Origin of the sequence: Jeotgalibacillus proteolyticus (assembly GCF_050107735.1) — a bacterium.
GTDB lineage: Bacteria > Bacillota > Bacilli > Bacillales > Jeotgalibacillaceae > Jeotgalibacillus > Jeotgalibacillus proteolyticus_A.
The window spans coordinates 516,643-565,356 of the sequence record NZ_JBNILO010000001.1 but is presented as its reverse complement, the minus strand read 5'-3'; the positions used below and the strand labels follow the sequence as shown (position 1 = coordinate 565,356).

Sequence of the window (48,714 nt, the reverse complement as noted above, 5' to 3'; positions counted from 1 at the left end):
CTTGAACTTCTGGGTAAACCCGGAATCGGTTTATGGTTCGATAGCTGGGTTGGTGCCCTTGAGCCAGCCACATCATCCGAACACTGTCTAAAAGGAGTCCTTCAATTTTTCTTCCGGAGAAAACGGATTGGGAGTAGGCGCATAAAATAATTTTCATCATCATACGTGGATGATAGGCAGGGCAGCCGGTCTTTCGCAAGAAAGACTCGAATGCTTCTTGGGGAATCTGTTCTACGAGATCATGTACCGCGTAAGCAATATCATTTTTTTGAAGTTTGATTTCCAAGTCTAGGGGCAAAACAACTTGATTCATGTTATAATCTTTAAACATAAGGACACCTCCGGTGGTTTTTGTTGTGGTGACTTTAATTTTACCAGAGGTTGTCCTTATCTTTTATTAAAAATTTTAATTATCTAAATAAAAAATGCCCTCATGAGCTACTAAAGTTCATGAGGGCATTCTCGTTTATTCAGCTGAGTTTTGTCCCAGGCTCATTTTTTTGGACAGAAATAGAAGCCAACACCTTCATTCTTGACACAACTGTCGAAAACGTGAAGAATAGTGATGAAAGGACTTATACTAACCATCTTTTAAAGGAATAATTATTTTAGAAATGCCAAGAGGAGGCTGCAGGATGTTTGAATGGGTATTAAAGCGCACGAAGATTTTCATGGTGCTTTTTGTTTTAAGTATTATTGTCGGGGTTATGGTGTTTTTGCAGCTGCCTCAAAGGGAAATTCCCGAGACTTCTGTAAATGTCGGTACCATTTCCACTGTGTATCCAGGTGCGACGCCTGAGGTGGTTGAACGGACCGTCACCAATCCGATTGAACAAAATTTGGAATCAATCGAGGGAATTGAGGAAATTTCTTCTGCATCTGCTGCAGGCTTCTCATCCGTTGTTGTAACGCTAGAAGATGGAGCAAACTCGCAGGAAGTGTTTTCATCTATCCAGCAGCAGGTATCCGATGCTGAAGCCTCCTTCCCGGAAGAGGTGGTCTCCACTTCTGTAGAGGAAGCGCAGGCAAATTTCCCTATCGTCTCGTATATGTTAACGAGCGAGGATCGGGATGCATTTACAGATCTGCAGCCTTTAATGGATGATTGGGATGAAGAAATTTCAGCTGTGGCCGGTGTTTCCGGTACGACAGTGAAAGGCGTTCAGCCTACTGAAATTATTTTGACGGTTGATTCTGAAGAGCTGGGTCAAAATGGTCTTGCCATCCCGGATGTTATGACCGCAATTGAAAGTGAATTCAATCCAGTTCCTCTTGGGAAACAGGAAACCGGTCAAACGATTTATCAGCTTTCTATTGAATCGTATGAAACAGTTGAAGAAATGGAACAAGTGACAGTAGGCCAATCTCCTGAAGGTGATGCTGTTTCCATAGCAGATATTGGATCTGTTGAGCTTGCACCAAAAGAGACAGAGGATCTGATTACTTATGATGGGGTGCCTGCTGTATCGTTTACAGCTTATTTAGACGAAGGACAGGACATCCCAAGTGTGGATGAAGCTGTCGTTTCAAAGATGGATGAGTTAGAAGAAACACTGCCTGAAAATATTGAACTGGTGCCTTATTATTCCCAGGCTGATCTGGTGAATACCATTTTTGACGGCTTGTATTTTTCACTTGCGATTGCAGTATTGGCTGTCATTGTGACAAGTGCACTCGGTTTAACTCCAGGCGGTGCAATTGTTGTCGCCATTGCGGTTCCGCTATCAGTCCTGATTGGGATTATTCCTCTCCCTTTTGCGGGTGTGGATTTAAACCAGATTTCCGTCATTGGCGTAATCATTGCGCTCGGTATCCTGGTGGATGACTCCATTGTGGTAAATGACAATATTCAGCGCAGATTTAAACTGGGGGATAAAGCACTTGGTGGCGTTATTACAGGGGTAAAAGAAGTTTGGGTATCCATCGTTACGTCCTCCCTAGCAATCGTCTTTACCTTTTTGCCGCTGGTCTTTTTATCTGGAGGAAACGGAGCCTTTATCCGCGCGCTTCCAACGGTATTAATTACAACCATTCTGGCATCAACAATTGTTGCTCTTGTATTTGTACCAATGATGCGTTTCAGTTTTTACCGTAAATCGAATAAAAAAATGTCGGATTCTCCAGGTTTATTAGGAAAACCGTTGAATTGGATTTCTGATTTTTACGCTGATAAAATTTTGGTGAAAACATCCAAAAAGCCGCTTTTGACAGGATTAATTGGATTGGCTGTGACGACCGCCCTGTTTGGTCTTGTCGTACTGACGCCTTTTGAGTTTTTCCCGGATGCAGATCGCGAAGAAGTGACGGTTGATGTCACGCTGCCGATTGGAACACCACTTGAAGAAACACTTTCAACGCTTGAGGAAATGGAAAGTACGTTAAAAGAAGATGAGGGCGTAAAGGAAACATCCATTTTCGCAGGTACCGGTCTGCCGAACCTTTTTAATAGTTCGCTTGATACGACAGGTGATTATACCGGACAGCTGGTCGCAAGAGTGGACCGGGAAAACCAAACCGCTCAAGGCCTGATCGAAGATTGGACTGACGAGCTTCGTGATCAGTATCCGGATGCCATTATTTTCATGGAAACGATTCAGCAAGGGCCTCCTGCTGGAGCTCCTGTAACGGTTACAGTGAAAGGACCTGAGCTGGAAGAAATAATTTCAATCCGCGATACAGTGATGAGTGAAATTGATGACCTGGGTGTCGATTTGGTTCTCGATAATATTGGACAAGAAGAGCCTACTATTCAATATATACCGGATCGTGATGCACTAAATGAAAATGGCATTACGCTGCAGCAGATCAGCCAGCAGATCAGAGTGGTGACAGAAGGAATACCGATGGACAGCTTTGATGATGGCGTGACTGAACGGGATATGACCCTTTTAGTGGATCCTGTGGAAGAAGGGGAAGAAATTGATTTAACCCAAATTGAACTGCCTGCCGCCGCTCAGAGTGGTGAACAGGGCCCTCCTGCTCTAGTGACGCTGGATGAACTTGTAACTGCTGAAGAAACCGAACAGCTGCAGCGGATTCCTCACGATGGAGGAGAACGTGCGATAACGATTCGGGCGTTCCCTGGTGAAGTCGAAGATCTGGAAGCCAAAGTAACGGAAATTACTGAAGAAGTACGTGAAGGTCTTTCAGAAGATTACAGTCTGGTTCTAGGTGGAGAAAACGAAGCCCAGGATGACTTCTTCTCTGAAATTATCATTCTGTTTACAATCGTTATTTTCCTTGTGTATGTACTAATTGCGTTCCAATTTAATTCATTGTCTTTACCATTGCTAGTATTGGTGGCCGTTTATTTGGCCATTGCTGGTGCGATACTTGGATTATTTGTCACACAAACACCAATCAGCTTCCTGGCAGTAATGGGTATGGTTTCCTTAACAGGAATCGTGGTCCGGAACTCCGTTGTGCTTATTGACTTTATAGAACAGGGTCTTCAAAACGGAATGAAGGTGAAAGATGCCGTCATTGAATCAGGACGTGTTCGTATACGCCCGATTCTTCTTACAGCCTTTACGTCCATTGTCGCATTGATTCCTGTAGCTGTAAGCGGAGATGCACTATTTACACCGCTTGCTGTGACGATTATATCCGGAATCATGTTTTCAACCCTGCTTACACTGGTAATTGTTCCAATGCTTTATATCGTCTTTTTGAAATTCAGGAGACGTGGAAAAGAACTTCGTAAAACAGGTCAATTTTAACGTAAGTGAATAAGCACCTCTTCCTGCCTCCCCTTTTGGGATCGCAGGAAGGGGTTTTTAATTTTATTCAATATGCTTCACCCCCGAAAAATGACGACAAAAAAGCCTGGGACAAAATGTCTCAGACTCATCGAGCAGTATAGGTGGAAGATTTCCTCAGGGACGGCGCTGAGCTTTTTTAGGAGCTTAGCCAGAAACTCGGATTGCCATCATCTACTGCTGGAATCAACTCTCCACTCATTTTTCATTAATAGTAAAAACAGACTCAATTCTCTACACTTTTTCAATTATCTCCCAGCCAGCGTTTAAACATAATGTTTTTTCACGCTGTCCTGCAGTTCTATTCTTCAGTCAGATAAGCATGCTCTGATTCTTTTCCATCAATCGATACAGCCGTTACAGAGTAGACAGCTTCAGGGTCTTCTACAATTAAGCTTTTTCTTTCAAAATAGCTTACACTGTCCAATTTTTCTTTCGTTCCGTCCTCCAGCTCTTTGTAGATGCGGTACCCCACTACTTCTTGATCACGCACCGCATACCATGAAAACTGATTGCCTGTTAGAGCTACATTGGTAGGCACGGTCGGTTCATATTCCAATTCTTCCGGTTCTTCTTCTACAAGCTCAGTATAGACGACTAAACGGTCTGGATATTGTCCGCTTTCCCGATCAAATGGACCTGTGCACGTAATTAAGTTAAGATTTCTGGAGTCAGAGGGACCAAATATCTCCTGAAGGGGAGCGCCATCAGCCGGGTATGATTCCATGGAAGTTACAGCAAACGTCAAAGATTCTCCATCTTCTCCAGTGACGATAATTTCGTCTCCTTCTGAAAGATTGCGAAGCTCAAAGAAGATCGCCGGTCCTTCATAGCTGTCTACATGTCCTGCTAATACAGAGTTTCCAACTGCCCCTGGCTTCGTACCCGGTTCAAACCATCCGACTTCATTTACATTTTCAGGAACCTCCATCGCGCCATCTTCTTCAATTCCCACCTGAATAATGTCAGCCTCTATATCAAGAGCAGGGATGGAGACATTTACCGGGGTTAAAGGGGTCACTTCCTGTTCTTGAACTGCCAGCAGCTCTTCAAATTTTTCTTCATCTTTTTCAAGAATCGGAAACTCTTCTTCTTTTTCAGGGCTCGTCTCAATTTGTTCCCCAAGAGATCCGAGGTCATCTTCTTCACTGCTTTGCACCGCAGGAGAATTTCCTTCATCTGCATCGCTTGATTCTGCAGAAGATCCTGTATATTTTTGTGCAGCCATCATGACGCCGTATGACACCATAAATACTGCAATCCCGACTAATATGGATAACAGCAGTTTTTTCGCCAAGACATGCACCTCCCCATAGTCTAATAGTCTTTAAATAGATAACGAGAAAAATAGAACTTCAGATCACTTTTCTTTTGATTTTAGTACGTTACCAAACAAAAGGGGTCTGACCCCATTTTCTTTTAGTTTACATCACTTTTTTTCATTATTGCGAATTTGAATCGGCTGTTTATCTTTCTTTAGGGGAAGGCATGGATTATAATTATGGGTACCTGCTATGGAAAGGATCGATTTCATGAGTGAACAGAAGAAGGTAAGTTTACAGGATTTAGTGAAGCAGCAGCTTGCGAATAAGAAAAATCAATCTAAAGCAAATGCAGCTTCTCAGGGACCTGGCAACGAGAAGAAAATGAAAAGCCAGCAAGCAAAGAAAGTGGCTAATACGAGAAGAAAAGCCGGAGGATCTTAAGCCGTTACTTTGGCTATGGAAGCTCAGCAAAGGATAAAACGACCCCGCAGTCCAAAAATGGCTGCAGGGTCGTTTTTTTTTAAGATCTTCCTCTTCTTTTACTCAGTGATGCTTTAGGTGCAGTATGACTGCCGCTGTAGCGCTGCTGTCGTTTTTTGTTTTTTTCAATCTTTTCTTCTTTTCTTTCTTTAGCACTCATGGAATCCTTTTTTGAAGGACCTTCATGACGGTCATAGTCTGCTGCATTGACTTCCACTATTTTTCTCGGAATTTCGTATTGGATCCCCTGCTCGATATCACGCATAAGATCTTTGTCTTTTGGAGCTGACAGCGTAAAGGCCGCCCCATCTTCTCCCGCACGCCCTGTTCTTCCAATGCGGTGAATGTAGCCTTCAACATCCTCCGGAACATCGTAATTAAAAACATGGGTAACGCCTTCTATGTCAATTCCTCTTGATGCAACGTCGGTTGCGACAAGGAGCTGAAGCTTGGCGGTTCGAAATTGTTTCATTACATTTTCTCTCTTTGATTGAGACAGGTCGCCGTGCAATTCACCTACAAGATAGCCTCTTGATCGCAGCTCTCCATACAGCTTGCTTACTCGGCGGATCGTCCGGCAGAAAATAATCCCTAAAAATGGTCTGGTCTCATCAATCGTCTGACATAAGGCCCCGAGCTTTTCCCTGTCGCTAACCTCAATGACATAGTGCTGAATTTCTTCCACCATGCTGGACTGGTCCCTGATCTGTACAGTTTCAGGCTTTTTCATATAGCGCTTTGCAAGCTTGCGAATATCCTTGGAAAGCGTTGCAGAAAATAACCCCATCTGCCTATCTTCGCTCGTCAGTTCGATAATCTGCTCTACTTCTTCAAGGAAGCCGAAATGAAGCATTTGATCTGCTTCATCTATGATCAGTGTCGTAACCGTCGACAGATCGATGGTTTCCCGTCTGACATGGTCAAGCAGCCTTCCCGGTGTTGCAACGGCAATTTGAACGCCGCGCGCCAGTTTTTTTACTTGTTTATCTAAATCCTGACCGCCATAGATGGATAAAATGGATGGTTCGTTATCGTTCTTCTGCAGCTTTTTTAGCTCTTCAGTGACCTGAATTGCCAGTTCCCTGGTAGGAGCTAATACAAGCGCCTGAAGCGAAGAATTGGACTGATCTATTTTTTCAAGTGCAGGAAGCAAAAAAGCGAGTGTTTTCCCTGTTCCTGTTTTTGCCTGTACCAATACATCTTTATTGTCTAACAGAATGGGAATGGCTTTTTTCTGCACATCCGTTGGGCTCAAAATCATTTGCTTTTCTAGTTGAGTGCCGGCCGACTGGGAGAGACCAAGCGATAAAAATTCTTTCATACATACACCTCTTTCGATCTATTATACCTTTTTTACTTCTCTGCGCAGTATTTGTCGTTTCTTCAGTTAAGATTCAGCTTGACGTCTGCTATACTAAAAGAATCTTGCATTTAAAAAGGAGACACCTATGAACATCATGATAACAGGTGCTACTGGATTTGTTGGCACTAAATTAGTTAAATCCCTTTTAAAGGACGGACATACCCTCTTTCCTCTCGTCCGCAGCGAGAAAAAAAAGAGTGCGATTCTAGCTTCTCTTACTCCTGAAGAAGCGAAGCGGGTTCATCCGGTTTACGGGGACGTGACAAAAGAAATGCTTGGAGTAAATGCTGCTGATCAGAAAAACCTGCTGGGCCAGCTTCATATACTCTACCATACTGCAGCTTTTTTATCTTTTGATCCGGATGATCGCGAAAAAACGTTTTTTGTCAACGTTCAAGGAACAAAGCACGCGATTGACTTTGCACATAAAATTAGGATTCCTTCATTCTTTCATATCAGTACTGCTTATACGCTGGGGCTTGATCATTACGGAAAGGAAACTATTCACTCCTTATCCCGTATGTTCGTAAATGACTACGAAGAGAGTAAGTGTCAGGCTGAACATCTTGTCTGGCAGGAGCGGGATGCCCTTCAGGTATCGATCTTCCGTCCGGCAATTATTGTTGGTGATTCCAATACTGGCGAAGCAGATACAACATTTGCCTTATACGGCCTTTTAAAAGCTGTAGCTCTTGTTAAGAAACTGATTCAGCGCGGAAGAATTTCTTCAGACCATGTGATCCGCCTATTATGCAACGAGGAAGCATCAAATAATGTTGTCCCGGTCAATTATGTAGTCGATGTATTAAGTGCAGCTGCCGTTCATGCCGAACCATCTGCCATTTACCACATTGCAAATAACCATGCTCCTAAAAACAAAGACGTAATGAATTGGATTAAAGAAATCAGCGGAGTTACGCAGTTGGAATTGGTCAGTACCCCTGATCGACTGACTGAGAGCGACAAGGTCATTAATGAACCGATGAGTGTCTTCCGGTCTTATTTATCGCGTTCAGTTGAATTTGATGACACCAATACACAGAATCTGCTGAAAAAAAGCGGCAGAAAAGAGCTTGATTTGACAGATGAAAAATACCGTATGCTGATTAAAACATATTTTAATTCCTGATTTTTCTGCGAAACTTTACCGGTTTCGCAGATTTTTTAAAATAAAAAGTTAACAGAATATTTCGATTTTCTAATGGAAATTTTTACGTAAATAAATGATTAAAAGTCTTGAAGGCATTATATTTAAGGTTTTTTTCTCTGGAAACCACTTTGCAAAAAATTGCAGGTTTTTCATCATTTTTTCCTCAACCCCTAAAAGAAAGGGTTTTCAAAGATTTACATTCCTAAAATTACTATTTACTTAATTAAAATTTCTGTGTATATTATTCCATATTCAGATAATTCAAAAAAAGGGGGATGAAAGAATGCAAGGAATCATTGATAGTGCTAATAATTTTTTATGGAGTTATGTTCTTATTGCTGCCTTACTTGGTGCAGGTCTTTATTTTACAATTACTACCCGCTTTGTTCAGTTTCGCTACTTGAAAGAAATGATACGGGTGCTCGGCGATAAGTCGGTCGTCGTGGATGGGATGAAAAGCATCAGCTCCTTTAAATCCTTTTCAATTGGGGCCGCTACCCGAATTGGAACAGGTAACTTAGCTGGTGTTGCTGTTGCAATTGTAGTCGGAGGTCCTGGTGCTGTGTTTTGGATGTGGGTTGTGGCACTCTTGGGGGGTGCGACAAGCTTTATTGAAAGCACACTCGCCCAGATTTATAAAGTTCGTGATGGCTCAGCTTACCGCGGCGGGCCAGCTTATTACATCGAAAAAGGCTTAAACAAGCGCTGGCTAGGCATTATCTTTGCCGTATTAATCGCCGTTACATTCGGATTAATTTTTAACTCTGTACAAAGTAATACAATTGCCCTTGCATTTGAGAGTGCATTTGGTATTGACCGTTTGATTGTCGGCGGGGCTGTTACGCTTTTGACAGGGCTGATTATCTTTGGCGGTGTTCATCGAATTGCAAATTTCTCAAGTGTGATCGTGCCGATTATGGCAGTTTTATATGTCGGAATTGCTTTAGTCGTAATTGCGATGAACTTTTCTGAAATTCCTGCTGTATTTTCAACCATCATCAGCAGCGCATTTGGTTTTGAACAGGCGCTTGGCGGCGGGATCGGTGCTGCTATCATGCAGGGTGTTCGCCGTGGATTATTCTCCAACGAAGCCGGTATGGGTAGTGCACCAAACGCTGCTGCTACTGCCAATGTCAGTCATCCTGCTAAGCAGGGCTTTATTCAGACGCTGGGTGTGTACGTCGATACATTAATTGTTTGTTCGGCCACAGCTTTTATTATTCTGGTAAACACAGATTATCAGGCAAGCGGACTGGAAGGAATTCAGCTTCTGCAAAACTCACTCAGTCTTCAAATCGGTGACTGGGCCGGAATCTTCGTGGCTGCCGCAATCTTTATGTTCGCGTTCAGTTCGATTGTAGGAAGCTACTATTACGGGGAAACGAATATTGAATTTATTAAGAAAAGCAAAATCGCACTTAATGTCTATCGATTCCTGACAATGGGACTTGTTATGTTTGGATCTTATGCAGGCCTTGGTCTTGTCTGGGCACTTGCTGATGTATTCATGGCACTGATGACATTGATTAATATTATAGGCATCGTGCTGTTAGGAAAAATTGCTATCATTGCACTGAAAGATTATGAAACGCAGAAAAATCAGGGTATTGATCCAACCTTCTCCCCTGGGAAGCTCGGCATAAAAGGAACTGAATGCTGGGATGCCATCAGGAAAGAGCATGATAAGGTATCTTAAGCAGCCTGTCGCTGCATGACTATGGTAATGTAAAAAATCGCCCGGGAAGCTGTCTAAGCTCCCGGGCGATTTTTAGATACTGCAAGAATCATCTTTGCATGCCTGATCCTCTGATCCTTCTTTACTGGTCATGTGAATGAAACCAGATCCCTGCTGTTCCTCCCAAACCTTATTTAACACTTCCTCAAACGCTTCTACTGGCTGTGCACCAGAAACAGCCCACTTTTCTTCAAAAACAAAGAATGGTACGCCTGTGACGCCAATCCGGGAAGCTTTGTTTATATCTTGTTCCACTTCTGATGTGTAAGCATCAGATGTCAGTATTTCAAGGGCTTCTTCTTTATTCAAACCAGCTTCTTCTGCAAGAAGTGCAAGTGTTTCATGCTCTCCAATATGCTTTGATTCAATAAAGTACGCCTGGAGTAAACGCTCTGTTAGTTCTTCCATTTTCCCCTGCGAGGCAGCCCAGTGAGTCAGCCTGTGAGCGTCCCGTGTGTTCGTGCGCTTCATTTTATCGAAATCATATGCAAGTCCGACTTCCTTCGCTTGCTGTGTGACTCCTCTGGTCATTTCTCTCGCCTGTTCAAGACTTGTGCCGTATTTGCCTGCAAGCGTTTCAATCATATCCTGCTCAGCATGCAATGGGGCATTGGGATCTAGCTCAAAGCTTTTATATACAATTTGCACCTGATCTTTATGCGCAAAATTCTCCAGCGCCTTTTCAAACTTTCTTTTTCCTATATAACAAAACGGACAAACATAATCCGACCAAATCTGTACATTCATGATCATCACTCCTGGCTGATAAATTTCTTTTCTTTCCTTTTATCAAACCATAAGGACAGAAAAGAATCGAGAAACTTGCTCAGCGCCGTCCCTGCGTCTGCCTGAAGCGAAGTGAACCGGTCAAGGAGCCAGAGACACATGTTGTCTCTGGCTCCTTTATCAACCCATATTATTAGTACCGTTCTTGTTTCATAAACGTGTTATTCTTCATCCAAATCTGTTACCGCTCCCTTTGAAGAAGAAGAAACGAGCTTCGTGTATTTTGAAAGCATGCCTTTGCGGAATTTTGGAGCAGGCTTGACCCAGGCTTTCGCACGCTCTTCCAACTCACTTTCGGATAAGTTGAAATTGATTTCCTGTGTATCACTGTCGATTGTAATCGTGTCGCCTTCCTTCAGGAGTCCAATTGGCCCTCCCACATGTGCCTCAGGAGAAACATGTCCAATGACAAAACCATGTGAACCGCCAGAGAAACGGCCATCTGTCATTAGCGCGACTTTACCGCCAAGCCCCCTGCCGACGATCATCGCTGTAATCGACAGCATCTCCGGCATCCCAGGTCCGCCTTTAGGACCCACATGACGGATTACGAGGACGTCCCCTTCTTTGATCTGGTTGTCTTCAATCGCTTTAGCAGCTTCATCCTCACTGTCATAAACACGGGTCGGTCCTTCAAAACGGCTGATTTTCTGTCCGGACATTTTTGCCACTGCTCCGTCCGGCGCCAGATTTCCTTTAAGCACAACAAGCGGTCCGGTCTTTTTAAACGGCTCGTTGAAAGGTTTGATAACCTGCTGTCCTTCTTTTAATGGTGCTACGCTTTCCAGGTTTTGGGCAATAGTTTTCCCCGTTACGGTCAGACAATCTCCATGTATGAGTCCCTGTTCGTGTAGAAGCTTCATGACTGCAGGCACCCCGCCTACTTCAAACAAATCCTGCATGACATATTTGCCGCTCGGCTTTAAATCGGCTAAATGCGGGACATTTTGGCGGACTCTTTCAAAATCATCAAGCGTCAAATCCACGTCTGCAGAATGAGCCATGGCCAGCAAATGCAATATAGCATTGGTTGAGCCGCCAAGAGCCATGACTACTGTGATAGCATTTTCAAACGCTTTTTTCGTCATAATATCGCGAGGGTAAATATCATTTTCAAGTAAAGATACGACTAGCTCGCCTGCTTGACGACATTCAGATTCCTTGTATTTATTAATAGCAGGTGTGGAAGAAGATCCTGGAATACTCATGCCAAGTGCTTCAACTGCCGCAGCCATTGTATTGGCGGTATACATTCCGCCGCAGGCACCTGCTCCCGGACATGCATGGCATTCAACTTTGTAGAGTTGTTCGTCGTCGATGATGCCTTCCTGATATTGACCCACTGCTTCAAAGGATGAGACGATGTCAATATCTTTGCCGTCCAGTTTTCCCGGCTGTATCGTTCCTCCATATACATACACAGAAGGGATATTCATACGTGCAATCGCCATTACGCAGGCGGGTGTAGTTTTGTCGCAGCCCCCAATTGCCACTATGCCGTCAAGGCGTTCCGCATTGGTGACTGTTTCAATGGAGTCTGCAATAACTTCACGGCTTGGCAGGGAGTAAAACATTCCTTCATGGCCCATTGAAATACCATCTGACACGGTAATTGTATTAAAGATCATCGGGGCTCCGCCGCCATCTTTCGCTCCTGCTTTTGCCTGTTTTGCTAGTTCATCGATATGTATATTACAAGGGGTTACCTCACTCCATGTGCTGGCAATTCCGATCATGGGCTTCTTAAAATCTTCATCTGTAAAGCCGACTGCCCTCAGCATGGAGCGGTTTGGCACCCGATTCACACCTTCACTGATTACTTTGCTCCGGATTCGCATATCTTTCTTTTTGTCCATTGTCTCCACCCTTTCCCTGCATCTATAGTTTCCAGACGATTTAACCAAATCGAAACTGTGTATGTCATATCATACTAACTTGCGACACCAATCGCAATAAGATTTCAGAATATAGTAATATTTCTATTTATTAAAGCGTTTTCATTTTTTTATTTAATGATTTCTTATAAAAACGGGTTCGTTTGTGTTATAGGTGTGTGATTTCCGTGGGTGAATGAATTAACTATGAAATCAGGAAAAAAACCTGGAACGAATATGTCGCAGTTTCTAAGATCGGCTCACTGCTCTTCTGTTTTTATGCTTGAATGGGCAAGTAGATTTGTACTTCTTCTTCTACTTCATTAGGGTGATAGGTCTCGACAATATAAGAATCGAGATCTCTTTCATACCCTCGTTCTTCTGACCAATTCAATACCTTCAAATGGAGTTCTCTCAAATTAGACATGTTCCCTCTTATCGTGATGTAATTATTATTTGTTTCAATATATTCCATCCCAGTTGGTACTTTATTTACTTTTTTATTTACAATTAATCCTACATAATAGTGACCTCTGCTATGGTTTTCACCCTTTTTAGGTTCAAATAGTGCAATTTCAGTTTCTGTAGCATTTAGGATTTCGTTTGAGCGACTTAATAGCTGTTTTGCAAGCAAAGGCACCTCATTACCAAAGGTAACAAACTCTCCACTACCTTTTAAGCCCACAAGTTTAAATTCTTTGCTAACCTTCTTAATCGACATATTACCTTCTCCTATCTGCATGAATAATTTCGAAATATTACTATTTAACTAGTTCAACAAAAAACCCTTACTTCCTGTAAAAATGGAAAGTTTAATTGACGCGAATAGGCGTAGTACGAGATGTTTTCATACTAGAACGTCTCCTTCCTACGTGAAAGAGAGGCCGTTTGATCTTTTACAAATTTATTTCTCAATGCGTTTTTTCTTAGTCTATGTCTTACGATATTAATTGGAAGTGTTTTCAGATGCTCGCCTTAAAGCTTGTCCCCAGCCTTTCCATGTGAAAAACAGCAGCCTCTTGAAAAATGGAGTAAACCCTTATCCCACATGCCCTTTTTGCTCTTTGCCCATCACCATTTTCCGGTTTTTATCATATAAAGAGAGTAGCTTACTAGATTTTTCTCTGGGCAGTTGAACCAGAGAAAAAAGTCGGGCAGGCTGCGAATTAAAAATAAAAATGGAGGAGTTAAGTTGAAAAGAAATAAACGGATTTTATTTTCCAGTTTGACAGATATCTTCATTATTTTTGCTTCTGTTGCTGGAAGCTGTTACCTGCTGCTTGGCCCTTATTTTAGTGATTTCCTGCTTGAAGCTGTTTATCTGACATTGCTCTACTCCCTCACCTTCATCGGAGCATTTTTATACTTTAATGTGTACAAAAATTTCTGGCGGTATGTGAGTCATTATGAGTTTTATCTCATTTCGAAAACGGCGATTTTGTCGATTTTAGTTTGCTGGAGTGCACAGATTTTACTTGAAAAGATCAACGGATATGCGATTCCCTTTGCTTTATTTTTGCTTAGCTGGGTTTTTATTGTTTGCGGAGTATCGTTTATCAGGATTCTCACAAAAATACGCTACAGTCTTAAAGAGACCGGAAATGAAAATGGACGTCGAACGCTGATTATTGGCGCCGGTAATGCAGGGCGGCTTGTGCTGAATGAATTACGAAAATCCCATAACTCCCCTCTTTACCCTGTAGCCTTCATTGATGATGCACTCGATAAGCTCGATGCAGAAATAAGCGGCATTCCAATCGTTGGGTCCCGTCATGACATTCATAAAGTGATTAAGGAGTACGCCATTGAAACGGTTATTATTGCGATTCCTTCCGCCTCTGGCTCCGAGATTTCGTCAATCGTTACGATTTGCAAGGACCACAGGATTGATGTGAAAATTCTCCCGAGAATTAACGATATTATTAATGGACGGATTGCGACAACCATCCGGGAAGTAAAAGTGGAGGATTTGCTGGGGAGAGCGCCCATTAAGCTCGATCTTGATTTAATCGCAAGCTACTTAACCGATAAAGTGGTTCTCGTCAGCGGGGCAGGCGGGTCAATCGGCAGCGAATTGTGCAGGCAGATTGCTCAATTCAGTCCATCCAACCTCCTTCTTCTTGGACATGGTGAAAACAGTATTTACTTGATTGAAAGAGAACTCAGAAGCCGTTTTCCTCAGCTGCAAATTGAGCCGATTATTGGTGATGTACAGGACCGGAAACGGATTCAGCGTGTTTTCCGCGACTTCCATCCACAGGTTATTTTCCATGCTGCTGCCCACAAACATGTTCCTCTCATGGAGTACAATCCGACCGAAGCCATTAAAAATAATGTATTTGGCACACGTATAATGGCTGAGTGTGCTCATGAAAGCGGCGCCGAGAAATTTGTTCTTGTCTCTACAGATAAAGCGGTTAACCCGACGAGCGTGATGGGCGTTACCAAACGAATTGCTGAGCTGTATATCCAGCACATCAACTCTTTCAGTTCCACCCGATTTGCCGCTGTGCGCTTTGGAAATGTTCTAGGAAGCAGAGGAAGCGTGATTCCTTTATTTAAACAGCAAATTCTTGAAGGCGGCCCCATTACGGTAACCCACCCTGATATGACACGATATTTTATGACGATTCCTGAAGCGGTTCAGCTGGTGATCCAGGCAGGCGGCCTGTCAACAGGTGGGGAGACATTCGTACTTGATATGGGAGAGCCTGTAAAAATCAGCGACCTCGCAAGAAATTTAATCACCCTATCCGGTCTGACGCCGGGTAAAGACATTGAAATAAAGTACTCTGGCATGCGGCCTGGCGAAAAGCTTTACGAAGAGCTGCTTTCTGCTGAGGAAGGCAATCGGTCCTCAAAGCATGAGCTGATTTTTATTGCGCAGCCTGTGGACATTGAAACCTGCAATATGCCGGAGAAAATCCAAAGGCTGAAAGAACTGATTAAAAATAATGAAAAGGAAGAACAAACAGAAGATCTTAAAAAGTGTTTAAAAGAAATTGTGCCGTCCTATTTGCTATCAGCCGATGAAAACGGACAATAATTTTCTTCTGTCAAGTCTCCCGATTCATGCACAGAAAAAACCTCCAGAAAATGATTCAGGAATCGATCATCGAATTCATGAATCTCTCTGAAGGTTTTTATCGTTTTTTTTGATGAAGCGATTTCAGGAAAGCAGTAAGCTGTGCCTGGTCTTTAGCTGTATAATCCTGCTCATCCTTCAAGCCGCCCACTCCATTTGCAATCCCCACAATTTGGGTAGGCTGCTGGATGCGGTCCACCACGATATCCCCATCATTGCCGATGATTCCCCCCGCTACAACTCTAATGCCGTTTTCCCATTTTTCTTCTCCTTGAATATTCGTATAAAAATCACGTATATACTGAATTAAATATAAAAGCGTATGAGGAAAAGCCGCTCTGACATCCAGCCGGTAACAGGTAATTTCCTTCCTGCTCGCTTCTACAATAAATTGGGGGGTAAAGTTATTAATTCCTCCATCCAGTGCCAGGCTCTTTCTTTTCATCATAGCAGACATTTCAGAAGGAATGACATGAGAGGATGAGGTAAACGAAATCAGACAATCAAGCTCCAGAGGGTCCATCGTGCCTGTCTTTAGATGGTGAATCGTGTTCTTTGAGAATTTAGGCAGAAGATAATTCAGCACCTTTACAATTTCTTTTGTTTTTTCATCGTTTCTGGAGCTTAAATAAATGCTGCAGCCCCGTTCAGCTAATCGCAGTGCCAGCTTGGAACCAAGATTGCCTGCTCCATAAATAAGCATTTTTTTGTTTTCGAGTTCATCTTTAAAGGAATGGCGGAGAAACAAATCGGCAGCTTCAAGAGTCGTATCATTTGGTTTATAAGCGATAATTCGGGCTTTTTTTACTACGGTTCTGGCAATTTGCAGCAAGTCAATTTCCTTTTTTGACTCGATATCGATAAACAAATAAGCGACATGAGGATCTACTAATGAAAATAATTCCCTGGCGGCGTCAGGTGAAACAACCAGGAAATTGATCGCTTCGTATCCAAGTGCCGTTCTTCTTGGGAGAACAGCAAATGACAGTGAATCTCTGGCAGTGGTGCCGACGGTTGCAATCCGCTGCTCAAAAGGACACGTAAAGCTGTTTATCTCGCTTACTATTCGATTTTCCACATAATCACCTATCCTTCCCTGAAGTGGAGGGAATGCATGTGTGTAAATGTTGGCTGTACAGGAAGGGCATTGTGCATTTTCATCGCTGCACAAAAAATGGGAGCAGAGCATCAATGACTCTATTTTGCTGAGCTGCGGTCAAATTTGAGCCAGACGGGAGACAAAGTCCACAAGCAAACAGCTCATCACATACACTGGTTTGTTCGTCGTGAGGATAATAATCGCAGTGAGCATATAACGGCTGCCTGTGCATGGGCTTCCACAATCTTCGTGTTTCAATGTTCTGCACGTCAAGGGCGTCTATAATTTTCTCAGGAGGAGCGGTAATGACAGATGGGTCAAGTGTCAAGGCGGTCAGCCAGCGGGTTGACCGGCCATGCTGTGTTTCGGGCATAAATTGAATTCCTCTTAAGCCGCTGAATGCTTCCTGATAGCGGTTAAAAATTCTTCTGCGAGCTTCCACCCGATCGTCAAGCACCATAAGCTGCCCGCGGCCAATTCCGGCGAGGACATTGCTCAAGCGGTAGTTATACCCTGTTTCGCTGTGCTGATAATGCTTTGCAGGGTCTTTTGCCTGGGTGGACCAAAAACGGATTTTTTGCAGCGCATCGGTATCGTCTGAAACGATCATTCCGCCATTTGAAGTGGTGATGATTTTATTTCCGTTAAATGAAAAAATGCCAAATTCACCAAATGTTCCACTGGCCTTGCCCTTATAGGTAGCGCCAAGTGATTCAGCCGCATCCTCTACGATCGGCACTTGATACGGCTCACAGATTTTTTTCAACTCTTCATAATTTGCACTCTGTCCGTATAAATTTACTGCAATAATTGCTTTAGGCAGCTCTCCATTTTTCTCCGCTTCCTCAAAAGCTCGTTTCAGCGCCTTAGGACTCATATTCCAGCTCTCCGGTTCTGAATCAATAAATACCGGTTTTGCGCCCTGGTAGAGAATAGGATTTGCACTTGCTACGAATGTAAAGGAAGAACAGAAAACAACATCTCCAGGACCAATTCCGAGAGCTCTAAGCGCTAAATGAATGGCTGCTGTTCCGGAAGTGACCGCAACAGCCCCTTTTGTCCCTGAGTAAGCCGCCACTTCTTCTTCAAACTTGGTCAGATGCGGCCCTACAGGAGCAATCCAGTTTGTATCGAAGGCGTCATTGATAAACAATTGCTCTGCTGAACCCATATGTGGTGAAGATAGAAAAATCCTTTCCGGTTTAGCGCCCATCCCGTCTTCACATCACTTTCCTGAAAGGTTTTTATGCTGGCTGAAAAGATCATTTAATCTTTGTTCAAGGCCCGATTTTTTGATGACATTGGACCAGGATAAGGATTCCAAAAATTCTTTTTGTATGGATTGAGGAGGGGGGCTGATGAGCTTTTTTTCCAAATCCCGCAAGGAGGCATCCACCGTAATAAAGGATAAATTGTGTTTTTCTTTAAAGTGGTTGACCCACTTATACTCCGTTGAGATAATCCTCAGATTCATGGCTAAATACTCCAGCAGCTTTGTGGAAGTTTGAAGGTTATAGGGGTACTTATCCGGCATATAATTAATGCCGTAAACAGCTTGAGAGGCGTATTTTGGCACGTCCTTGTATGGGATGCTGCCTGTAAAAATTATATGATCATCTGACTTAAATTCTTCATAGATCTCATCCGGCACAGTTCCAATCATTAACAGGGAGTGTTTTTCCTTCAGCTGTTTAAAATGCCGGAGAAAACGATCAATGCCCCTGGCTTTTGTAATCGCTCCAATATAAACACAATCATATTGCTTCACCCGGTCCTGGTAACGAAAAAAAAGATCATCTACTCCCATGTCCCGCTGAAGAGATACGACCCCATCTTTAAACTGCATTCCATTTTGAACGAAATCATTTAAAAAAATCCGGAGGTCCGGCTTTTGATTGAGGCTACGTTTAATCATATTTTTCCCCTTTGGAAATATGCCTGTAGATAACGATGCGTATTCATGAATAAGCGGCATTCCGTCGGGTGCTGAGCGATCGATGCCTGGAAAAGTCCATAGGGCATCAAAGTCAGAAAAAGAAAAAGAGCCGATTTTGGCAGAGTCAAAAAATTTGAAATCGCTCTTTTTTTCATCAAAATATCGAATGGTGGCATCAATTTGAGGCAAATAGGCTTTAGCAGAGTTCATCATGAGGACTTTTTTCATTTTGCTCCCTCCATTTGCCGGGTTATAAATACGTTTCTTCCTGAAGACGCGGCCTGATCCACTTTGCCGGCGCTCCATAGACGACACTCAAATCCCCAAAATCTTTTGTTACCGTAGCACCTGCCCCCACCACGGTATGATCTCCAATCGTTCGTCCATGGAGGATCCGGGCACCAAGTGAAATCGCAGAATTGTCCCCTATCACAACGTTTCCGCCTAAATGCGCGCCGGGTCCAATGCTTGAATAATCCCCAATCACACAATCATGGGCAACAGACCCAAGTGTGTTCACAATACAATGCTCTCCAATACTTACATCACTATTGATAATCGCACCCGCCATAATGGCGGTGCCGGCACCGATATGACACCTTGGACTTACATAAGCAGTTGGGTGAATAATCGTGACAAAAGGAAAGTTTGGATTTGATTTTTTAATTTCATCCGCTACTCTTTTCCGTGACCAGTTATCCCCGATACCAATGATTCCGCCAAAGACAGGTTCTTTTATTGTTTTTATGGAAGCTGTGTCGCCTAGCACAGGATAGCCTTGAAAATGTGATGGCCGGACAGGATGATCATCAATCAACCCTAAAATTCGAAACTGAGGCATGTGCTCAATAATGTCCACAATTACCTTGGAATGTCCTCCGCAGCCGATGATAATTAAGTTCTTCCCCACTCCATCCCGCCCCTTCAAAGACTTTTTACCTGATTACTCATGCTGATTCCAGAGCTTTTTGTAGATGGTATCCATTTTCTTAAGAATAATAGGCAATGAATACTGCTCTTCAATAACCTTTCTGCCAACTATCCCAAATTGCTTTGCCTTTTGCTCGTTTTCAAGCAGTTCCCTGCATTTTTGTGCAATTTGACCAGGTGATTTTACATCGACTAAATATCCGGTTTTGCCATTTTGGACTAAATCCCGGTTGCCGCGAATATTGGTTGCAATGACCGGCATTTCCATTGCCATCATTTCCATAATAGAACGCGGAAGCCCTTCTCTCAGTGAGACAAGCAGCCCGATATAGGCAATATTTAAGACAGAGGGAATATCTTCAACAAATCCAATGCAGCGAATATGCTTTTCAAGCCTTCTGTTCCAAATCTCCTGTTGGATCTCCTTTTGCAGGTGTCCTTTTCCAATTAACAAAATAACAAAGTCACTCATTTCTTTTTGCAGCAGTGACGCCGCTTCAACAACATCTATTTGTCTTTTGTTTTCATTCAGCTCTGCGATATGCACGATCACTTTCGTTCCAGGAAAGAGACCCATACTTTTTCTTACATGCCTGGGATTTTTTAAATTTGCCCGATGCCGGCTAAAGTGCTCAGTATCCACGCCTACCCCTTCAACGTAATGAAGGGAGAGGGACGGGAAAAGTGCCTGAGCCTCTTTTAAATCATCCTTGTTTGTCACAACCAGTTCCGTTGTTTTAATCGCTGCTATTTTTTCCATTCCTTTAAAGAAGCTGTTTTTCCACCAGGATTCCTGTTCATTAAAATGAAATCCATGGGCTGTATAAAGTGTTTTTTGTTTAGGGGAGGCGGCCATTCGGCTTAAAAAAGAGGCGATGGGTGTATGAAGGTGAAGAACAGAATAACCCTTGCATACGCGCCTCATTTTAAAAAACGCTTTTACGTTGCCAAAATGAAAAAGAGAGCGGCTAAAAGGAACATGGTGAACTTTGACGCCGAGACGGGTTAGAAAATCTACGGAAGTCCCTTCTATGTTCGCAGCCACCCCGACCTCATAGCCCTGATCAAGAAAAGATTGAATATGAGGAATCAGAAACGCTTCAACGGTCCGGGCAATCGTTGTCACGAAAAGAATCTTTTTCTTCATAAAGGCCCGGCTCTCTTATTTTTCTTTCTGGTAGTAAAAAAGATCAGCGGCAGCAGCATGGCCATAGCAGCAAGCCGGTAGCGATAAATGGATCCGATATTCGGCAGGCTGAAGGAAACTGCTATGAAGATGGAAAACGCATAGAGAAAAATCATTTTGCCTGTATGATTTTTAAAAATATCTTTTCTGTTTTTCCACATGTAGTAATACAGGACATACCAGCAAAGCATTTCAAATGCCGACATTAAATAGATTGCCTGGCTAAAGGAAAACCACTGCCACGGGAATGGAGCAAATACAGAGAATGGAAGCTGAACAAGCCAGCGGATCTCAGGAGAAAACAGTGTAACAATGTGAATTCCTGAACCCCCGTCAAGTGCAATTTCATTAATGCGGTCTACCCCTTCATCAGAAGTGGAACTGCCAAAGGTCTGCACGATAATATCGCCAGCCGACGTGGCACTGAACACACCTACTGCTGCAATAATTAAAATACAGTTGCGCAAAAAGCTGCTATTCCCTCTGAAAAACTGAACAGCAAGGTATATTAGTACAGGAATCGAGATCGCCAACAAAAACTGAGGACGCATATACGAGATAATCACAACCCCGCTTAGTCCAATGACGAGATCCACTACCGAAATTTTAGCTTTTGTCAGGGACAGAACAAGAAAGCTTGAAAGAACCATACCAAATACCACAAAGGCATCCTTTAATAACGAGATGGACCAGAAAATTGCACTTGGAAACAAGCTCCACAGCAAAGCCGCTGCCACAGCTGCTTTTTTCCCTCCAACACGCATACCAAGTTCATACAAGAGCGGTACGATAATGATAGTTACTCCCAGGTTAATCAACTGAGGAATCATCATATCAATGCCAAACAAATTATATAAAAAAGCTACAAAAATGGTATAGGACAGGTTTCCTTGCAATGCTTCGTACCAGGAATGGGTCGCCAGCGCTTTTACAGCGTCTCCATGATAAGCAAGTGCATCAATATCGCCCGGAAAAAAGCCATCCAGGCCATTTTGATAGGAGTAGATTTTCAGCAGGACCAGCATCACAACGCGAACCGAAATAGCTAAAAGAATAATTTTCAGAACAAGCGGCGGATGTCCAAAAAGGGTGGAAAAGAAAACAGCAATTAAACCAGATAACACAACGATAAGAAAATAGATAGCTGCTGTCGTACCAATTACAGGAACGAGTGCGCCTGCTAGAAGCGCCAGGCCTGCCCAAAAAAACAGCCAGAGTGCTTTATCCGGTAACACAACTTTAAATGGCATTCGATCACCTACCAGTCTTTAGTGCACAGATTACAATTGACAAAAAGCGATGCGAAAAGAATTATTTTGCTTCAAATTTACTTACAACTCCGAATTTCTTTCTTATGATTTGAAAGCCCTTGTCTTTATAAGCCGACAGAAGCGGTATTTTATTGGAGGAAGCGAAAAGAAAAAGGAGATAGCAAAGCAAGTACAAGCTGATTTGTACGATAAAATGAATTTGAATGGCTTCAATGACTCCCATCAGGCTGACCATAATGACAAAAGGAAGTAAAATAATGCCAAAATGACGCATATACTCCACCCACTTCAGCCCCATGTCTCTGAAGCAGACAAACATTAATAAAAGCGGATACAGCATATACGATATTGCAGTACCGAGAGCCACACCGTTAATGTAATAGCCGAGCCGGATCATAATGAGATTAATAATCGCATTGATTAATACACCGCAGCATAGAACCTTCAAATAGCTCCATTCCTTGTGAACAACTGTTAGATAATGGGCATACAGCATTGCCCATATAAAAAAGAACATGCCCACAATCACAATTCTTGCAGCAGTCGTACCCGCCACATACTCAGGCATAAACATTTGTACAAACCAAGGGAAAACAAAAAATGCAATCCCCAGAAGAATCGGACTGATATAAGAAAGTAAAATGGTCGGTTCCAATATAATCGGCATCAGCGCCTTTTTTTTCCCGGTTGCCCCGTACCGATAATTGATTTTGGGATACATCACCTGATGAAAAACAGATGGCAGCACCATAATTCCCTGATAGATAAAAGCGATGATGCCATACATTCCCACAGAGACAGAATCGAAGAAAGCAAAAATCAGCAATCTGTCCATCGTGGTAAAAAGACTCAGCAAAATACCGATCAGCGTAATGCGAAAGCCGTAATTCAGCAATTTTTTAAACAGCCCGCGATGCCATTTCAGCGGGATCTTCGTCTTCATTTTCAGCCTGCTGTAAGTCAAGGCGGCAACACTGCCGATCAGCACGCCGAGAAAAAGTCCGTAAATCCCAATAAATATAGCGCAAATCCCCATCACAACATACTGAAGGGAGCCGATAATCAGCTGAATGACTGCCACTTTATTAAATTGCTGGACGGTTAAATAAAAGTGGTTGAAAAAAAGAACCAGATTTTGAAAGGGAACAAGAAGCAGCGCCATCACACCCATGATGGTCTCAAAAAAGGTCAATGGCAGAATCAAAAGGACAATAACCCCTAAAAAAGACATTCCTGAGGACATCAGAATCCACACAAGTGCGGTGCTTCTAATCTCATCTGCCTTTTTAAACCGGCCCTGTCCCAGCATTCTCGGAACATCCCTGCTAAAGCCCTCCAAAATTCCAAACTGCATATAGTAGCCATACACTAAAAACAGTGAATAAATCAGCCAGATCCCATATTCTTCAGGCCCCAGGATGTTCCGTATCCAGATACCGGTAATAAACGACACGGCAGCGGAAACGGCAGAAACAATAAAAAGGTTTGAAGGATTTTCTTTAAGTGGCATGCTCCTCACGATCTCCTTACTAAATCGGTGTAGTCACCTTGCTGTGGGAGGGCAGCATAAACCGTTTTATTTTTGTTCTTTTAACCGATGAATAGCAAATGTCAGCCACATCGAGAAAATTAAAGCCAGTACCAGCGTAATTCCCATAATCAGCATCGGTTGAGGGAAAATAGGATCCTGATTAACTGTTCCTTTATTCAGCACCTTGGAATTTTTTTCATCCAGGCTCATAATATGCTGCACCTTTTGATCAAAAGAAGTAGCGATTGCGTTGGCAATAAGAGCTGCTTCTGTAGCATTGGAATATTCCACACGCAGTTCAATCACTTGAGAATCCTGTGTATTGGAAACTGTTACATCTTTTTCATCAAATGAAATGGTGTGTCCATCTTTTTGCAGACGATTTTGTGCATCCTTTAAAATATACGGACTGATCATAATATCCTGATAGGTTGAGATCAGCTTAAGGGAATCATCAATGTGACTCGTCAGAATTGGACTCTCCGTCGTCTGCTTGCCTGCTACAACGATATCCACTTTTGATTCATAAGTCGGCTCAATCACCTGATAGGAAATATAACCGCTCGCTGCAACTGCTCCGATTGTAAAAATAATCACGATCCATAACCTCTTTAAAACAATAGAAAAAAAGCCTGAAAAACTTAATTTTTGCTCATTCATCTTTTTGCTCTTCCTTTCTTTCAAAAAAATGCAATTCATCCGCCATTCTCAAAGCGCGCTTATTCTTCTAGTCACTTCTTTCCTCTGTCGCAGTCCCCTCAAATCGCTTCATCGTCGCTGAATCCGGATGACTGACTCCTTTTGGCCGGACCACTCTCATCACTGTCATCCAAAAAATCTTTGCATCCAGCCAAAGAGTGCAATTCTCTACATACCAGACATCCAATTCAAACTTCTGCTCCCACGAAATTGCATTCCTTCCATTTACCTGCGCCCACCCCGTCACTCCAGGTTTAATCTTCAGCCTTTTCGCCTGTTCACGGGTATATAAAGGCACGTATTCCATCAGCAGCGGACGCGGTCCAATAAAGCTCATTTCTCCCTTCCACACATTCACCAGCTGAGGAAGCTCATCCAGCGAATACTTCCTTAAATAAAGGCCAAAGGGTGTCAGTCTCTCTTCATCTGATAGAAGTTCTCCTGAAGCAGAAAGAGCATCCGTCATCGTGCGGAATTTATAAATGTTGAAAGGATTGCCATGAAGCCCGGACCTGACCTGCTTAAACAAAACGGGCGAACCAATACGCAAAAAAACAACAAAACCAACAACAGCAGCCAGCGGAAACAGCAATACGATGAGAATGCTCGACAATAAAAAATCAATTAGCCTTTTCATCCCTGACACCTCTCTGCATTACTATATGGTTTCGGGCTTAAATCAGTTACACTAAAAAAGAACAAATCCACCCATAAAAAAGTGTTCCACTTCTATAAAAACAAAGCTTCACACATAGGCAGAATAACTAAAAAAGCAGACCCGAAATGATACCGGGTCAGCCATAAGATTCATCGAGCACCTGAACAGTTGCCACCTCACTGTCCATGTACTAAAATAGATAAAAAGTTTCAACAACATCTTAAAATCAAAAAGGATGTAGACTAATGTAACAAATCCAGACTAAGGGCAGCTCCGCTTTAGGAGCACCAGGGCAGGATGAGCAGCGAAGAATTCGAGTGTTTACTAAGACTCATTAAGTACAAAGAAGACTTTCTAACTGAAAAAATAACTAAACAAGACAGTCCGCAGACTAACTGAAACAGCTATTTTTTCGAGACGCAAATCGCGACACAGAGCGGAGTTGTCTAAAATGGCAATGAGCATCTGTGGCAGAGCGAGCAACGAAGAATGCGAGCGCTTGCCAAGACTAACCAAGTACAAAGATTACATTCCAACTGATAACATGACTAAACCAGACAGTCCGCAGACCAGCTGAAAGTGTTTGTCATTCGAGGCGCGAACCCTGACACAGAGCGGAGTTGCCTATAAGGGCAATGAGCAGCTGGGGCAGGGTGAGCAACGAAGAATGCGAGCGCTTGCCAGCGGTCTGCAGTCATTCGAGGCGCGAACCCCAGGACAGAGCGGAGCTGCCTCTTCCGGCAATGAGCATCTGGACTGGGGTGAGCAACGAAGAATGCGAGCGCTTGCCAGCGGTCTGCTTAGAAAGGAAGATAAATATGATAAAAAAATTTACCCTAACCACCAACTCAAGAGACGAAATGATTGAAATCACTTCTGATGTACAAAACTGGATTGCAAGCCAGGACATTCAAAATGGAATTGCCGTCGTCACTTCGCTCCATACAACAGCTGGAATTACAGTAAATGAGAATGCGGATCCGGATGTAAAAAAAGACTTTCTTATGCGACTTGATGAAGTGTATCCGTGGGAGCATCCAAAAGACAGGCATGCAGAAGGCAACACAGCCTCTCATTTAAAAACGAGTACGGTCGGCCACGCCCAGACACTGGTGATCGAGGATGGAAAGCTTATCCTCGGTACCTGGCAAGGAATTTACTTTTGTGAATTTGACGGTCCGAGAAGCAACCGCTCTTACGTAGTGAAGCTCATAGGATAAAAAAACCACCGGCGGCGCAATTTGCGCTTCCGGTGGTCCTTTTTAGTTTTTTACATTTTTCACATATAATTTAAGCTGTTTCACAATTTCCTGCTGCATATCCTCATTAATAAGAAAAGACACGCCATACATGAACCCATCGCTCCATACCTTTTTCCAGACAATTTTGCCCTTAAAATGATAGCTTTCTTCATTTAATTGAAAGTGCATGACAATTTTGACGGGGTTGGTTTCTTTAAAGGGGATATTCAGTTCCGAATACGCTTTGGTGCCGCTCGGACTTATGTCCAACAGCTGAATTCCTCCTTCTGTTGTTTCAACCGCTTTCCCGTTCACTTCATAAATGGAAAAACGGGCATGCAGCGGTTCCTTGAATGCGAAGCGAAATGCTTCATTGCGGTTATACCTCATATCGCTCCCCCTTTTGATGCAATCTATTGAAGTCTAACTAAATTATAACAATTTCCACACAAAAAAACGAACCCCTATCTGCAGAGATTCGTTTTCATATTCTAAACTGATTTTGGCTGATCTTTTTCCTTCTCCACCACATTAACCATATAGTCTTTGCCCCATGTGTACATGGCATCTAGTATTGGCATTAAGCTCTCGCCATTTGCGGTTAAGGAATATTCAACCTTAGGGGGCACGACGGGATAAACTTCGCGATGCACAATTTGATCTTCTTCAAGTTCCCGAAGCTGATTCACAAGCATCCGCTGGGTAATGCCGGGCATGAGTGATTTTAGTTCGCCAAATCGCTTTGTTCCCTCTTTGCCTAAATGCCATAAAATCAGCATCTTCCATTTGCCGCCGATCACTGACAGCGTTAATTCCTTTTCACAATGAAATATTTTATCCTGCATTCTAGTCATTTAATCGCCTCCAAAGCCTGTTATTACTCATAGTATACTTTTTAACACTATGTAAGAAAAAAGTGCGTACTTACATAAATTGATTATAACATGTATACTTTCATCTATGTTCATTTTTTAATGAATGATTTTATAAAACACATGAGGAGTGACGCAGAGATGGAATTACAATTAGCACTTGATTTAGTAAACATTCCAGAAGCAATTGAATTGGTTAAGGAAGTTGAAGAGCATATCGATGTAGTTGAAATCGGTACTCCTGTTGTGATAAATGAAGGACTTACAGCAGTTAAGCAAATGAAAGAAGCTTATCCAAATCTAAAAGTACTTGCAGACCTTAAGATCATGGATGCGGCAGGCTATGAAGTAGGACAGGCCGCTAAAGCCGGCGCAGACATTGTGACCATTCTTGGAGCAGCTGAAGATGCATCTATTAAAGGTGCAGTGGAAGAAGCGAAAAAACAAGGTAAAAAAATTCTCGTTGATATGATGGCGGTTAAAGATCTTGCTGCACGTGCAAAAGAAGTAGATGCTTTAGGCGTAGACTACATTTGTGTTCATACAGGCTATGACCTTCAGGCAGAAGGCAAAAATTCGTTTGAAGATCTGCAGACAATTAAAGATGTAGTTAAAAATGCGAAAACTGCAATTGCAGGCGGCATTAAATTAGAAACACTTCCAGAAGTCATCAAAGTACAGCCTGATCTTGTCATTGTCGGTGGAGGAATTACCGGACAAGAGGATAAAAAAGCAGCAGCCTCAGCTATGCAAAAGCTTATCAAACAAGCATAATCTAACATGCAGACTGTGCAATACGCAGCTAAAATCGTTGCGGAATTAGAAAAGTCTGCTGCGTTACTTTCCGATCAAGAGGCTGAGACGTTAGTAAACAGCATTCTAAAAGCCAAAAAGGTTTTTGTAGCAGGTGGCGGACGGTCTGGTTTTATGGCCAAATCCTTTGTGATGCGAATGATGCATATGGGAATAGACGCCTATGTTATCGGAGAAACCGTCACCCCTACTTTTGAGCAAGATGATCTGCTTATTATTGGTTCAGGCTCCGGCGAAACAAAAGGGCTGGTGTCGATTGCTGAGAAAGCCAGGAGTATTGGCGGAACGATTGCAGCTGTCACCATTAACCCGGAATCTAGCATTGGGAAACTTTCCACTTTTACAGTCAAGCTTCCCGGTGCGCCAAAGGATCAGTCCCAAAGCGACTTTCATACGATCCAGCCGATGGGCTCTCTTTTTGAACAAACCTTATTGGTGTTCTATGATGCATTGATCTTACGGTTCATGGAGAAAAATGGACTTGATCATGATAAAATGTATGGAAAACACGCCAACCTCGAATAAAAAAAGCTGTTCAGCAAGTCCATGTAACGATGGACTGCTGGCAGCTTTTTTTTTTGCTATTCTTTAATTAAACAATCCCAAAATGCAACTTTGCCAAACGAGTAAAATTTTCTTCTCTAATTTCTTCTTTTTTATTTTCTCCATTCGCCCACTGAGTAAACGTCTTATTCGTCAATGTTTTATTTCCTTCTTTCGTCAGCTGTGTAATCAGGAGCTGTTTATTAAATGGCGATAGCTCTTCGTCGATCAGCTGATCTCTTAATTCATTCCATGATGAAATATCCACAGGCTCAGGAGTGAATGCATACCCTGTTCTCCAGTCATCATCTTTATGCCTTACGACCATTTCCAAAATAAAATCATCTTCTCTCGATCGAATCCGGAATCTTCCATTAGAAGTCTCAACGCTCTCACCGGTGAACGGAACGGGAGCAAGCGGCAGATTCCCGCCAAATCCTGTGTCAATTAAATAATCCCGATTCTCATAGGTCAGCTTTATCGCTGCATGCGTCTTGCCAATGGCACTCCATGTCATGGTGTCGGCATTAAAAACCCGCCCTTTCATCATACTGACCTGAAACCCGTTTTCTGCTAAAAATAAGAATAGGACAGTGTTTAATTCATAGCATAATCCTCCCTGTTTGAGCGTGAGAAGCTTTTGAACGATAAATTCTTCTGTCAGATCATTTCTTTCCTTTTTCATAATCGCCCTATTTTCGAAGGGGATGCTATACGCTGTTTTTTCAAGTATAGAATGTAAATGAGCAAAATCCAGCGGTTGATCCATCGGAAATCCTATGCGCTTGCGGAACAATTCGTTGATTTTCATGGGCTTCCTCCTTTAAAAGTGAATATCTTTAGCAGGAACCGGTTCATTTCCGTTACGGACGGATGCTTATCCAGCGGGCGGGAGGTAAGCCCCTTCCATACTGCCGCATTTCACGGTCTCATCCTTCACGCTTGCCCCAATAGGAGTCACCGCCCTTCACTTCAATGAACCTATTCTTTTAAACTTTAAGTCAACAGAGTAAATGAACAGACGGTTAGGTAATACAATTTTCATTCTTACTTCTACATTTTTAAAAAAGGGGACCGGTTCATTTCCGTTCCGGGCGGATGCTTATCCAGCGGGCGGGAGGTGAGCCCCTTCCATGCTGGCGCATTTCACGGTCTCACCCTTCCCGCTTGCTCCCACAGGAGTCACCGCCCTTCACTTCAATGAACCTATTCTTTTAAACTTTAAGTCAACAGAGTAAATGAACAGATGGTCAGGTAATACAATTTTCATTCTTACTTCTACATTTTTAAAAAAGGGGACCGGTTCATTTCCGTTCCGGAGGGATGCTTATCCAGCGGGCGGGAGGTGAGCCCCTTCCATGCTGGCGGATTTCATAGTCTCACCCTTCCTGCTTGCTCCCACTGGAGTCACCGCCCTTCACTTCAATGAACCTATTCTTTCAAATTTTGGTTGGATTATATACTCTTATTATAACTTAGCATAATTTTCAGGAGAGAACCGCTTCTAGCTATCCCTTTAGCTTCCTAAATAAATGAACATCCTAAGCATTAAAAAAGAAAGAATGTTTTCATGAGTAAAATCATGAAAACATTCTTCGTAAGGGTGAAACTAATTAATTTGTAACTTTGTCTTTTTTAATTTGCTTGCTTCGAAGCTGACCGCATGCCGCGTCGATGTCAGAGCCCTGTTCAACACGCACGCCGCAGTTGATGCCGCGTTTTAGGAGCGTTTCGTAAAATTCAACGATCGCTTTTTTTGTGCTTCGTTCATATTGATTGTGTTCATCAACCGGGTTGTACGGAATCAGGTTGACATAGGAAAGATGGCGCTTGTTGCTGAGAAGATTGGCAAGCTGCACCGCTTCTTCTTTATGGTCATTGACATCTTTCAGCAAAATGTATTCAAACGTAATTCTGCGGTTTGTTTTTTCTAAATAGTAATCAATGGCCGGCATTAGCTTTTCAAGCGGGTACGCACGGTTAATTTTCATAATCTGCGTACGCAGTTCATTGTTTGGAGCATGAAGAGAAACAGCCAGGTTGATCTGAATATCCTCATCTGCAAAATCATAAATCTTATCCGCGAGACCGCTTGTTGATACTGTAATGTGACGCGCACCAATTGAAAGGCCTTTTTGATCATTTACTACGCGGAAAAAGTCCATCATATTTGGATAGTTGTCGAATGGTTCTCCTATTCCCATTACAACGATGTGGCTTACGCGCTCATCCTTGCCCATGCTGTCCAAATGGTGCTGAACATTCATGATCTGCTCCACAATTTCTCCACCAGATAAATCACGGTTCTTCTTCAGCAGTCCGCTGGCACAGAACGTACAGCCGATATTACAGCCCACCTGTGTGGTCACACAGACTGACAGACCATAGTTAAACCGCATCAGCACCGTTTCGATCAGGTTGCCGTCTTCAAGTTTAAATAAGAATTTAATCGTACCGTCTTCTGATTTCTGAACGACTTCTTCTTTCAGGGACTGAATATAGAAATGCTCATCAAGCAGTGCCACACAGTCTGAATTTAAATTCTTCATTTGAGAAAAGTCTGCTACACGTTTTTTATACAGCCAATCCCAAATTTGAGCTGCACGGAACTTTTTTTGCCCCTGTTCCACCAGCCATAATGTCAATTGCTCTAATGTTAATCCATAAATGGATGTTTTAGTCATAGTAAAACCCTCTTTTCAAAATTCACCTTTAAAGGTAAATCCTTTTATTTCAGTGACTTGTCCAGTTTTAGTTCGTTGTTTAACGTTACGATCTCAATTTGCATCACCCGTTATTTTAACATACATAACGATGAATTTAAAGTGCTAAGTTCTCTTCTTTAATTAATATACAAAAAGAGGCTGGGACACATACATGTCCCAACCCCTTCTAACCGATTCATTGCATTTAGGTGGACGCTTTTCGCTCCGTTCACCTAATACTTACAATAGTAAAAATGACTTGATTGAAGCATTTTTCCTCGTTCAATCTCAACGTTTTTCTAAGCAGTTATAACAAATATCCCGCCACAATGGGAGACCGCATGATACCCACATTGTGCATATGGGTTCAGTGCCTCACATATTTCATCGGCCGCGAAATAAAATTCGTCATGGTCCCAGTAAGCAAGATTTTCTTTCTTACAGTGCTCTAATTGCTCCCGATTATTAAATGAAATATCTCCAATTAAGATTTTCCCTGTTTTTGAAAGCACCGGAAGCAAACCTTGAATGAACTCGACTTTATCCTGATCCGTTAAATGATGAAGGGCATAGGTGCTGATTATCCAATCGTACTGTTTTTCTTTTACTGATTCAGGGAGCCCTTTGGAGAAATCCCACTCCATTAAGTTCGCTTCCGGCATTTTCATTTGAGCAAGCCGGATCATCTCGGATGAAAAGTCGATCCCGTCAATCAAGTGGCCATGCTCATAAAGCTTCCCTGTTAGCACTCCCGTACCGAACCCAATATCAAGAACAGTTGATTGTGGATTTTTCATCACTTCATTAAAAATCATATTCAAGATCTTTTTGTAGCCTGCAAATGGGTACACATTGTTTTCTTCGCTAATCTGAACTGTCGTATCGTACTCATTTGCCCAGAGATTAAAACCTTTTTGATTTAACATCTATACATGCTCCTCCTGAATAGAACGTTCGCATTCCGGTAGAAGCGGATTATGCTCTGCCGTTCTATTTCTTTTTCTCTTTTCCTCTTATATCCTTTATGTGTTTTGTGTTTTTCATGTAATCTCCGCCTTTCTTGAATACATTGATTTTACCATAATTTTCTGATCACTCAGTAAAAAACTTATTTTAGTTCTTAAGAAAGGTGCGTATATGGTCGTTTACCAATTCAGGCTGTTCAATATGCACCCAATGAGTAGCATCTACTAGCACGGTTCCCACATTTGTGCATTGCTTCTCGTTTTCCTCTGCAATGGCAAGAGAAAGGAAGGAATCGTGAATTCCCCAAATGATTTTGACAGGAACTGTGATGACAGCAGGGTCTTCCTGTTTCTGTTTTGCTTTCAGTGCACGATACCAGTTAATCATCGCAGTTAGAGAACCCTGCCTCGACCATGCTTCTTTATATAATTCCAGGTCTTCTTCAGTAAATGCATATGGACGGCTTGTCGAGAGAAGTGCCTTTTTCAGCCGCTTAAATTGATTTTTTTGCAGCAGCCATTCAGGCAATTTTGGTATTTGAAAAAAGAACACATATAAACTTTTTAAAAACTGCACAGGTTTTCTTTTCATCGTATCCTTCAACACAGCTGGATGGGGACTGTTTAAGATCACTAATTTTTCAACCCATTCAGATCGCGTCGCTGCAAGGTGCCACGCCACAACGCCTCCCCAGTCGTGACCGATGATGACTGCTTTGTCCCGGCCGAAGCTTTGGATTAACCCTACTACATCATCTCTAAGTGCATCCACCGTATACGCCTGTTCACCAATCGGCTTATCACTTTTATTATAGCCGCGCTGATCAGGAACAATGACACGATATCCCTGCTCAACAAGGCTGTCAATCTGCTCCCTCCAGCTGTACCAGAACTCAGGAAATCCGTGAAGCAAAATCGCCAGAGGACCGTCCTGTTTTCCGGTAGTTCCAACATGCAGTGTGATTCCGTTTGTTTGTATGTAGCTGAATTCCATTACAATTCCCCCTATTTTAAAATTGGCTATTCTACTGTTTTCTCTTCTATTTAAAAGTCAAACCAAAAAAGCCTGAGACAAAATGTGTCTCAAGCTCTTTGACCGGTTCACTTCGCTTCAGGTGGACGCTTTCAGCAGGGACGGCGCTGAGCCTCCTCCAGGCTTTGCCCTGCGGAGTCTCTGCTTGCCGTCACATCCTGCTGGGAGTCGCCACCTTCCGCTCCAATCACCTGATATATATTGGTTCATTTTAACCCTTTTAAAAATAATGTCGCAGCCTCTTGGATTGAAAATTATTTACTTTTTGTTTCTTTTACAACTTGAACTACTTTAGAAGGCTCCACACGTTTTGTGTAATCAGATTCGACCTCTGCAAAGATAATTTCGCCTGATGAATCAATTACAAACGTTGCAGGCTTAGGCAGCTCCCAATCGTTATTTCCATTATGCCCCGGAACATCGAGTCCGGATTCTTTATAAACGGCAATTAAATCCTCCGGCATTTTAAATACAAGATCAAACTGCTCAGCTACACCGTTGGCATCATCACTCAGCACAGTAAATTGCAGATCATTTTTTTCCTTAGTCGATAAAGAAGCATCCGGCTTTTCCGGGCTGATCGCGATTAGTGATGCTCCCGCTTCATGTATCGCAGAAAGCTCTTTTTGATACGCTTTTAATTCAAGGTTGCAGTACGGACACCAGCCGCCTCGATAAAAGGTCAAAATTACAGGACCATGTTTCAACACATCTTCCAGTGAAACAAGTTCGCCAGCCGCATTTGGCAAAGTGAAGGCTGGAGCCTGATCTCCTTTTTGCAGACCTTGTGCAACACCTGATTCTTTTAGGTCATGGGTAGCTTTCGCCATAATTTCCTGTTTTTCTTTCGGCGCCTTTTGCTTAAACTGTTCTTTATAAGCTTGTATGTCTTCTAAAAGTGTTGTCATGTGAATGCCTCCTTTTTACGATGAGACCACTATAACATGAAAGAAAGGACTCATGCTTTTAATCTGCCTGACGAAATGCAGCTCGTTTAAAATCCGGTTGCAAAAAAATAAAGAGCCAGGGACAAAATGTCCCAAGCTCTTTGACCGGTTCCCTTCGCTTCAGGCAGGGACGGCGCTGAGACTTTACAAGGCGTTGCTCTGTAAAGTCTCAGCTTGCCATCATCTCCTGCTGGGAGTCGCCACCTTCCGCTCCGTTCACCTCTTACTATTTATGAATACTTACTCATTATTTAAACATTTTGAGTTTTGTCTCAAGCTCTTTAGAGTATGTCACCAATTTGTACATTTAGTGAATACAATGGGAGTCCAACCATCATAAACCTCTATTTACTATTCTTTATTCCGAACAATGTCTCCACAGCTGCAGATGCCTAAATTTAGACTATCTTAACTTTTTGATGGAGAATTCTCTTGTTCAGTCATACGGGGCAGCACATTGTTAAAAATATCATTCATCGTGATGACACCAAGGAACTCTGAACCGTCCATAACAACGGCAAGCTGCTCACTGGAGCGCCGCATGTTGGTAAGAGCTTCATGCAAGAGTGTACCCGGCTCCAAAACGAATGAAGGGCGTGCCAGTTCCCACACCGGCTTGTCCGCCGGCTCTAGCATCGTATCGCGTACATGCAGGACTCTTGGAGGTGCTTGATCCTCAGCCATAATAAGGATCCTTTTGTGTCCTGTACGCTGTGTGGCTTCCTGGACATCCTGTGCGGTGGCTTCTGAATCTACCGCTGTGGCAGATGCATTATCCGAAAGCAAGTCCCCGACCCGCAAAGTTTCCAAATCCAGAGCACCTGAGATAGGTTTACGGATCGACGCGTCCAGCGCACCGACATTAGCTGAATATTCCACAAGGTGCCGAATGGTCTCGGCATCCTGGCCGCCAACCGCAGCACTATTAACTGGTTCCACACCAGATGCCTTCACAAGGCTGTTGGCTATGTGGTTTACCCATAATAACAATGGGCGAAATGGACGGATAAATATGCGTGCTGGCAGGCCAACCATTATGGCTGAAGCCTCAGGGTGCGCAATCGCCCATGATTTTGGCGCCATCTCTCCAATGACCAGATGCAGGAATGTCACAATCAGCAGGGATAAAAAGAAAGATGTTCCATCTGCCAGCCAGTATGGAAGACCCGCCCCAGCAAATAACGGAGAAAACCAATCATCTACTGCTGGTTTCGTCACCGCACCTAAAGCGAACGTACATACTGTAATTCCTAACTGCGCACCTGCCAGCATGACAGTAAGTTCATTGACAGATTTTAATGCAGCCCGGGCGCCCCGGTTTGTGCGCGCTGCCTCTTCAAGTCGATGACGCCTAGCTCCAAGAAGCGCAAATTCGATGATAACAAAGAAGGCACTTAATGAAATAATTCCTGTAGTTACTAAAATCACGATCAAGGGGTTACTCATTACGCCCCCTCCTTACTTGTTCCGATTCTGAATCAATGTGCGTTTCTGTTTGATCGATTGTAAAGTTGACCAGAGTAGGAACCCTTTTATCCACCTCAATAATCTTTGCTTCTAAGGACCGGCGGATTGGATCATCGTTTACAAGATCAGCCGGGTCCTCCGGAAGCTCTACCGTAATCTTTTCATTAACAGCTGGGAGGTTTCCATAATGAGCAATTAGCATTCCCGCTATTGTTTCATAATCACCACGCGGCAGCTCGTACCCGATTTCGCGTTCGGCCTCATCAATGTGAACATCTCCGCTCATTTGCCACGAGCCTTCACCTTTAGATTTGACTAAAGCAGGCATTTCGCCGCTGTCGTGCTCATCTGAGATTTCTCCAACCACTTCTTCAGCCAAGTCTTCCAACGTCAGGATTCCAGTAAAGCCGCCATACTCATCAATGACACAAGCAAGGTCGTCTTTTGTCTCACTCATGCGTTCCTGCACATCTGGCAGCGCCATTAAAGTGGCCACAACTAACGGCGGTCTCATAATTGTAGTTACAGAGTCAGCTTCAGCGGCAGAGGAGGACAGCACGTCGACCAGATGCACAACACCAATTGGTTCATCTTCTGTATTAACAACCGGATAACGGGTATGTTCCTTCGCCATTAAAGACCGTACCTCTCCTATTGTCATATCCGGATTTACGCTGCGCGCGCGAGAACGCGGTGTCATTGCATGCTCGGCGTTACGCTGCGGATAGTCTAAAATTCGATCCAGTAAAATAGATAAGCCTTTTGGTAAATCACCGCTTTCACGGGAGTCCGCTACGATGGATTCAAGATCCCGTGCATTGGCACTGCTATCTATATCATGCACTGGCTCAATTCGCAGAAGCCTCAAAAATTTATTAGCTGACTGATCGAAAAATTTAATCAGCCATCCGAAAATCTTAAGGTAAATATTTGTTGAGGAAGCGAGCTTTCGCGCTAATGGTTCTGGATTCGCAATCGCAAGGTTTTTAGGATATAATTCACCAAAAATCATCTGTACAATGGTTGAAACACTCAAAGCCAGTACAGTACCGACTGAGATGCTAACAGCAGCAGGCACGCCTGCCCCGTCAAGCAGCACACTTAAACTCTCTCCCACCAAAGGCTCGGCAACGTACCCAATAAGCAGGCCTGTTACAGTTATGCCGAGCTGAGCTCCAGAAAGCATGAATGATGTCTGATTTGTGACCTTTAATGCACGTTTCGCTTGTGAATCCCCTTGATCTGCCAGTGCCCGTAATCGTGAGCGGTCAACCGACATGTATGCAAATTCTTGAGCGACAAAATATCCATTTGCGGCGATAATCGCAAGAATCACGATCACGCCAAGCAGCAATGTAAGCACAGCTGTTAACATAAGCGATTTACCGCCTTACGTATATTGATGGATTGGATACAATAATCAGGCTCCTGAACAGACGAACTGTCACTAGTTGAGTCAGAATCACCTGATTCGGTGTTAGTTGATAATATAAAATTTTTATTCATTATTTTACGTCCTCCATTATGTTCATAATTATTTTTCAGAATACAGAAGGCTTAGTATAAAAGCAATAATTTAGCTTATTATGCACTGAGACCTGCCACATCAATATAAAATGTTGAGTCATACCTTGCTGACCAAATAAAAAACAGGGATATTACAGAAGAGTGTATCTCCTCTAATATCCCTGTTGCACATTGCATTTATCTATGTCAGTAATTCCACCAAGTTATGTATTGGTGGAGACGGTGGGAGTCGAACCCACGTCCAGAAACTTCAACACTTAAGCGTCTACGAGCGTATTCAATCTACTTGCAATTCGCCAGCTCTTATGCCGATTGACAGGCGTCCAAGTGGCTAATCTGATTAGTCTCTTCAGTCGACCTCAGATGGTGGCCGAACAGCGTATCCCACTGATAAGTGAGCCTCATTCAGGTCTACATGGGCGATAGACAGGTGAGGCCTCAAGTGCGTATTAGGCAGCTAGAGCTAAATCTTGTTTGTTGTTAACTATTTGTGTTGACGTTGATGACGAAGACGATCCCTCCGGCTCGCGACTCAAGCTCGAACCATTCCTGTCGAATCCGTAACGTCCCCTTGATCAAGGAAGAAAAAGGATGCTATCCAATTTCCTGTACGGGATTCCCAAATGTATTCGGGAATTTGAGCAGCTCGTCGCTAGAAAGTGACTATAAAACAGTATACCATATCTAAAATTTTTTTCAACCCCCACGCCTATTGCTGGCTGTCTTTAAACGCACGTGCCATTTCACGCTTAGCTTCTTTCTTCTTAAGGGTTTCACGTTTATCGTAATTTTTCTTACCCTTGGCGAGACCAATCAGCACTTTTGCGAAGCCGTCTTTTAAATACATTTTTAGCGGGACAATGGAATAGCCCTGCTGCTTGGTTGCCCCTATTAATTTATTAATCTGCTGTCTGTGAAGAAGCAGTTTACGTTCGCGAAGCGGATCGTGATTAAATTGATTTCCCTGTTCATAAGGAGAAATATGGGCATTGTTTAAAAACACTTCTCCGTTAGAAATACGGGCAAACGAATCTTTTAATTGCACGCGGCCATTTCGTATCGACTTGATTTCTGTTCCTCTCAGGACGATTCCTGCTTCGTACGTTTCTTCGATGAAATAATCATGGTTGGCTTTTTTATTCTGTGCCACCACTTTTCCAGATCCCTTTGGCATAAGTGACTCCTCCTTGTAGCGGGCAAGGCGGCAGCGATTGATCGCTGCCGCTCCCGTACGTTATTTCCGTTTTTTCTTACGGCTTTTTTGATTCTTATTCTTTGCACTGCTTGGAATTCCTTCATAAAACTTTTGCTTTTTCTTTTTCTTCTTTTCAGAGGAAGCAACAGATGGACGCTCGCCGCCTGAACGGGCTTTGCCTTTGCCCTCTTTATTCTTATCACGGGAACGTCCGCCTCGTCCGCCTCCGCTTTGAATGACACGTGCTGTATCTCTGCGATCGCGTCTCGGTGTGCCTTTCATACCGACAATTTCAAAATCAATTGCCCGCTCCTCTTTGTTCACATTGACTACTCTTACAGTGATCTCATCGCCAATTCTGAATACATTGGCAGTTCGTTCACCAATCATGGCCATATGCCGATCGTCAAAGCGGTAGTAGTCATCTGTCATATAACTTACATGCACAAGTCCCTCGATGGTATTAGGGAGTTCGACGAACAGACCGAAGTTTGTGACAGAAGAGATGACGCCATCAAATTCTTCCCCGATTTTATCGAGCATAAATTCAGCTTTCTTCAGTTCATCTGTTTCACGTTCCGCATCTACTGCACGTCGCTCCCGGCCTGACGTATGAGCGGCGATTTCAGGCAGCAGCGCGTTCCATTTCTGCTGGGTGCGCTCGTCTGTCTTTTTGTTAATCAAATACGTTCTGATTAAACGGTGCACGATCAAATCCGGATATCTTCTGATCGGAGAGGTGAAATGTGTATAGAACTCTGTCGCCAGCCCAAAATGCCCTAGGCTGTTTTCATCGTATTTTGCCTGCTGCATGGAACGGAGCATCATCGTGGAAACAACCATTTCCTCCGGACGTCCCGCTACATCATCAATGATCTCCTGTAGGGCACGCGGATGAATTTCATTTCCTGACCCCTTAACAACAAGGCCGAAATTCGTAATAAATTCAAAGAATCGCTGAAGCTTTTCTTCTTTTGGATCCTCGTGAATACGGTAAATAAACGGCAGGTTCATCCAGTGGAAATGTTCAGCTACTGTTTCATTGGCTGCAAGCATAAACTCTTCAATCAGTTTTTCTCCTACTGAACGCTCACGAATTCCGATGTCTGTCGGATGTCCTTCTTCGTTTACAAACACTTTAGCTTCTTTAAAATCAAAGTCAATGGCTCCACGGCCAAATCGCTTGCCGCGCAAAATAGCTGCCAGCTTTTCCATATCCTTAAACATTGGCACAAGCGGTTCGTACCGTTTCATCAGCTCTTCGTCTTCATCGACTAAAATGGAGTTTACATCAGCATATGTCATTCGCTCATTGGTCCGGATTACACTCTGGAAAATATCATGGTTAATGACGCCGCCATTCTGGTCAATTTCCATTTCACATGAAAGAGTTAAGCGGTCCACCTTTGGATTGAGTGAACAGATGCCGTTGGATAGACGGTGGGGAATCATGGGGATAACCCGGTCAACTAAGTACACGCTTGTTCCTCGGTCATAGGCTTCTTCATCCAATGGAGAGCCTTCTGTCGCATAGTGGCTGACATCCGCAATATGCACGCCTAAAAGATAGTTTCCATTCTCCAGCTGTTTCAGTGAAATGGCATCATCCAGATCCTTGGCGTCCGCTCCGTCAATGGTAACCGAAACCTCTTCGCGAAGATCGCGTCTTCCTTCAAGATCAGAAGGATCAATTTCATCCGGAACCTCATTTGCCTGTTTTAAAACCTCAGGCGGGAATTCAACTTCAATACCGTGCTTGTGAATGATCGATAGAATGTCCACACCTGGATCGTTCTTGTGGCCGAGGATTTCCTTTACTTCTCCCTCAGCACTTTTTCGTCCATCGGGATAAGCGGTGATTTCAACAATCACCTTATGGCCTTCAACGGCTCCCTTGCTTGCTTTTTTCGGAATAAAGACATCGCTTGTCATTTTTTTATCGTCCGGAATCACAAATCCGAAGTTTGAGCTTTCTGTATAGGTTCCAACGATTTGAGTCACGCCGCGTTCAATAATGCGAACGACAGTGCCCTCTCTTCTGTCACCGGATGGAGATTCCTTTGACACCCGGACAAGCACCGTATCTCCATGCATGGCATTTGCGGTTTCATTCGGCGGAATAAAGACATCATCAAGACCCGCCTCTTCCGGAATCAAAAAGGCAAATCCTTTGGCATGGCCGGAAAGCTTTCCGCGCACCAGATTCATTTTTTCAGGAAGTCCGTAGCGGTTGCTTCTTGTGCGGACAATATGCCCCTTTTCCTCAAGCACAACAAGTGCCTTTACCAGGTATTTAAAATCCTCAGAATCCTTTATATTAAATTGTTCTTCGAGCTCCTGTACTGTCAGCGGCTTGTACACTTCATCCCGCATAAACTTTAACAGGCTGTCTTTCATATTCATTAACTTATCCTCCATTGACCTAACCCCTCCTCTGCAGCAATCTTACTTCTATTTATTTTTCAACAGACCAGTCAAGCGATTCCAAAAACTCCAGTACATCTTCATGCAGCTGTTCTTTTTCTTTTCCCAGCGTGATGACATGCCCGGATTCTTCATACCACTTCAGCTTTTTCTGGTCTGTTTCTACACCTTCATGAATAATATTGGCAGAATCCGTGTTGATCATGTGATCATGACGACCCTGAACGACGAAAGTTGGTGTGTAAATTAAATCGACCGAATTTCGCACGTCCTTTATGAGCCCTTGCAGATCCTTTATGGTTTCCATTGGTGTTTTCGCAAATTCAGTCATTTCATTTTCAATTTGTTCTTCTTCTTTGCCCTCATACTTCTTAAATTCTCTGGCATACTCCAAAACACCTTTATACATGACTTCTTCACTCTTAATGTACATCGGAGCACACATGGTCACAATACCCTTCACAGGTACAGTGTAACCTACTTTCAGTGAAAATACGCCCCCTAATGATAGTCCGGCAACCGCAATTTCCTCATAGCCCTGGCTCTTTAAATAATCATACCCCTTCATCACATCTTTCCACCAATCTTTAGGTCCGGTTTTCACCAGTTCCTCCGGCGGCACACCATGTCCCTTATAATGTGGCGCATGCGATGTATATCCATTTTTCTCTAAAAAGCGCCCCAGCATACGCACATCCGAGGAATTCCCCGTGAATCCGTGCAATAACAGCACAGCTCGCTTTCCTCCCTCAAACGTAAAAGGTTTTGGCAAATTCAATTTCATCTTCATTCACTCCTGTATAGTCAAGTTCTCTCTTCTATTTTAATCAACATGAAAAATGAATGCGAATCATGTGATTTACGGTTTAATATGATGAATGCTTTATTGCACTGCAGAACAAAAGGGGCCTGGCCCCTTTTGTTCTGCAGTGTCTTAAAGACACTCAAGCCGCTCTTTATACTATCTCCTGTTTCACTAATAATAGTGATCGGTTAAAAATGAAATAAAAAAAGCCTGACCAAAGGATGTTTGATCAGGTCATCTATTCGTTATCGTCCAACGACAAACGCTACAGAAATAGTTAGTACAAAAAATAGTACCGCAAGTACAATCGTTATACGGTTCAATACTAAGTCGATTCCGCGTGCCTTTTGTTTGCCAAAGAGCTGCTCAGCACCGCCTGAGATCGCACCTGATAGACCAGCACTTTTACCGGATTGCAATAATACTACTACAATCAACGAAATACATGTAATGACAAGCAACACCGTTAATAAAGTTTCCATGAGTCCCACCTCCTGCACCGAACATCACAATGAATCAATTTTACCACAGGGTGAAGATGTAGACAATCTTTCTTTTCGAAGCCTGAACAGCTGCATGTAAATTATATAATGGTTTTAAACTATCCAGTGAAACTGCTGAAATTTTTCCGCATGCATTGGGATTTGTAAAATTGTCAGAATCATCATACACTATAGGCAGCAAGAGATTGACACTAATGTCGGAAGAGGTGAGGCAGATGGGCGGCAGTATACTAGTGGAAAATGCAGTGAAAACGTTTAAAGGCAATGTGCATGCGGTAAAAGGCATCTCTCTTGAAGCGAAAGAAGGTGAATTCTTCGCTTTTTTAGGACCAAATGGAGCGGGGAAATCTACAACAGTTCAGCTGTTAACAACACTTTTAAAACCGACATCCGGCAGAATGGAAGTGGCCGGGATTGACGTGAATAAAGAGCCGGAAAAGGTCCGGCTGCAAATTGGAGTGGCCCTGCAGGAAACAGGAATTGACCCGGATTTAAAAGGCATTGAACTGCTTGAATTCCAGGCAAGATTGTTCGGCTTTTCTAAAAAAGCAGCAAGGAGCCGGGCAGAAGAGCTGTTGGAGCTTGTCGGGCTCACAGAAGACGCAGACCGGCTAAGCGGCAAATATTCCGGCGGGATGCGCAGAAGACTCGACCTGGCGATGACACTGGTGCATCAGCCGAAAATCTTATTCCTGGATGAACCGACCACTGGGCTCGACCCTTCTAACCGAAAATCAATCTGGAAAGAAATTAAACGTTTAAATAAAGAAGAAGGAACGACCATATTTCTGACGACCCAATATCTAGAGGAAGCGGATCAGCTGGCAGATCGAATTTCAATTATCAACAAAGGAGAAATTGTCGCTACAGGCACCCCTGAAGAACTTAAACGAACACTCGGCTTTGATGCGATTGTACTGGAATTTGATTCAGAAGAGCAATCCACTCGTGCGCAGGAATTGATAGGAACGATGGACCTTCAGGCCGAACGGCTGAAAAACGAAGTCACCATTTACGCGGAGAATGGAACAGCCATTGTGGCAGACGTTATTCGACGGCTTGATGAGCATCAGCTTCAGCCGGACCGTTTAAATGTTCAGCCGCCTTCTCTTGATGATGTATTTATACAGGTGACAAATGAGCAAAAGAAGGAGGCTTCGTCTAATGGCTGATCAAAAAGGCTCGCTGGTTTCCGATACACTGGTGATGACGAAAAGAAGTCTAGTTACCACTTTGCGCAATCCTCTTATTTTTGTTCCCAATCTCGCTATCAGCATGTTTTTTCTTTTTGTCTATGAGGCGGGGCTCAGCGGCATTGCAGATCTTCCTGCTTTTGAAGGAGCAAACTATCTTGCCTTTATTTTGCCGGTTTCGATTGTATCGGCTGCGATTGGCGGTGCCGGGGGAGCGGGCCAGGCGCTGGTAAAGGACCTGGACAATGGATTTTTCTCGCGACTCTTAATCACCCCTGCCTCCCGTCTTGCAATCGTACTAGGGCCCATTATTGCAGGGATGATGCAGCTGGTTGTTCAAGCTGGACTTATTATTGCAGTCGGGTTCTTCCTGGGACTTGAAGTTGCAGGCGGCGCTCTTGGTGTGCTGGTCGTGCTGCTTCTGACTCTCGGCTGGGGACTCGCTTTTGCAGGATACTCGGTTGGCGTAGCTCTTCGGGCAAAGAACGCTCAGTCTGCTCAAGCCGGAACCTTTATTTTCTTCCCGCTTATTTTTTTGAGTACCACATTTGTTCCCTATGAATTGATTGAAGCACAATGGCTGAAGGTGGCAGCGACGATTAATCCTGTGACGTATCTTTTCGAAGCAATGCGGACAGTCCTGATTGACGGGTTTTCTGAGCCATGGCCGATCATTCTCGGCTTTATTGTAATAGCTGTTCTTTGCGTCATTATGATTACCTTCTCCACACTTTCAGCAAAACGGGCAGTGAGTACGGATTAATTGAGTGCGAGTCTACTTTAAAGTGTAAAAGGGGTCTGGCCCCTGCAGTCCACTGCAGGGGCCAGACCCCTTTTGTCCTTCACCGCTTCACTCTATCACTAAAATCCAAAAAAACACCGCATCCTTCAAGGACGCGGTGCTTCTTTATATGTTTATTTATTCAGGTTATAGAACGTTTTTGCTCCAAGGTACTGAGCCGTTTCAGCCAGCTGGTCTTCGATGCGAAGAAGCTGATTGTATTTAGCTACACGGTCTGTACGTGATGGTGCACCAGTTTTGATTTGACCGGCATTTGTTGCAACAGCGATATCAGCAATTGTTGCATCTTCAGTTTCACCAGAACGGTGAGAGATGACTGCTGTATAGCCAGCACGTTTAGCCATTTCAATCGCGTCAAATGTTTCAGTCAACGTACCAATTTGGTTTACTTTGATCAGGATTGAGTTTCCGATTCCCTGCTCAATTCCTTGAGAAAGCTTCGTTGTGTTTGTTACGAACAGGTCGTCTCCAACTAGCTGTACGCGATCGCCAAGGCGGTCTGTCAGCAACTTGAAGCCTTCCCAGTCGTTTTCGTCAAGACCGTCTTCAATGGATACGATTGGATACTTGTCAGCAAGTTCTGCGTACCAGTCAACCATTTCAGCGGATGATTTCACAACGCCTTCACCAGAAAGGTGGTAGTTTCCATCTTCTTTGTTGTAGATTTCAGAAGCTGCTACGTCCATCGCAAGAAGAACTTCTTCTCCTGGCTTGTAGCCGGCTTTTTCAATCGCTTCAATAATTGTAGAAAGAGCTTCTTCGTTCGATCCAAGGTTCGGAGCAAATCCGCCTTCGTCTCCTACAGCTGTGTTCAGGCCTTTGCCTTGAAGAACTGATTTAAGTGCGTGGAAAATTTCTGCACCCATGCGAAGTCCTTCACGGAATGTTTCAGCGCCTACTGGCATAACCATGAATTCTTGAATGTCCACGTTGTTGTCAGCGTGCTCGCCGCCATTAACGATGTTCATCATTGGTACTGGAAGCTGCTTCGCGTTGAAACCGCCAAGGTACTGATAAAGAGGCATGTCAAGATAGTCAGCAGCAGCATGTGCTACAGCCATTGATACGCCAAGAATAGCGTTAGCGCCAAGTTTGCCTTTATTTTCTGTACCGTCAAGCTCAATCATCGCTCTGTCAATTGACACCTGGTCAAGAACAAGATAGCTGTCGATTAGTTCTGGTGCAATGATGTTGTTCACGTTGTCTACTGCTTGAAGAACACCTTTGCCAAGGTAACGGCTTTTGTCTCCGTCGCGAAGCTCAACTGCTTCGTGCTCGCCAGTTGATGCACCGGATGGAACAAGTGCACGGCCAAATGCGCCGCTTTCAGTGTAAACTTCTACTTCAATTGTTGGGTTGCCGCGTGAATCCAGAATCTCACGTGCATATACATCTGTAATTAATGGCATGAAAAACGCTCCTTTTAATAAATTATTTTTTAATCAGGGATGTTCCTGTCATTTCTTCAGGCAGTTCTACTTTTAATAGATCAAGCAAAGTTGGCGCTAAATCGCCCAGAATACCGCCGTCTCGAAGCTCGGCACCTTCTTTTGTGACGATCACAGGCACGGGATTTGTCGTGTGAGCCGTCATTGGGTTGCCTTCAAGCGTCCGTACTTCATCTGAGTTGCCGTGGTCAGCAGTGATAATTGCGTGACCGCCTTTTTCATGAATGAGATCGACAATTTTGCCGAGACATTCATCGACTGCTTCAATTGCTTGAATCGTTGGTTCAAGCTTGCCGCTGTGTCCTACCATATCCGGATTGGCAAAATTCAAGAGAATCGCATCAAAGCGGTCTTCTTTAATTTCTCCAAGCAACGCGTCCGTCACTTCGTATGCACTCATCTCGGGTTTTAAATCGTAGGTTGCCACTTTCGGCGAGTCAATCAAAATTCGTTCTTCCCCCGGGAATTTCTCCTCACGTCCGCCGCTCATAAAGAACGTAACATGTGGATATTTTTCGGTTTCTGCAATGCGCAGCTGAGTCAGCCCATTTGCAGAAAGCACCTCACCAAGGGTGTTCTTTAAGTCTTCGCTTTTAAAGGCAACATCTGCCTGTACTCTTTCACTGTAATGCGTAAACGTGACAAATTGCAAATCGATTGGTTTGTATTGGCCAAGATCAAAACTGTCAAAAGCGGGATCCGATAAGGCAGCTGACAGCTGGATCGCACGGTCTGGACGGAAATTAAAGAAAATAACAGAGTCATTGTCTCGTATTCGTCCGACTGGCTCTCCTTCTTTTTCAATTATGAATGGCTCTACAAATTCATCGTGCACTTCTTTTTCATAGGAAGCTTCTACACCTTCGCGGGCAGAGGCGTGGGCCGGACCAACACCATCTACCATCACACGGTATGCTTTTTCAACACGTTCCCAGCGGTTGTCCCGGTCCATAGCAAAGTAGCGCCCTGAGATTGACGCAAACTCCCCAATTCCGAGATCATCCATCTGTGCTTCTGTATTCTCGATATACGTTAAGGCGGTTGTTGGGCCGACATCACGTCCATCTAAAAAGCCGTGTACATACACTTTGGTTAAACCATGTTTTTTTGCCAGCTTTAACAGGGCAAAAAGATGGTTGTAATGACTGTGAACACCGCCATCTGACAGCAGACCCATCAGATGAAGCGCTTTGTTATGACGCTTTGCATTTTCAACCGCAAGAAGAAATTCCGGGATATTGTAAAAATCTTCATCACGAATGGAAATATTGATTCTGGTTAAATTTTGATAAACGGTACGTCCTGCCCCAATGTTCAAGTGACCAACTTCAGAGTTGCCCATTTGTCCATCCGGAAGGCCGACTGCTTCACCACTGGCAGTCAGCATATTGTGGGGGTATTCAGCCCAATATCGATCAAAATTCGGTTTATTTGCCTGAGCCACTGCATTTCCATCTTTTTCATCCCGAAGAGCGAATCCGTCGAGGATGATTAAGGCAACTGGTGCTTTAGACATTCGCACCAGCCTCCAGCAATTGAAGGAATGACTCTGCTTCTAAGCTTGCACCACCAACAAGGGCGCCGTCAATATCACTTTGGTCCATATATTCTTTAATGTTGCCTGGTTTCACGCTGCCGCCGTATTGAACGCGCAGTGCATCTGCTGCTTCCTGAGAGAACTGTTCTGCCACAACAGAACGTACATGTGCACATACTTCATTTGCATCCTGTGCAGTAGAAGATTTGCCTGTACCGATCGCCCAGATTGGCTCGTACGCGATGACCGTTTGTTTAACCTTATCTTCGGTTAAACCGCTGAGGGCTGCTCTTACTTGTCCGCCAACGAACGTTTTGGTTTCATCGTTTTCACGCTGCTCAAGCGTTTCGCCTACACACACAATCGGAACAAGTCCGTGAGAAAACGCCGCATGTGTTTTTTTGTTGACTGACTCGTCTGTTTCATTGAAAAGCTCACGACGCTCAGAGTGGCCGAGAATCACGTACTCAACGCCAAGATCTTTAAGAGCTGCAGGGCTTGTTTCGCCCGTAAATGCTCCGCTTTCTTCGAAGTACATGTTTTGAGCTCCGACTGCCACAGGAGCATCTGCAGTTAAATTCACCAGACTCTCAAGAAATAAAGAAGGTGAACAAATTACTGATTCCACTTTATCTTTAGAAGGGACTTTTGATGCGACCTCTTCTGTAAAGGCTCTGGCTTCTGAAGCCGTTTTGTTCATCTTCCAGTTTCCTGCAATAATGGGTGTACGCATAATTAACGTCCTTTCTCACTTGAATTTTAAATGTTTGCCTACTCTTTGTCGTTTAGTGCGACAACGCCTGGAAGCTCTTTGCCTTCCATGAACTCAAGAGAGGCACCGCCACCTGTTGAGATGTGACTCATTTGGTCTGCTAAGCCGAATTTTTCAACAGCTGCAGCAGAGTCTCCTCCTCCGATGACAGAGTATGTATCCTCTGCATCTGCCAAGGCTTGTCCTACCGCTTTTGTTCCGTTTGCAAATGGTTCCAGTTCAAATACGCCCATCGGTCCGTTCCAGATCACTAGCTTGGACTGCTTAATTACATCGCTGTAAATTTCGCGTGTTTTTGGTCCGATATCCAGCGCTTCCCAATCTGAAGGAATGGAGTCGATGTCCACTTCTTTCGTATTGGCATTTTCAGAGAAATCATCTGCAACAATAACATCTTTTGGCATGTAGAACTTAACGCCTTTGTCTTCTGCTTTTTTAATAAACTCGTTGGCAAGGTCGATTTTGTCTTCTTCAAGAAGGGATTTCCCCACTTCATAGCCCTGTGCCTTTAAGAAGGTGTATGCAAGACCGCCGCCAATAATCAGGTTGTCGACGTTGTCGAGCAGATTATCGATTACACCGATTTTGTCTTTTACTTTTGCTCCGCCAATTACTGCTGTAAACGGGCGCTCTGGGTTGGATAACGCTTTTCCAAGCACATCAAGCTCTTTTTCCATCAGTAAACCAGAGACAGCAGGCAGGTATTGTGCAATTCCAGCTGTTGAAGCATGTGCACGGTGAGCAGCGCCGAAAGCGTCATTTACATAGACATCCGCCAATGCAGCGAATTCTTTTGCAAGATCCTGATCATTCTTTTCTTCGCCCGGGTAAAAACGGACATTTTCAAGAACAAGCACGTCACCTTCCTGTAGATCAGCTACAGCCTCCTGTGCTTTTTCCCCGTAAGCTTCATCCACTTTTTTCACATCTTTGCCCAGTAATTCGCCAAGATGCTCAGCTACAGGAGTAAGGCGCAATTCTTCAACCGCTTCTCCTTTTGGACGGCCTAAATGACTTGCCAGGATCACTTTCGCTCCTGCTTCAACAAGATGCTTAATGGTTGGCAAAGCGGCACGAATACGTGTGTCATCCGACACATTTCCGTCTTTCATCGGA

43 protein-coding genes and 1 other RNA gene (1 of these 44 only partly in view) are annotated in these 48,714 nt (G+C 43.6%); 10 read left to right on the top strand and 34 right to left on the bottom strand.

Annotated features, from left to right (window positions below):
* A partial coding sequence (locus tag ACQCT8_RS02875) for a transposase (RefSeq protein WP_426868270.1) occupies positions 1-331 on the bottom strand: 331 nt, incomplete at its 3' end.
* A 304-nt stretch (positions 332-635) separates the two neighbouring features.
* Here ACQCT8_RS02875 and ACQCT8_RS02870 point away from each other — a divergent pair.
* Positions 636-3,719: an efflux RND transporter permease subunit gene (locus ACQCT8_RS02870; RefSeq protein WP_426868268.1), complete on the top strand. Its 3,084-nt coding sequence runs from the start codon at positions 636-638 to the stop codon at positions 3,717-3,719.
* A 340-nt stretch (positions 3,720-4,059) separates the two neighbouring features.
* Here ACQCT8_RS02870 and ACQCT8_RS02865 read toward each other — a convergent pair whose 3' ends face one another.
* The gene (locus ACQCT8_RS02865) at positions 4,060-5,055 is read right to left on the bottom strand and encodes a class F sortase (protein ID WP_426868266.1); all 996 of its coding nucleotides are present in this window, start codon (positions 5,053-5,055) and stop codon (positions 4,060-4,062) included.
* Between the two features lie 235 nt (positions 5,056-5,290).
* Here ACQCT8_RS02865 and ACQCT8_RS02860 point away from each other — a divergent pair, with 235 nt between their 5' ends.
* Positions 5,291-5,464, top strand: coding sequence for a hypothetical protein (locus tag ACQCT8_RS02860; protein ID WP_426868265.1), 174 nt, complete (start codon positions 5,291-5,293; stop codon positions 5,462-5,464).
* Between the two features lie 79 nt (positions 5,465-5,543).
* On the opposite strand, the gene ACQCT8_RS02855 is transcribed toward ACQCT8_RS02860, so the two are convergent.
* A complete protein-coding gene (locus ACQCT8_RS02855) occupies positions 5,544-6,824 on the bottom strand; it encodes a DEAD/DEAH box helicase (RefSeq protein WP_426868263.1) in 1,281 nt (426 codons plus the stop codon).
* A gap of 127 nt (positions 6,825-6,951) precedes the next feature.
* Between ACQCT8_RS02855 and ACQCT8_RS02850 the strand changes: the two genes are divergently transcribed.
* Together ACQCT8_RS02850 and ACQCT8_RS02845 are read left to right on the top strand one after the other, a co-directional pair.
* Complete coding sequence (locus ACQCT8_RS02850) at positions 6,952-7,995, top strand: SDR family NAD(P)-dependent oxidoreductase (protein ID WP_426868261.1); 1,044 nt, start codon at positions 6,952-6,954, stop codon at positions 7,993-7,995.
* Positions 7,996-8,299: 304 nt separating this feature from the next.
* Positions 8,300-9,712, top strand: a complete 1,413-nt coding sequence (locus tag ACQCT8_RS02845; protein WP_426868259.1) for an alanine/glycine:cation symporter family protein — start codon at positions 8,300-8,302, stop codon at positions 9,710-9,712.
* Between the two features lie 72 nt (positions 9,713-9,784).
* Here ACQCT8_RS02845 and ACQCT8_RS02840 read toward each other — a convergent pair whose 3' ends face one another.
* From ACQCT8_RS02840 to ACQCT8_RS02825, 4 genes are all read right to left on the bottom strand, one after another.
* Positions 9,785-10,498 (bottom strand): DsbA family oxidoreductase, encoded by a 714-nt coding sequence (locus ACQCT8_RS02840; RefSeq protein ID WP_426868257.1) that lies wholly within the window; start codon positions 10,496-10,498, stop codon positions 9,785-9,787.
* A 5-nt stretch (positions 10,499-10,503) separates the two neighbouring features.
* Entirely contained in the window at positions 10,504-10,638 is a 135-nt protein-coding gene (locus ACQCT8_RS02835) for a hypothetical protein (protein ID WP_426868255.1), read from the bottom strand.
* A gap of 60 nt (positions 10,639-10,698) precedes the next feature.
* On the bottom strand, positions 10,699-12,393 hold the full coding sequence (ilvD, locus tag ACQCT8_RS02830) for a dihydroxy-acid dehydratase (protein WP_426868253.1): 1,695 nt from the start codon (positions 12,391-12,393) through the stop codon (positions 10,699-10,701).
* A gap of 295 nt (positions 12,394-12,688) precedes the next feature.
* Complete coding sequence (locus tag ACQCT8_RS02825) at positions 12,689-13,132, bottom strand: GyrI-like domain-containing protein (protein WP_426868252.1); 444 nt, start codon at positions 13,130-13,132, stop codon at positions 12,689-12,691.
* Between the two features lie 471 nt (positions 13,133-13,603).
* Here ACQCT8_RS02825 and ACQCT8_RS02820 point away from each other — a divergent pair, with 471 nt between their 5' ends.
* Positions 13,604-15,457 (top strand): polysaccharide biosynthesis protein, encoded by a 1,854-nt coding sequence (locus tag ACQCT8_RS02820; RefSeq protein WP_426868250.1) that lies wholly within the window; start codon positions 13,604-13,606, stop codon positions 15,455-15,457.
* Between the two features lie 97 nt (positions 15,458-15,554).
* Here the strand turns inward: ACQCT8_RS02820 and ACQCT8_RS02815 are convergent, their stop codons facing one another.
* From ACQCT8_RS02815 to ACQCT8_RS02775, 9 genes are all read right to left on the bottom strand, one after another.
* Positions 15,555-16,574 carry a hypothetical protein gene (locus ACQCT8_RS02815; protein WP_426868248.1) on the bottom strand — a complete coding sequence of 340 codons (1,020 nt, stop codon included), beginning with the start codon at positions 16,572-16,574 and terminating at the stop codon, positions 15,555-15,557.
* A 79-nt stretch (positions 16,575-16,653) separates the two neighbouring features.
* A complete protein-coding gene (locus ACQCT8_RS02810) occupies positions 16,654-17,808 on the bottom strand; it encodes a DegT/DnrJ/EryC1/StrS family aminotransferase (RefSeq protein WP_426868246.1) in 1,155 nt (384 codons plus the stop codon).
* 12 nt (positions 17,809-17,820) lie between these two features.
* On the bottom strand, positions 17,821-18,759 hold the full coding sequence (locus tag ACQCT8_RS02805; RefSeq protein WP_426868244.1) for a glycosyltransferase: 939 nt from the start codon (positions 18,757-18,759) through the stop codon (positions 17,821-17,823).
* Positions 18,760-18,781: 22 nt separating this feature from the next.
* Positions 18,782-19,441, bottom strand: coding sequence for an acetyltransferase (locus ACQCT8_RS02800; protein WP_426868242.1), 660 nt, complete (start codon positions 19,439-19,441; stop codon positions 18,782-18,784).
* A 33-nt stretch (positions 19,442-19,474) separates the two neighbouring features.
* Positions 19,475-20,608, bottom strand: coding sequence for a glycosyltransferase family 4 protein (locus ACQCT8_RS02795; protein ID WP_426868240.1), 1,134 nt, complete (start codon positions 20,606-20,608; stop codon positions 19,475-19,477).
* Positions 20,605-21,897 (bottom strand): hypothetical protein, encoded by a 1,293-nt coding sequence (locus ACQCT8_RS02790; protein WP_426868238.1) that lies wholly within the window; start codon positions 21,895-21,897, stop codon positions 20,605-20,607. Before ACQCT8_RS02790 ends, ACQCT8_RS02795 begins: the two co-directional genes overlap by 4 nt.
* 61 nt (positions 21,898-21,958) lie before the next feature.
* Positions 21,959-23,428 (bottom strand): polysaccharide biosynthesis C-terminal domain-containing protein, encoded by a 1,470-nt coding sequence (locus tag ACQCT8_RS02785; protein ID WP_426868236.1) that lies wholly within the window; start codon positions 23,426-23,428, stop codon positions 21,959-21,961.
* Positions 23,429-23,494: 66 nt separating this feature from the next.
* Complete coding sequence (locus ACQCT8_RS02780) at positions 23,495-24,109, bottom strand: YveK family protein (protein WP_426868234.1); 615 nt, start codon at positions 24,107-24,109, stop codon at positions 23,495-23,497.
* Positions 24,110-24,176: 67 nt separating this feature from the next.
* Positions 24,177-24,785 (bottom strand): sugar transferase, encoded by a 609-nt coding sequence (locus ACQCT8_RS02775; protein ID WP_426868233.1) that lies wholly within the window; start codon positions 24,783-24,785, stop codon positions 24,177-24,179.
* 839 nt (positions 24,786-25,624) lie between these two features.
* Between ACQCT8_RS02775 and ACQCT8_RS02770 the strand changes: the two genes are divergently transcribed.
* Positions 25,625-26,026, top strand: coding sequence for a secondary thiamine-phosphate synthase enzyme YjbQ (locus tag ACQCT8_RS02770; RefSeq protein WP_426868230.1), 402 nt, complete (start codon positions 25,625-25,627; stop codon positions 26,024-26,026).
* 42 nt (positions 26,027-26,068) lie between these two features.
* On the opposite strand, the gene ACQCT8_RS02765 is transcribed toward ACQCT8_RS02770, so the two are convergent.
* Positions 26,069-26,437 carry a PilZ domain-containing protein gene (locus tag ACQCT8_RS02765; protein WP_426868228.1) on the bottom strand — a complete coding sequence of 123 codons (369 nt, stop codon included), beginning with the start codon at positions 26,435-26,437 and terminating at the stop codon, positions 26,069-26,071.
* A gap of 101 nt (positions 26,438-26,538) precedes the next feature.
* Positions 26,539-26,901, bottom strand: coding sequence for a winged helix-turn-helix transcriptional regulator (locus tag ACQCT8_RS02760; RefSeq protein ID WP_426868227.1), 363 nt, complete (start codon positions 26,899-26,901; stop codon positions 26,539-26,541).
* Between the two features lie 159 nt (positions 26,902-27,060).
* On the opposite strand from ACQCT8_RS02760, the gene hxlA reads away from it, so the two are divergent.
* Positions 27,061-27,693 carry a 3-hexulose-6-phosphate synthase gene (hxlA, locus tag ACQCT8_RS02755; protein WP_426868225.1) on the top strand — a complete coding sequence of 211 codons (633 nt, stop codon included), beginning with the start codon at positions 27,061-27,063 and terminating at the stop codon, positions 27,691-27,693.
* A gap of 6 nt (positions 27,694-27,699) precedes the next feature.
* Complete coding sequence (gene hxlB / locus ACQCT8_RS02750; protein ID WP_426868223.1) at positions 27,700-28,257, top strand: 6-phospho-3-hexuloisomerase; 558 nt, start codon at positions 27,700-27,702, stop codon at positions 28,255-28,257.
* A 67-nt stretch (positions 28,258-28,324) separates the two neighbouring features.
* Here the strand turns inward: hxlB and ACQCT8_RS02745 are convergent, their stop codons facing one another.
* From ACQCT8_RS02745 to secG, 12 genes are all read right to left on the bottom strand, one after another.
* Positions 28,325-29,086, bottom strand: a complete 762-nt coding sequence (locus ACQCT8_RS02745) for an arylamine N-acetyltransferase family protein (protein ID WP_426868221.1) — start codon at positions 29,084-29,086, stop codon at positions 28,325-28,327.
* Positions 29,087-29,888: 802 nt separating this feature from the next.
* Positions 29,889-30,959, bottom strand: coding sequence for a 23S rRNA (adenine(2503)-C(2))-methyltransferase RlmN (gene rlmN / locus ACQCT8_RS02740; RefSeq protein WP_426868218.1), 1,071 nt, complete (start codon positions 30,957-30,959; stop codon positions 29,889-29,891).
* Between the two features lie 320 nt (positions 30,960-31,279).
* Positions 31,280-31,906: a class I SAM-dependent methyltransferase gene (locus ACQCT8_RS02735; protein ID WP_426868216.1), complete on the bottom strand. Its 627-nt coding sequence runs from the start codon at positions 31,904-31,906 to the stop codon at positions 31,280-31,282.
* 187 nt (positions 31,907-32,093) lie between these two features.
* Positions 32,094-32,954, bottom strand: coding sequence for an alpha/beta fold hydrolase (locus tag ACQCT8_RS02730; RefSeq protein ID WP_426868312.1), 861 nt, complete (start codon positions 32,952-32,954; stop codon positions 32,094-32,096).
* A gap of 278 nt (positions 32,955-33,232) precedes the next feature.
* Positions 33,233-33,886: a peroxiredoxin-like family protein gene (locus tag ACQCT8_RS02725; protein ID WP_426868214.1), complete on the bottom strand. Its 654-nt coding sequence runs from the start codon at positions 33,884-33,886 to the stop codon at positions 33,233-33,235.
* 447 nt (positions 33,887-34,333) lie between these two features.
* Entirely contained in the window at positions 34,334-35,371 is a 1,038-nt protein-coding gene (locus ACQCT8_RS02720; protein ID WP_426868212.1) for a CNNM domain-containing protein, read from the bottom strand.
* Positions 35,364-36,767, bottom strand: coding sequence for a hemolysin family protein (locus ACQCT8_RS02715; protein WP_426868210.1), 1,404 nt, complete (start codon positions 36,765-36,767; stop codon positions 35,364-35,366). Before ACQCT8_RS02715 ends, ACQCT8_RS02720 begins: the two co-directional genes overlap by 8 nt.
* 363 nt (positions 36,768-37,130) lie before the next feature.
* Positions 37,131-37,490, bottom strand: a transfer-messenger RNA (tmRNA) gene (gene ssrA / locus ACQCT8_RS02710).
* A 138-nt stretch (positions 37,491-37,628) separates the two neighbouring features.
* Positions 37,629-38,093 (bottom strand): SsrA-binding protein SmpB, encoded by a 465-nt coding sequence (gene smpB / locus ACQCT8_RS02705; protein ID WP_426868208.1) that lies wholly within the window; start codon positions 38,091-38,093, stop codon positions 37,629-37,631.
* Between the two features lie 60 nt (positions 38,094-38,153).
* Positions 38,154-40,532 (bottom strand): ribonuclease R, encoded by a 2,379-nt coding sequence (gene rnr, locus ACQCT8_RS02700; RefSeq protein ID WP_426868206.1) that lies wholly within the window; start codon positions 40,530-40,532, stop codon positions 38,154-38,156.
* Positions 40,533-40,569: 37 nt separating this feature from the next.
* Positions 40,570-41,322: an alpha/beta hydrolase gene (locus tag ACQCT8_RS02695; protein ID WP_426868204.1), complete on the bottom strand. Its 753-nt coding sequence runs from the start codon at positions 41,320-41,322 to the stop codon at positions 40,570-40,572.
* Between the two features lie 266 nt (positions 41,323-41,588).
* Complete coding sequence (gene secG / locus ACQCT8_RS02690; RefSeq protein WP_041060890.1) at positions 41,589-41,825, bottom strand: preprotein translocase subunit SecG; 237 nt, start codon at positions 41,823-41,825, stop codon at positions 41,589-41,591.
* A gap of 215 nt (positions 41,826-42,040) precedes the next feature.
* Between secG and ACQCT8_RS02685 the strand changes: the two genes are divergently transcribed.
* Positions 42,041-43,018, top strand: coding sequence for an ATP-binding cassette domain-containing protein (locus ACQCT8_RS02685; protein ID WP_426868202.1), 978 nt, complete (start codon positions 42,041-42,043; stop codon positions 43,016-43,018).
* On the top strand, positions 43,011-43,802 hold the full coding sequence (locus ACQCT8_RS02680) for an ABC transporter permease (protein WP_278240370.1): 792 nt from the start codon (positions 43,011-43,013) through the stop codon (positions 43,800-43,802). Before ACQCT8_RS02685 ends, ACQCT8_RS02680 begins: the two co-directional genes overlap by 8 nt.
* Positions 43,803-43,954: 152 nt before the next feature.
* Here the strand turns inward: ACQCT8_RS02680 and eno are convergent, their stop codons facing one another.
* The 4 genes in view from eno to ACQCT8_RS02660 are tightly spaced (at most 38 nt apart) and all read right to left on the bottom strand, a layout consistent with a single transcriptional unit that may run on beyond the window.
* On the bottom strand, positions 43,955-45,250 hold the full coding sequence (gene eno, locus ACQCT8_RS02675; RefSeq protein ID WP_426868200.1) for a phosphopyruvate hydratase: 1,296 nt from the start codon (positions 45,248-45,250) through the stop codon (positions 43,955-43,957).
* 22 nt (positions 45,251-45,272) lie between these two features.
* Positions 45,273-46,805 (bottom strand): 2,3-bisphosphoglycerate-independent phosphoglycerate mutase, encoded by a 1,533-nt coding sequence (gene gpmI / locus ACQCT8_RS02670; protein WP_426868198.1) that lies wholly within the window; start codon positions 46,803-46,805, stop codon positions 45,273-45,275.
* Complete coding sequence (gene tpiA / locus ACQCT8_RS02665; protein ID WP_426868196.1) at positions 46,798-47,559, bottom strand: triose-phosphate isomerase; 762 nt, start codon at positions 47,557-47,559, stop codon at positions 46,798-46,800. The genes gpmI and tpiA overlap by 8 nt, the downstream gene beginning before the upstream one ends.
* A 38-nt stretch (positions 47,560-47,597) precedes the next feature.
* Positions 47,598-48,714 carry the 3' portion of a phosphoglycerate kinase gene (locus ACQCT8_RS02660; protein WP_426868194.1) on the bottom strand. Its footprint extends 71 nt past the window's final position, so 1,117 of the gene's 1,188 nt are visible here — the last part of the coding sequence; its start codon lies off the right edge, out of view — the gene reads right to left on this strand; the stop codon is at positions 47,598-47,600.

What these genes read in the sequence shown, in the direction of transcription:
- ACQCT8_RS02870 (WP_426868268.1), top strand. Translation starts at nt 636, where the DNA reads ATGTTTGAATGGGTATTAAAGCGCACGAAGATTTTCATGGTGCTTTTT.
- ACQCT8_RS02860 (WP_426868265.1), top strand. Translation starts at nt 5,291, where the DNA reads ATGAGTGAACAGAAGAAGGTAAGTTTACAGGATTTAGTGAAGCAGCAG.
- ACQCT8_RS02855 (WP_426868263.1), bottom strand. Translation starts at nt 6,824, where the DNA reads ATGAAAGAATTTTTATCGCTTGGTCTCTCCCAGTCGGCCGGCACTCAA.
- ACQCT8_RS02850 (WP_426868261.1), top strand. Translation starts at nt 6,952, where the DNA reads ATGAACATCATGATAACAGGTGCTACTGGATTTGTTGGCACTAAATTA.
- ACQCT8_RS02845 (WP_426868259.1), top strand. Translation starts at nt 8,300, where the DNA reads ATGCAAGGAATCATTGATAGTGCTAATAATTTTTTATGGAGTTATGTT.
- ACQCT8_RS02840 (WP_426868257.1), bottom strand. Translation starts at nt 10,498, where the DNA reads ATGAATGTACAGATTTGGTCGGATTATGTTTGTCCGTTTTGTTATATA.
- ACQCT8_RS02835 (WP_426868255.1), bottom strand. Translation starts at nt 10,638, where the DNA reads ATGTGTCTCTGGCTCCTTGACCGGTTCACTTCGCTTCAGGCAGACGCA.
- ilvD (WP_426868253.1), bottom strand. Translation starts at nt 12,393, where the DNA reads ATGGACAAAAAGAAAGATATGCGAATCCGGAGCAAAGTAATCAGTGAA.
- ACQCT8_RS02825 (WP_426868252.1), bottom strand. Translation starts at nt 13,132, where the DNA reads ATGTCGATTAAGAAGGTTAGCAAAGAATTTAAACTTGTGGGCTTAAAA.
- ACQCT8_RS02810 (WP_426868246.1), bottom strand. Translation starts at nt 17,808, where the DNA reads ATGGGCGCTAAACCGGAAAGGATTTTTCTATCTTCACCACATATGGGT.
- ACQCT8_RS02805 (WP_426868244.1), bottom strand. Translation starts at nt 18,759, where the DNA reads ATGAAAAAAGTCCTCATGATGAACTCTGCTAAAGCCTATTTGCCTCAA.
- ACQCT8_RS02795 (WP_426868240.1), bottom strand. Translation starts at nt 20,608, where the DNA reads ATGAAGAAAAAGATTCTTTTCGTGACAACGATTGCCCGGACCGTTGAA.
- ACQCT8_RS02790 (WP_426868238.1), bottom strand. Translation starts at nt 21,897, where the DNA reads ATGCCATTTAAAGTTGTGTTACCGGATAAAGCACTCTGGCTGTTTTTT.
- ACQCT8_RS02785 (WP_426868236.1), bottom strand. Translation starts at nt 23,428, where the DNA reads ATGCCACTTAAAGAAAATCCTTCAAACCTTTTTATTGTTTCTGCCGTT.
- ACQCT8_RS02780 (WP_426868234.1), bottom strand. Translation starts at nt 24,109, where the DNA reads ATGAATGAGCAAAAATTAAGTTTTTCAGGCTTTTTTTCTATTGTTTTA.
- ACQCT8_RS02775 (WP_426868233.1), bottom strand. Translation starts at nt 24,785, where the DNA reads ATGAAAAGGCTAATTGATTTTTTATTGTCGAGCATTCTCATCGTATTG.
- ACQCT8_RS02770 (WP_426868230.1), top strand. Translation starts at nt 25,625, where the DNA reads ATGATAAAAAAATTTACCCTAACCACCAACTCAAGAGACGAAATGATT.
- ACQCT8_RS02765 (WP_426868228.1), bottom strand. Translation starts at nt 26,437, where the DNA reads ATGAGGTATAACCGCAATGAAGCATTTCGCTTCGCATTCAAGGAACCG.
- ACQCT8_RS02760 (WP_426868227.1), bottom strand. Translation starts at nt 26,901, where the DNA reads ATGACTAGAATGCAGGATAAAATATTTCATTGTGAAAAGGAATTAACG.
- hxlA (WP_426868225.1), top strand. Translation starts at nt 27,061, where the DNA reads ATGGAATTACAATTAGCACTTGATTTAGTAAACATTCCAGAAGCAATT.
- hxlB (WP_426868223.1), top strand. Translation starts at nt 27,700, where the DNA reads ATGCAGACTGTGCAATACGCAGCTAAAATCGTTGCGGAATTAGAAAAG.
- ACQCT8_RS02745 (WP_426868221.1), bottom strand. Translation starts at nt 29,086, where the DNA reads ATGAAAATCAACGAATTGTTCCGCAAGCGCATAGGATTTCCGATGGAT.
- rlmN (WP_426868218.1), bottom strand. Translation starts at nt 30,959, where the DNA reads ATGACTAAAACATCCATTTATGGATTAACATTAGAGCAATTGACATTA.
- ACQCT8_RS02735 (WP_426868216.1), bottom strand. Translation starts at nt 31,906, where the DNA reads ATGTTAAATCAAAAAGGTTTTAATCTCTGGGCAAATGAGTACGATACG.
- ACQCT8_RS02725 (WP_426868214.1), bottom strand. Translation starts at nt 33,886, where the DNA reads ATGACAACACTTTTAGAAGACATACAAGCTTATAAAGAACAGTTTAAG.
- ACQCT8_RS02720 (WP_426868212.1), bottom strand. Translation starts at nt 35,371, where the DNA reads ATGAGTAACCCCTTGATCGTGATTTTAGTAACTACAGGAATTATTTCA.
- ACQCT8_RS02715 (WP_426868210.1), bottom strand. Translation starts at nt 36,767, where the DNA reads ATGTTAACAGCTGTGCTTACATTGCTGCTTGGCGTGATCGTGATTCTT.
- smpB (WP_426868208.1), bottom strand. Translation starts at nt 38,093, where the DNA reads ATGCCAAAGGGATCTGGAAAAGTGGTGGCACAGAATAAAAAAGCCAAC.
- rnr (WP_426868206.1), bottom strand. Translation starts at nt 40,532, where the DNA reads ATGGAGGATAAGTTAATGAATATGAAAGACAGCCTGTTAAAGTTTATG.
- ACQCT8_RS02695 (WP_426868204.1), bottom strand. Translation starts at nt 41,322, where the DNA reads ATGAAATTGAATTTGCCAAAACCTTTTACGTTTGAGGGAGGAAAGCGA.
- secG (WP_041060890.1), bottom strand. Translation starts at nt 41,825, where the DNA reads ATGGAAACTTTATTAACGGTGTTGCTTGTCATTACATGTATTTCGTTG.
- ACQCT8_RS02685 (WP_426868202.1), top strand. Translation starts at nt 42,041, where the DNA reads ATGTCGGAAGAGGTGAGGCAGATGGGCGGCAGTATACTAGTGGAAAAT.
- ACQCT8_RS02680 (WP_278240370.1), top strand. Translation starts at nt 43,011, where the DNA reads ATGGCTGATCAAAAAGGCTCGCTGGTTTCCGATACACTGGTGATGACG.
- eno (WP_426868200.1), bottom strand. Translation starts at nt 45,250, where the DNA reads ATGCCATTAATTACAGATGTATATGCACGTGAGATTCTGGATTCACGC.
- gpmI (WP_426868198.1), bottom strand. Translation starts at nt 46,805, where the DNA reads ATGTCTAAAGCACCAGTTGCCTTAATCATCCTCGACGGATTCGCTCTT.
- tpiA (WP_426868196.1), bottom strand. Translation starts at nt 47,559, where the DNA reads ATGCGTACACCCATTATTGCAGGAAACTGGAAGATGAACAAAACGGCT.